This is a genomic window from Alcaligenes sp. SJTW-7 (genome assembly GCF_047716895.1).
Classification (GTDB): Bacteria; Pseudomonadota; Gammaproteobacteria; order Burkholderiales; family Burkholderiaceae_B; genus Alcaligenes; species Alcaligenes ammonioxydans.
Genome location: NZ_CP136682.1, coordinates 1429189 through 1484234 on the forward strand (window position 1 = coordinate 1429189; position 55046 = coordinate 1484234).

57 protein-coding genes and 1 tRNA gene (2 of these 58 only partly in view) are annotated in these 55046 nt (G+C 57.0%); 25 read left to right on the plus strand and 33 right to left on the minus strand.

The window, feature by feature from the left end; all coding sequences use genetic code 11:
- On the plus strand, positions 1 to 428 hold the final stretch of the coding sequence (locus RSQ48_RS06330; RefSeq protein WP_003801669.1) for a 2-methylaconitate cis-trans isomerase PrpF family protein. It extends 733 nt beyond the left edge of the window; only the last 428 of its 1161 coding nucleotides appear in the window; the start codon falls outside the window, past its left edge; it ends in the stop codon at positions 426 to 428.
- Here RSQ48_RS06330 and RSQ48_RS06335 read toward each other — a convergent pair.
- Positions 425 to 1411, minus strand: a complete 987-nt coding sequence (locus RSQ48_RS06335; protein WP_059317863.1) for a helix-turn-helix domain-containing protein — start codon at positions 1409 to 1411, stop codon at positions 425 to 427. The genes RSQ48_RS06330 and RSQ48_RS06335 overlap by 4 nt on opposite strands.
- Before the next feature lie 305 nt (positions 1412 to 1716).
- Between RSQ48_RS06335 and RSQ48_RS06340 the strand changes: the two genes are divergently transcribed.
- The 6 genes from RSQ48_RS06340 to RSQ48_RS06365 all read left to right on the plus strand — a co-directional run bounded on the left by RSQ48_RS06340 (position 1717) and on the right by RSQ48_RS06365 (position 8041).
- On the plus strand, positions 1717 to 2898 hold the full coding sequence (locus RSQ48_RS06340; RefSeq protein WP_415302250.1) for an ABC transporter substrate-binding protein: 1182 nt from the start codon (positions 1717 to 1719) through the stop codon (positions 2896 to 2898).
- Between the two features lie 39 nt (positions 2899 to 2937).
- The gene (locus tag RSQ48_RS06345) at positions 2938 to 4329 is read left to right on the plus strand and encodes an aromatic ring-hydroxylating dioxygenase subunit alpha (protein WP_415302354.1); all 1392 of its coding nucleotides are present in this window, start codon (positions 2938 to 2940) and stop codon (positions 4327 to 4329) included.
- A 32-nt stretch (positions 4330 to 4361) separates the two neighbouring features.
- Positions 4362 to 4898, plus strand: a complete 537-nt coding sequence (locus tag RSQ48_RS06350) for an aromatic-ring-hydroxylating dioxygenase subunit beta (protein WP_003801662.1) — start codon at positions 4362 to 4364, stop codon at positions 4896 to 4898.
- Complete coding sequence (locus RSQ48_RS06355; protein WP_415302251.1) at positions 4898 to 5506, plus strand: cysteine hydrolase family protein; 609 nt, start codon at positions 4898 to 4900, stop codon at positions 5504 to 5506. The genes RSQ48_RS06350 and RSQ48_RS06355 overlap by 1 nt, the downstream gene beginning before the upstream one ends.
- Positions 5507 to 5515: 9 nt before the next feature.
- On the plus strand, positions 5516 to 6343 hold the full coding sequence (locus RSQ48_RS06360) for an SDR family oxidoreductase (RefSeq protein WP_059317860.1): 828 nt from the start codon (positions 5516 to 5518) through the stop codon (positions 6341 to 6343).
- A 105-nt stretch (positions 6344 to 6448) separates the two neighbouring features.
- Positions 6449 to 8041 (plus strand): phytoene desaturase family protein, encoded by a 1593-nt coding sequence (locus tag RSQ48_RS06365; protein ID WP_240209313.1) that lies wholly within the window; start codon positions 6449 to 6451, stop codon positions 8039 to 8041.
- 199 nt (positions 8042 to 8240) lie between these two features.
- Here the strand turns inward: RSQ48_RS06365 and RSQ48_RS06370 are convergent, their stop codons facing one another.
- The gene (locus tag RSQ48_RS06370) at positions 8241 to 8579 is read right to left on the minus strand and encodes a hypothetical protein (protein WP_003801655.1); all 339 of its coding nucleotides are present in this window, start codon (positions 8577 to 8579) and stop codon (positions 8241 to 8243) included.
- A gap of 71 nt (positions 8580 to 8650) precedes the next feature.
- A complete protein-coding gene (locus tag RSQ48_RS06375) occupies positions 8651 to 9097 on the minus strand; it encodes a carboxymuconolactone decarboxylase family protein (protein ID WP_153008891.1) in 447 nt (148 codons plus the stop codon).
- 878 nt (positions 9098 to 9975) lie between these two features.
- On the opposite strand from RSQ48_RS06375, the gene RSQ48_RS06380 reads away from it, so the two are divergent.
- The 5 genes from RSQ48_RS06380 to RSQ48_RS06400 all read left to right on the plus strand — a co-directional run bounded on the left by RSQ48_RS06380 (position 9976) and on the right by RSQ48_RS06400 (position 17817).
- Entirely contained in the window at positions 9976 to 12417 is a 2442-nt protein-coding gene (locus RSQ48_RS06380; RefSeq protein WP_415302252.1) for a DUF3772 domain-containing protein, read from the plus strand.
- 39 nt (positions 12418 to 12456) lie between these two features.
- Positions 12457 to 14859, plus strand: coding sequence for a mechanosensitive ion channel family protein (locus tag RSQ48_RS06385; RefSeq protein WP_131071479.1), 2403 nt, complete (start codon positions 12457 to 12459; stop codon positions 14857 to 14859).
- A 98-nt stretch (positions 14860 to 14957) separates the two neighbouring features.
- Positions 14958 to 16256 (plus strand): MFS transporter, encoded by a 1299-nt coding sequence (locus tag RSQ48_RS06390; protein WP_415302253.1) that lies wholly within the window; start codon positions 14958 to 14960, stop codon positions 16254 to 16256.
- 18 nt (positions 16257 to 16274) lie between these two features.
- Complete coding sequence (locus RSQ48_RS06395) at positions 16275 to 17387, plus strand: aminotransferase class V-fold PLP-dependent enzyme (RefSeq protein WP_003801645.1); 1113 nt, start codon at positions 16275 to 16277, stop codon at positions 17385 to 17387.
- 13 nt (positions 17388 to 17400) lie between these two features.
- Positions 17401 to 17817, plus strand: a complete 417-nt coding sequence (locus tag RSQ48_RS06400) for a hypothetical protein (RefSeq protein WP_003801643.1) — start codon at positions 17401 to 17403, stop codon at positions 17815 to 17817.
- A gap of 9 nt (positions 17818 to 17826) precedes the next feature.
- Here RSQ48_RS06400 and RSQ48_RS06405 read toward each other — a convergent pair whose 3' ends face one another.
- The 4 genes from RSQ48_RS06405 to mgtE all read right to left on the minus strand — a co-directional run bounded on the left by RSQ48_RS06405 (position 17827) and on the right by mgtE (position 24067).
- Positions 17827 to 18357, minus strand: coding sequence for a helix-turn-helix domain-containing protein (locus RSQ48_RS06405; protein WP_003801641.1), 531 nt, complete (start codon positions 18355 to 18357; stop codon positions 17827 to 17829).
- A 235-nt stretch (positions 18358 to 18592) separates the two neighbouring features.
- Positions 18593 to 19606, minus strand: a complete 1014-nt coding sequence (locus tag RSQ48_RS06410; RefSeq protein ID WP_003801637.1) for an HD-GYP domain-containing protein — start codon at positions 19604 to 19606, stop codon at positions 18593 to 18595.
- Positions 19599 to 22565, minus strand: a complete 2967-nt coding sequence (locus RSQ48_RS06415; protein ID WP_415302254.1) for an MHYT domain-containing protein — start codon at positions 22563 to 22565, stop codon at positions 19599 to 19601. The genes RSQ48_RS06410 and RSQ48_RS06415 overlap by 8 nt, the downstream gene beginning before the upstream one ends.
- 161 nt (positions 22566 to 22726) lie before the next feature.
- Positions 22727 to 24067: a magnesium transporter gene (gene mgtE, locus RSQ48_RS06420; RefSeq protein ID WP_059317851.1), complete on the minus strand. Its 1341-nt coding sequence runs from the start codon at positions 24065 to 24067 to the stop codon at positions 22727 to 22729.
- Positions 24068 to 24217: 150 nt separating this feature from the next.
- Here mgtE and RSQ48_RS06425 point away from each other — a divergent pair, with 150 nt between their 5' ends.
- Together RSQ48_RS06425 and RSQ48_RS06430 are read left to right on the plus strand one after the other, a co-directional pair.
- On the plus strand, positions 24218 to 24586 hold the full coding sequence (locus tag RSQ48_RS06425) for a NirD/YgiW/YdeI family stress tolerance protein (RefSeq protein WP_003801631.1): 369 nt from the start codon (positions 24218 to 24220) through the stop codon (positions 24584 to 24586).
- Positions 24587 to 24737: 151 nt separating this feature from the next.
- Entirely contained in the window at positions 24738 to 25499 is a 762-nt protein-coding gene (locus RSQ48_RS06430) for a hypothetical protein (RefSeq protein WP_415302255.1), read from the plus strand.
- A gap of 51 nt (positions 25500 to 25550) precedes the next feature.
- Here the strand turns inward: RSQ48_RS06430 and nhaA are convergent, their stop codons facing one another.
- From nhaA to RSQ48_RS06465, 7 genes are all read right to left on the minus strand, one after another.
- Entirely contained in the window at positions 25551 to 26915 is a 1365-nt protein-coding gene (gene nhaA / locus RSQ48_RS06435) for a Na+/H+ antiporter NhaA (RefSeq protein ID WP_059317850.1), read from the minus strand.
- A gap of 118 nt (positions 26916 to 27033) precedes the next feature.
- Positions 27034 to 27492 (minus strand): D-aminoacyl-tRNA deacylase, encoded by a 459-nt coding sequence (dtd, locus tag RSQ48_RS06440; protein WP_003801625.1) that lies wholly within the window; start codon positions 27490 to 27492, stop codon positions 27034 to 27036.
- A 15-nt stretch (positions 27493 to 27507) separates the two neighbouring features.
- Entirely contained in the window at positions 27508 to 27852 is a 345-nt protein-coding gene (locus tag RSQ48_RS06445; protein ID WP_131071485.1) for a DMT family transporter, read from the minus strand.
- A 6-nt stretch (positions 27853 to 27858) separates the two neighbouring features.
- Positions 27859 to 28377 (minus strand): DedA family protein, encoded by a 519-nt coding sequence (locus RSQ48_RS06450; RefSeq protein ID WP_131071486.1) that lies wholly within the window; start codon positions 28375 to 28377, stop codon positions 27859 to 27861.
- Positions 28378 to 28413: 36 nt separating this feature from the next.
- Positions 28414 to 28884, minus strand: a complete 471-nt coding sequence (locus RSQ48_RS06455; RefSeq protein ID WP_059317847.1) for a GNAT family N-acetyltransferase — start codon at positions 28882 to 28884, stop codon at positions 28414 to 28416.
- Positions 28881 to 29282, minus strand: a complete 402-nt coding sequence (locus RSQ48_RS06460; RefSeq protein WP_003801617.1) for a YchJ family protein — start codon at positions 29280 to 29282, stop codon at positions 28881 to 28883. Before RSQ48_RS06460 ends, RSQ48_RS06455 begins: the two co-directional genes overlap by 4 nt.
- Before the next feature lie 160 nt (positions 29283 to 29442).
- Positions 29443 to 30201 (minus strand): M48 family metallopeptidase, encoded by a 759-nt coding sequence (locus RSQ48_RS06465; protein ID WP_131071488.1) that lies wholly within the window; start codon positions 30199 to 30201, stop codon positions 29443 to 29445.
- 290 nt (positions 30202 to 30491) lie between these two features.
- Between RSQ48_RS06465 and RSQ48_RS06470 the strand changes: the two genes are divergently transcribed.
- Both RSQ48_RS06470 and RSQ48_RS06475 read left to right on the plus strand, forming a co-directional pair.
- Positions 30492 to 30977, plus strand: a complete 486-nt coding sequence (locus RSQ48_RS06470; protein WP_415302256.1) for an SgcJ/EcaC family oxidoreductase — start codon at positions 30492 to 30494, stop codon at positions 30975 to 30977.
- 277 nt (positions 30978 to 31254) lie between these two features.
- Complete coding sequence (locus RSQ48_RS06475; protein ID WP_157784345.1) at positions 31255 to 31485, plus strand: hypothetical protein; 231 nt, start codon at positions 31255 to 31257, stop codon at positions 31483 to 31485.
- 208 nt (positions 31486 to 31693) lie between these two features.
- On the opposite strand, the gene RSQ48_RS06480 is transcribed toward RSQ48_RS06475, so the two are convergent.
- A tRNA-Ile gene (locus tag RSQ48_RS06480) sits at positions 31694 to 31772 on the minus strand.
- A gap of 788 nt (positions 31773 to 32560) precedes the next feature.
- On the opposite strand from RSQ48_RS06480, the gene RSQ48_RS06485 reads away from it, so the two are divergent.
- Positions 32561 to 32827 carry a hypothetical protein gene (locus tag RSQ48_RS06485; RefSeq protein WP_100214838.1) on the plus strand — a complete coding sequence of 89 codons (267 nt, stop codon included), beginning with the start codon at positions 32561 to 32563 and terminating at the stop codon, positions 32825 to 32827.
- Positions 32828 to 32970: 143 nt separating this feature from the next.
- Here the strand turns inward: RSQ48_RS06485 and RSQ48_RS06490 are convergent, their stop codons facing one another.
- A complete protein-coding gene (locus RSQ48_RS06490; protein WP_219235896.1) occupies positions 32971 to 33501 on the minus strand; it encodes an AAA family ATPase in 531 nt (176 codons plus the stop codon).
- Positions 33502 to 33639: 138 nt separating this feature from the next.
- Here RSQ48_RS06490 and RSQ48_RS06495 point away from each other — a divergent pair, with 138 nt between their 5' ends.
- Positions 33640 to 33987 carry a DMT family protein gene (locus RSQ48_RS06495; protein ID WP_100214837.1) on the plus strand — a complete coding sequence of 116 codons (348 nt, stop codon included), beginning with the start codon at positions 33640 to 33642 and terminating at the stop codon, positions 33985 to 33987.
- Positions 33988 to 34315: 328 nt separating this feature from the next.
- Here RSQ48_RS06495 and RSQ48_RS06500 read toward each other — a convergent pair whose 3' ends face one another.
- Positions 34316 to 35131 carry an META and DUF4377 domain-containing protein gene (locus tag RSQ48_RS06500; protein ID WP_059317779.1) on the minus strand — a complete coding sequence of 272 codons (816 nt, stop codon included), beginning with the start codon at positions 35129 to 35131 and terminating at the stop codon, positions 34316 to 34318.
- 106 nt (positions 35132 to 35237) lie between these two features.
- Entirely contained in the window at positions 35238 to 35945 is a 708-nt protein-coding gene (locus RSQ48_RS06505) for a tellurite resistance TerB family protein (RefSeq protein WP_240208831.1), read from the minus strand.
- Positions 35946 to 36155: 210 nt separating this feature from the next.
- On the opposite strand from RSQ48_RS06505, the gene RSQ48_RS06510 reads away from it, so the two are divergent.
- The gene (locus RSQ48_RS06510) at positions 36156 to 37307 is read left to right on the plus strand and encodes an ABC transporter substrate-binding protein (protein ID WP_131071540.1); all 1152 of its coding nucleotides are present in this window, start codon (positions 36156 to 36158) and stop codon (positions 37305 to 37307) included.
- A gap of 78 nt (positions 37308 to 37385) precedes the next feature.
- Here RSQ48_RS06510 and RSQ48_RS06515 read toward each other — a convergent pair whose 3' ends face one another.
- The 4 genes from RSQ48_RS06515 to RSQ48_RS06530 form a co-directional block, all read right to left on the minus strand.
- Positions 37386 to 37652: a DUF3892 domain-containing protein gene (locus RSQ48_RS06515; RefSeq protein WP_221081945.1), complete on the minus strand. Its 267-nt coding sequence runs from the start codon at positions 37650 to 37652 to the stop codon at positions 37386 to 37388.
- An 87-nt stretch (positions 37653 to 37739) separates the two neighbouring features.
- Positions 37740 to 38396, minus strand: a complete 657-nt coding sequence (locus RSQ48_RS06520) for a 3'-5' exonuclease (RefSeq protein ID WP_003801567.1) — start codon at positions 38394 to 38396, stop codon at positions 37740 to 37742.
- Positions 38397 to 38738: 342 nt separating this feature from the next.
- The gene (locus RSQ48_RS06525) at positions 38739 to 40187 is read right to left on the minus strand and encodes a diguanylate cyclase (protein ID WP_415302257.1); all 1449 of its coding nucleotides are present in this window, start codon (positions 40185 to 40187) and stop codon (positions 38739 to 38741) included.
- A 178-nt stretch (positions 40188 to 40365) separates the two neighbouring features.
- The gene (locus RSQ48_RS06530) at positions 40366 to 40632 is read right to left on the minus strand and encodes a hypothetical protein (protein WP_003801561.1); all 267 of its coding nucleotides are present in this window, start codon (positions 40630 to 40632) and stop codon (positions 40366 to 40368) included.
- A 553-nt stretch (positions 40633 to 41185) separates the two neighbouring features.
- Here RSQ48_RS06530 and RSQ48_RS06535 point away from each other — a divergent pair.
- Complete coding sequence (locus RSQ48_RS06535) at positions 41186 to 42055, plus strand: MOSC domain-containing protein (protein WP_415302258.1); 870 nt, start codon at positions 41186 to 41188, stop codon at positions 42053 to 42055.
- 42 nt (positions 42056 to 42097) lie between these two features.
- Here RSQ48_RS06535 and RSQ48_RS06540 read toward each other — a convergent pair whose 3' ends face one another.
- Complete coding sequence (locus RSQ48_RS06540; RefSeq protein WP_039943352.1) at positions 42098 to 42556, minus strand: Lrp/AsnC family transcriptional regulator; 459 nt, start codon at positions 42554 to 42556, stop codon at positions 42098 to 42100.
- A gap of 149 nt (positions 42557 to 42705) precedes the next feature.
- On the opposite strand from RSQ48_RS06540, the gene metC reads away from it, so the two are divergent.
- Positions 42706 to 43929 carry a cystathionine beta-lyase gene (gene metC / locus RSQ48_RS06545; protein WP_003801555.1) on the plus strand — a complete coding sequence of 408 codons (1224 nt, stop codon included), beginning with the start codon at positions 42706 to 42708 and terminating at the stop codon, positions 43927 to 43929.
- On the opposite strand, the gene RSQ48_RS06550 is transcribed toward metC, so the two are convergent.
- The 4 genes from RSQ48_RS06550 to RSQ48_RS06565 form a co-directional block, all read right to left on the minus strand.
- Positions 43909 to 44382: a hypothetical protein gene (locus tag RSQ48_RS06550; RefSeq protein ID WP_003801553.1), complete on the minus strand. Its 474-nt coding sequence runs from the start codon at positions 44380 to 44382 to the stop codon at positions 43909 to 43911. The two genes, metC and RSQ48_RS06550, sit on opposite strands and share 21 nt — an antisense overlap.
- A 155-nt stretch (positions 44383 to 44537) precedes the next feature.
- Positions 44538 to 44951, minus strand: a complete 414-nt coding sequence (locus RSQ48_RS06555) for an NUDIX hydrolase (protein WP_003801551.1) — start codon at positions 44949 to 44951, stop codon at positions 44538 to 44540.
- 44 nt (positions 44952 to 44995) lie between these two features.
- Positions 44996 to 45385 (minus strand): YbaN family protein, encoded by a 390-nt coding sequence (locus tag RSQ48_RS06560; protein ID WP_039943286.1) that lies wholly within the window; start codon positions 45383 to 45385, stop codon positions 44996 to 44998.
- A gap of 3 nt (positions 45386 to 45388) precedes the next feature.
- Positions 45389 to 45979 carry a peroxidase-related enzyme gene (locus RSQ48_RS06565; RefSeq protein ID WP_003801546.1) on the minus strand — a complete coding sequence of 197 codons (591 nt, stop codon included), beginning with the start codon at positions 45977 to 45979 and terminating at the stop codon, positions 45389 to 45391.
- 177 nt (positions 45980 to 46156) lie between these two features.
- Here RSQ48_RS06565 and argG point away from each other — a divergent pair, with 177 nt between their 5' ends.
- Positions 46157 to 47491 (plus strand): argininosuccinate synthase, encoded by a 1335-nt coding sequence (gene argG / locus RSQ48_RS06570; RefSeq protein WP_003801544.1) that lies wholly within the window; start codon positions 46157 to 46159, stop codon positions 47489 to 47491.
- Between the two features lie 263 nt (positions 47492 to 47754).
- On the opposite strand, the gene RSQ48_RS06575 is transcribed toward argG, so the two are convergent.
- From RSQ48_RS06575 to RSQ48_RS06600, 6 genes are all read right to left on the minus strand, one after another.
- Positions 47755 to 48588 (minus strand): phosphodiesterase, encoded by an 834-nt coding sequence (locus tag RSQ48_RS06575; RefSeq protein WP_240208826.1) that lies wholly within the window; start codon positions 48586 to 48588, stop codon positions 47755 to 47757.
- Positions 48589 to 48677: 89 nt separating this feature from the next.
- Positions 48678 to 49742 carry an ABC transporter ATP-binding protein gene (locus RSQ48_RS06580; RefSeq protein WP_059317776.1) on the minus strand — a complete coding sequence of 355 codons (1065 nt, stop codon included), beginning with the start codon at positions 49740 to 49742 and terminating at the stop codon, positions 48678 to 48680.
- Positions 49732 to 50532, minus strand: coding sequence for an ABC transporter permease (locus RSQ48_RS06585; RefSeq protein WP_039943284.1), 801 nt, complete (start codon positions 50530 to 50532; stop codon positions 49732 to 49734). Before RSQ48_RS06585 ends, RSQ48_RS06580 begins: the two co-directional genes overlap by 11 nt.
- Before the next feature lie 19 nt (positions 50533 to 50551).
- On the minus strand, positions 50552 to 51358 hold the full coding sequence (locus RSQ48_RS06590) for an ABC transporter permease (RefSeq protein WP_415302259.1): 807 nt from the start codon (positions 51356 to 51358) through the stop codon (positions 50552 to 50554).
- A gap of 22 nt (positions 51359 to 51380) precedes the next feature.
- Positions 51381 to 52388, minus strand: coding sequence for an ABC transporter substrate-binding protein (locus RSQ48_RS06595; protein ID WP_415302355.1), 1008 nt, complete (start codon positions 52386 to 52388; stop codon positions 51381 to 51383).
- 105 nt (positions 52389 to 52493) lie between these two features.
- Complete coding sequence (locus RSQ48_RS06600; RefSeq protein WP_240208825.1) at positions 52494 to 53558, minus strand: LacI family DNA-binding transcriptional regulator; 1065 nt, start codon at positions 53556 to 53558, stop codon at positions 52494 to 52496.
- Between the two features lie 204 nt (positions 53559 to 53762).
- Here RSQ48_RS06600 and RSQ48_RS06605 point away from each other — a divergent pair, with 204 nt between their 5' ends.
- The 3 genes from RSQ48_RS06605 to kdpA all read left to right on the plus strand — a co-directional run.
- A complete protein-coding gene (locus tag RSQ48_RS06605; RefSeq protein WP_415302260.1) occupies positions 53763 to 54515 on the plus strand; it encodes a type 1 glutamine amidotransferase in 753 nt (250 codons plus the stop codon).
- Positions 54516 to 54591: 76 nt separating this feature from the next.
- Entirely contained in the window at positions 54592 to 54687 is a 96-nt protein-coding gene (gene kdpF / locus RSQ48_RS06610; RefSeq protein WP_100214825.1) for a K(+)-transporting ATPase subunit F, read from the plus strand.
- Between the two features lie 137 nt (positions 54688 to 54824).
- A protein-coding gene (kdpA, locus tag RSQ48_RS06615) for a potassium-transporting ATPase subunit KdpA (protein ID WP_415302261.1) crosses the window boundary here: on the plus strand, positions 54825 to 55046 show its 5' end (the start). It continues 1482 nt past the right edge of the window; the window shows 222 of its 1704 coding nt (coding positions 1-222); the start codon lies at positions 54825 to 54827; its stop codon lies beyond the right edge, outside the window.

Genomic DNA, 55046 nt, shown 5'->3' on the forward strand with positions numbered 1-55046 from the left:
TACGCATGGGCATTGCGCCCGATGTGGAAGCTGCGCGTCAGATTCGCATCGTGCCGTTTGTCTGCATTGTGTCGCCTGCCCAGGACAACCCCACGCTGTCGGGTGAGGTGGTGCCTGCCAAGGATATTGATCTGGTGGCCCGTGTGATTTCCAATGGTCAGCCGCACCGCGCCTTGCCCTTGACGATCTCGCTGTGTACCGCGGTGGCCGCTCGGCTGACGGGCAGCCTGCCCTCACAATGTCTGTCCGACTCCGTCGCTCCTCAAGGCCCCTTGCGTCTGGGCATGCCTTCCGGCGTGCTGACCGTAGGCGCGGAAGTGGAAAAGAAAGACGGCCAGTGGTTTGCCAAGGCCGGTTCGTTCTACCGTACGGCGCGCCGTCTGTTTGATGGCCGTGTCTGGGTTCCCGGCAAGGCCTTGAAAGACTAATCGACGATGCGCAAGTCCTGCGAGGGCGAACGCCCGAAGCGGGACTTGTAGTCGGCACAGAAGCGGCCGAAATGGTTGAAACCGCAGCGCAAGGCAATCTCGCTGACCTGGGTGCCAGGTGTGGCGGTGCGGATAGCCTGCTGGGCCGCTTCCAGACGAATCTGCTTTAAAAATTGCATGGGGCTCAGGCCCCGTTCCGTACGAAATGCCAGCGTCAGGCTGCGGACACTGGCACAGGCTGCGGTAGCGATTTGTTCCAGCGTCAGGGCCTGGTCCAGACTGGCGCGCATGAAATCTTCCGCCCTTTGTACCCGGCGCGAACTGGCCGGGCGCACAGTTTGCTGCAACTGCCGGCTGTAATTGCCGGGTTGGGTATGAAACAGATGCAGCAACAGATTGTCCTCGGCCTGGCGCGACCATTGATCCATTTCCGGAGGCAGATGTCCGCCATAAGCCAGCAGGCTGCCAATTTGATGCTGCCAGGCACAGCCTTGCGGTGAGTCCAAGGGCATGCCAGCGGCAAACTCAATGGGCCGGTCCAGGCTCAGGCCCAAGGTTTGGCGGGCCACCTCTTCCAGCCTGTAGCGCGGGATCTTCACCAAAAACTGTTCACAGCCTTGCTCCCAGTCCAGCTCGACTTGCAAAGAAGGGGAGATGACGCTGGCGACTTTGGGGTTGGCCTGGACGTACTCCCGACCAACCCGGATACAGGATCGTCCCTGTATCGGCACCTGAAACAGCAGGAAATCTTCCAGAATCCCCGGCGACACCTGCACGGCCGCACCATATTTAAGCAAGACAAAGGAAAAGCTGTGGCTGCTCGCATAGCGCAGCGAGGCATCGACCGGGCCGTCATTCCAGGTCAGGCGATGCTCGGTCAAAAAGCCGGCAGTCTCGCTGCGAGTCTGGTCTGGGCAGCGCGATTGAAAACGCGGCGCACTGTGTTGCAAGGGGGCCAAGCCTGACATAAACCACGCTTGCATGATGGGTGTCTCCAAATTTTTGCCGGTTAGGGATAAGGCTTGCCATATCTGGATAGCCGCCTGTTCTGAGCCGGTCTAATGTATTTCAAACCTAAAACAGTAATCCTGTCCCGGCACCTTAGCAGATTGGGATACGACTGGGAATTGCTGTATTCACGTAGTCTCTTGGGCCCGTTCCCCCAGGCCTGCAGGACAAGCGCCGCACAAACCACCGGCGTCAGTGATACACAGTTTCCGGCGTATTGGGGGTGATCCAAGGCAGACCTAAAGTCCAGTTTTTTGAAAGACAGAGGACGGAGACAAACATGAAAAAGCAAGTGGCGTTTTGCATGAGCACGCTGGCCTTGGCCCTGGCCTGTAGCCCGGTGTCCAGTCAGGAAGTATTCAAGGTCGGTTTGCTCACGACCTTGTCCGGTCCCGGAGCGGCCATTGGCGCAGAAATTCGCGATGGGTTCGAGCTGGGCCTGACGCACGCGGGCGGCAAGCTCGGTGGCGTGGATGTGGCCCTGACGGTGCTGGACGATCAGCAAAAACCGATGGAAGGCCGTCAGGCCGTGGACCGTCTGGTCAAGCGCGACAAGGTCGACGTGATCACCGGCATGGCCTTCTCCAATGTGCTGCTGCCCGTGATGCCGACGATTTTGAACAGTGACACGGTCTACATTTCCGCCAACACCGGCCCGGCCGATTACGCAGGCGAGCGTTGCCACCCCAATTTTTTCAGCGTGTCCTGGCAGAACGAGGATATTCCCGCCGCCATGGGCAAGTACGTGACCGATCAGGCGCACAAGAAAGTCTATTTGATCGCCCCCAACTATCCCGGTGGCCGTGAGTCCATTGAAGGCTTCAAGCGCTTGTTCAAGGGCGAGATTGCCGACGAAGTCTATGTGAAGGTCGGTCAGATGGATTATGCGGCCGAGCTGGCGCAAATGCGTGCGTCGGGCGCGGATGCGGTGTTCTTCTTCCTGCCCGGTGGCATGGGTGTGTCCTTTATCAAGCAGCTGATCAACTCGGGCCTGTCCACGCAATTGGCGGTGTACACCCCCGGCTTCTCGGCCGATCAGGACACCATTGCTGCCATCGGTGAGTCCATGAAAGGCATGGCCAATGCCGCCCAATGGTCACCGGATCTGGATAATCCGGTCAATAAACGCTTTGTAGCGGATTTTGAAAAAACCTATGGCCGCTTGCCGTCCATGTATGCCTCTCAGGGGTATGACGCTGCCCTGTTGCTCGATGGCGCACTGAAGGCCGACCCGAAAGCGGCAACCGATCGTGAGGCCTTGCGTAAAGCCTTGCGCAGCGCGCCGTTTGAGTCTGTGCGCGGGGCCTTTGCTTTCAACAACAACCAATATCCGGTGCAGACCTATTACATGCGCGAAGTGGCCCCGAATGACAAGGGCCAGATGAGCAACAAGATTGTGTCCACCGTATTTGAGCAGTTCCAGGATCATTTTGCGCCGCAGTGCAAGATGGAAAAGTCATAAAGAGGATGCGTCAAGCATCCGGCAGCAAGGAGGTTAATGATGATCTATAGCAACGAACAGCTGGCCGCACTGGTGCGGGGAGACAGCGTACATAAATCGGTCTATACCGACCCTGAAATCTTCCGTCTGGAGATGGAACGCATTTATGGCCGTGCCTGGATTTACATTGGTCACGACAGCCAGGTGCCCAATCCGGGCGATTACCACACGACCTTGTTGGGTGGTCAGGACGTCATCATGGTTCGCGGCAGCGACAAGAAGGTGTACGTGCTGTACAACCGCTGTCCCCATAAGGGTGCCAAAGTGGTGGCCGATGGGTGTGGCAATGCCGGCAAGTTCTTCCGTTGCCCCTACCACGCCTGGACGTTCAAGCTGGACGGTCAGCATTTGGCTGCGCCCATGAAAAATGGCTTTGAGGGCACCTGCTTCGACCCCAAACATCCGGACTTTTCCATGCGCCGTGTGGCTCGTGTGGAAACGTACCGTGGTTTTGTGTTTGCCTGTCAAAGTGCCCACGGCCCGGATTTGAAGGAGTTTCTGGGGCCCATCATTAGTTCCATCGATAATCTGTGCGATCGCTCGCCGGTGGGGGAAGTGGAAGTGGCCGGCGGCAGCTTCAAGGTCTGGCAGCCGTCCAACTGGAAAGTGTTCTACGAGAATCTGCACGACACCATGCACGCGAATGTCACGCATGAGTCATCCTACGTGGCGGCCCGCGAGCAGGCCAAAGATTATGGCTCCATGCCGCTGGAGCTGCACATCATGGACGGCAACGGCGAGCCTTACGGTTTCTGGGAAAAGCTGGACTTGTACGCCTTTGATAACGGACATGGCTACATGGAAGGCATTTTCAATCCCGGTGCCATTGAGACTGATCCTGTCACCAAGGCGCACTACGAGACCCTGAAACAAGCCTATGGCGAAGAAAAAGCCCTGAACATTCTGGGCGAGAACCGCCACAACAGCATCATTTACGGCAGTGGCTCGCCCCATACCGTATTCCAGCAGTTTCGCGTGATTCGTCCTGTGGCGGTGGATCGCACACATGTCGAAATTCAGTTGTTCCGCCTGAAAGGGGCGCCGGATGAAATTTACAAACGCGGCCTGATGTATGCCAACCTGATCAACTCCCCCTCGTCCAACGTGATGCCGGACGACATTGAGGTCTATGGTCGTTGCCAGGAAGGTAATAAAACCAACGGTGGCGACTGGATCAGCATGCATCGCTATGACGGCACTGACAAGGAAATTGAAGGCGGTATGGTGGCGACCAATGGCACCAGTGAACTGCCCATGCGTAACCAGTTCCGCGCCTGGAAGCATTTCATGACTACCAGCCTGTACGACGCGCCAGCGCAGTCGGAAGACAGTGGTAAAGCCACGGTGCGTTCGGCTTCCGGTGAGCCTATCGCCCCCGCCTCACAGGCTTAAGCGGGCTGCTGTCCGAGCCAAGGAGAATTCTTATGTTGTTTGATATTGATTTTGACGTCAGCGTGGATCAGGTCACACCTGTGAACCTGAGCCTGGAAGCCATCCGCGAAGTGGAGCAGTTCATCTATCACGAGGCCCGCTTGCTGGACGAGCGCCGCTGGCAAGCATGGCTGGATCTGTGGACCGAGGAAGGCATGTACTGGATTCCTCACAGCTACGATCAGCAAAGCCCGTACGAGCACATTTCCCTGTGCTGGGAAAACAAGCTGCTGCGTGAATTGCGTATTCGTCGCTTGGAAAACCACCGCAACTGGTCCCAGCAGCCGATTACCCAGTCCTGCCGCGTGCTGGGTAATGTGATGATAGACGGGACCGATCCTGAAGGTTATCTGGTGGTGCGTTCCAGCTTTCACTCCATGGAATGGCGCGGCAAAGATCCGGTCCACCGGGTGGGCAGCCTGATTCACAAGCTGCAGGCCCAGGAGGGGGGTGGCTGGAAACTGCGCATGAAGCAGGTGAATCTGGTCGATCGTGATGCGGTCCACGGCGCCATTCAGGTGTACATCTGATGTCGACAGCCCATCACACCGCCTTGCTGGCCCTGCATTACCAAAACGACGTCCTGCATGCTGATGGCCTGATTCGTGTGGGGGTGGAGGCTGACAGCCCCCAGCGTCAGGCGCTGATCGAGGCCGCAGGCCGTCTGCTGGCACAGGCGCGTGCACAGGGCGTGCCCATTGTGCATGTGCGGGTGGGCTACCGGCCAGACTATGCCGATCTGCTGTGCAACGCCCCGATTTTGCACAATGTGAAACGCATCGGCGCCATGCAGACTGGCAGTTGGGGAGCTCAGTTCTTTGACGGGCTGGCTCCCTTGCCCAACGAGTTTGAAGTCCATCACACGCGCATCAACGCTTTCTTTGGTTCCGCGCTGGAGCCGGTGGTACGTCGTTTGGGCGTGGAGCGTTTGGTGATTGCCGGTGTGGCCACCCATTCCGTGGTGGAAAGCACGGTGCGCCATGCGGTGGATATGGGCTATGAAGTGGCGGTGGTGGCCAGCGCCTGCGGCGCACCGCCCGCCACGCATGAAGCCTCCCTGGCCAGCATGAGCCTGATAGCGCATATTGATCGTGACGAAGATTGGGCAGCCGTCTTTGGCGCGCCACAAGCAGAGTAGGAGAAGCCCATGCAACAGGATATGCAGGTGAATTTACACGGTAAGGTCGCCATTGTGACCGGAGCTACCCAAGGGCTGGGAGCGGATATCGCTCTGGCTCTGTGTGCCGCCGGTGCGTGGGTGCTGGTGGTGGGTCGCAGTCAGGAAGAGGGACAGCGCACTGAAGTGCGCCTGCAGGCTGTGGGCAAGGCCCAGTTTCTGGCTGCCAATATTTGTGATGATGCGCAGCTCGATGCCTGCGTGCAGGCCGCATTGGCACAAACCGGACGCATCGACATTGTGGTGAACAATGCCTGCTCCTACGGCGACGAAGGGCTGGCTTCCAGCCGCGAGTTGTGGCATCAGACTTTGGATGTGAACCTGATCTCCAGCGCGATTCTGGCCCAGAAAGCCACGCCGCATATGGGCCCAGGCGGGGTCATCATCAATATGGGCAGTACCGGTGGGAAGTTTGGCGTGGCCGGACGCGCGTTGTACCCAGCGTCCAAAGCGGCCATTTTGCAGTTCACTAAAAGCTTGGCGGTGGAATTGGCCCCATCGGGGATTCGTGTCCTGACGGTTTCGCCCGCCTGGACCTGGTCGCCGTCCGTTGAGCGCATGAGCGGTGGTTCGCGTGAACTGGCCAATCAGGTGGGCGCACAAGTTCATCCGTTGGGCCGAGTCGGTTCCGGCGAAGAAGTTGCCCAGGTGGTGTTGTTTGCTGTGTCGGGCGCCGCTTCCTGGATGACAGGGATCGACCTGCCTGTCGACGGTGGCTTTTCCGTGCTTGGGCCAGAGCAGGGCAAGTCGCCCCGTCACTGGTTTGAACGCTGGCAGGCGCAGTCGTCTGGCTCATAAATAGAAAAGTGCGGTAAAAGATGCCCAGGGCTTGTTGACAGCTGTTTCTTGCGGCATGTTTACAAGCCCTGAACCCGTTCAGGGCAATTTACAAAAAGGTGTGGGATGACAGATTCAACAAATAACAAGTCATATGCCGTCATTGTGGTGGGCAGTGGCATTAATTCCTTGGTGTGTGCGGCCTTGCTGGCGCAAAAAGGCAAGCAGGTTCTGGTGCTGGAGCGTAACGACCGTGCGGGTGGGTGTATCCGCACCGAGGAACTGTTCCCCGGTTTTACCCATGAGCTGCTGTCATCCTGGTACCCCTTGTTTACCTCCGGGGCGGCGTATGCACGCCTGAAGGATGATCTGGCTGCCCAAGGGGTCGAGTTTCTGGAAAACGGCTATACCACCGGCGTGGTGGGCAGCGATGGCAAGGGCATGGCCCTGCGTCACGATGTGGGCGATTCGATTCAACGTATCAATGCTTTGCAAGCAGGCGATGGCGACGCCTTCGGTGCCATGTGCAGCCAGTTGTTCGAGCGCGATGCCGGTCTGACCTTTGGCTTGCTGGGCACCGAGCCTTACAGCCGTGGCTTGTTGGGTTTGCTGTTCTCGCAATGGCGCAAGCGTCGCATGGACGGCATGGTTCAGTACGGACGTGAGTCCCTGGAATCCTTCCGCCGCTGGGCCGATCGTGAACTGAAAGATGACCGGGTGCGCGGCATGATGGCTCCCTGGGTCTTGCACTCGGGCCTGGGCCCTGACGACGCCTGCTCGGCCCTGATCGGCAAGCTGACCTTTGCCGCCGTGGTGGCCGGTGGTATGCCGGTGGTGAAAGGCGGTGGCCAGAATCTGGTGCGTGCGCTATGCGCCATTATTGAAAAAGCCGGTGGCCGCATTCAACTGAACACCGAAGTAGAAGAAATTGTGCTGGAAGGACAAAAAGCCCGTGGCGTGCGTGCCGGTGGCCAAGTCTACGAAGCCAGCCATGTGGTGTGTAACGTCACTCCGCCACAGCTCTATGGCCGTCTGTTGCCGGGCGCTCCTGCCCAAGTGCGTAAGCAAGCCAATGCCTACCGCTTTGGCCGTGGCGACATGCAAATTCATCTGGCGCTGGACAGCATGCCGAACTGGAGCGATCCGGAGCTGCTGAAAGTACCGTTGCTGCACCTGTCCGACAGCCTGGAAGACGTCAGCATGAGCGTGGCCCAGGCCAATAACGGCCTGATTCCGGCCAGGTTCACCGTGGCGATTGGTCAGCCTTGCGCGGTGGACCCCAGCCGAGCACCCCAAGGCAAATGGATTTTGTGGATGCAGATGCAGGACATGCCATCGAAGCTGCGTGGCGATGCGGCTGGCAAGATCGACGTGCCGGAAGACGGAAAATGGTCCGAAGAAGTCAGCAAGGCCGTGGCCGAGCGCATTATCGACCAACTGGAAGGCGTCATGCCCGGTCTGCGTCAACAAATTGTGGGCCAGAAAGTGCTTTCGCCCGCCGACCTGGAATCCATCAATTGCAATCTGGTGGGCGGCGACCCGTACTCGGGCATCTGTTCGCCCGACCAGTTCTTCTGGATGCGCCCCTTTGCGGCCAGTAACGGTGCGCGCTCCCACGCAACCCCGTACAAAAACGTCTACCACATCGGTGCGTCTACTCACCCAGGTCCAGGCTTGGCAGGGGCGTCCGGATTCATGGTGGCGGAGCAGATTCGTTAGGGAAGCACGTTTCGGAAAACATAACAGGCCAGACAGATCGTCGTGCGGTCTGTCTGGCCTGTTTGCATGGGGTAGGCTTGGCGGTCCAGGCATCGTATCCTCCCCGAAAGGCGATCGCCGGATCACCGAAGAAGCGGGCGCCTTGCAGCCCTGAGGCTTATGGCTTGAATGTCACGCGCTTGATGTTGACCAGATGCCGTCAATGCACGGGTTCGGAAATATTGCCTCCCCAAAAACCCGACCCTTGCATGAATGAGAGCGCAATATCCGAGCTGATGCCCAATATGCCTTGGGTAGCGGGCATATTGACCAGAATGCGTCCGGCGGGCAGGGTGCTGGAAAACTGATGAATCTCGTCCTGATCTTTGCTGTGGATGACGGCCGAGTGTCCGGCTCCTTCCTGCCACAGCAATTTTGCATCCAGACTGATTCCCTGGCCGGCCTCAGATTTGGACCGCGTCACAATCGGAGCCATTTTTTCCCGGCTCAGGAAGGCGTGCCGCTCGGGATCGGCGGCAAGCCAGGTCAGCAGGATCATCTTCAAACCTGCTTTGGAAATACGGTCGCCAGGTGCTAGCACAGCGTCGCGTATGGAAAATGCTCCGTTAGTTAGAGGCTGATTTCGTAGTTCATGCTGATAGCCAAGCGGTTCCAGACGTTGATCAAACCGACCAGATACGTCAGATCGACGATTTCCTTGTCATTGAAGTGAGCCTTGAGTTCATGCAGTGGCGTCTGCTTATCGTCCAGATTCTGAATAAAAGTCACTTGCTCAGCCCAGCGCAGCGCCGCCTGCTCCTGCTCGGTGAACAGGGGGGCTTCTTTCCAGGCATTTAAAAGCAGGAGTTTTCGTTCGGCAATGCCCAGACTCAGCGCATGTTTGCTATGGACATCAATGCAAAATGCGCAACCGTTCAGTTGCGAGATTCTGACCTTGATCAGCTCAATCAACTCTTTGTTCAGCGTAGTCTCGCTGTAGATCTGGGCGTCGTACTTGACGAGGGTCTTGTAGATGTTGGGGGACAAATTAGATGGGTTAAGTCGAGTCTTGGACACGGGATCTCCTGTCAGTGGGAAAAGGGTCGGGGCGAGCATGTGAATACGCCGGTTTTAGCCTTGGGTTTTACTATCGTCAGGGCAGGTTCGGTAGTTTTCGAGTTGCCGTAACAGAAAGGTGCTGGCTGAGCAGCTTGGCGTGAGAATGGCGCTTAAGAGAAGCCAGGCAGTCAGGGTCGCTACATCTGGATGGAACCGGTTCATTCCGCCCCAGGTGATATCGACATTATTCAGTGTCCCCCAACTCCCGAAGCGGTCTGCCACCGCAGATAAAAGAGTGAGGCTAAGTGACGGTCTTAAAAAACACGATGAATGTCATTTTGGTTGCGTTGCTGTGTTCGAGAGGGGGCGCAATGATTTCTTTCTTTGTGTTTAAGAAAATTATTTCGCATTTCCTGATTATTTAAGGGCTAATTTTTTAATCTTCGTTTTGCTGTTTGCTATCTAATTGCCTTTTTCCTTGTGTTCTTTGTTTTTTCTTGCCGTCTTATAGTTAAGAAATGCTAGAGGAATAACTTGGTTTTTAATCAAAATAATGATTGTTGATAGTGCTTTTTTTATGGGGGTTTTGTTTTTTTAATTTTCCTTGATTATTTTTTTGGGTTTCATATTTTTTGCGCTTGGTTTTAAGGGTGGTTTTTTGAGCTTGGTTGCGCGTACTGAGCGGTCTGTTGTCCGGGGCGACTCGAAGTTGACCGTGGCAGAATGGGTAGGGCATGCAGTGCAAGGCGATCTGAGCCGGTTGAGAGAGAGGGATTTTTCGTTTGTCCCTTCTGTGTTTTGTGCCAAGAGGATGATTCTTTCGGTATTCTGTGCATGTTTGTGCTGCCCGTATCCCTGTCGGGGCGTGGCCTGATTGTTTAGCCGGAGTTTTATTAATGCGCGCTTTTCGCTGTTCGCGCCTGTGTGCCTTTTTGGCCTTGTGGCTGCTGGCCGTGGTGCTGGCTGTTACCCCTATCCCTGCAGCAGCCGAGACTGCGGCCTGGACGCCTGCACAGGCCAGTGAATCCCTGAATGAATTGCGGGACACGCTGCAAACGGTGCAGCAGCGTTTGCAGAAAAAGGACGGCTTGGGAGATTCTGATCTGGTCGCCTTGCGCAATCAGTTGCTGGCGGCACAGGAACAGGCCCAGGAAATGAGCGTGCGGCTGGAGCCTGAACTGCTCAGTGTGACGGCCCGTTTGAATCAGTTGGGGCCGGTGGACGACCCGGCGGGCGAGTCCGATGACATCGCACGCCAGCGGGCGCAGCTGCAGCAGTCGGTCACCGAGCTGGATGGCATGATCAAGCTGGCCCGCCTGATCGGCGTAGAAACCACCCAAGGGCTGGATTTGGTGTCCAAGCAGCGTCGGGCGATCTTTCAGGCCGAGCTGGGCCTGCAGTCACAGTCGGTTTTGACGCCGCGTTTCTGGAGCAGTGTGTCGCGCGACCTGCCCGGCGATCTGGCCCGGGTCGATCGCATGCGCAAGGATCTGGCACAACGGCTCTTGGACTTGCCCACGTATGTGCTGTGGTCAGCAGCAGGCCTGGCGCTGGTTTGGCTGGGTCTGGCGGTCTGGGCGGTGCGCGGGCTGGAGCGCTTTACCATCAGCCATACCAAACCCTCACGTTTGCGGCGTTCTTTCTACGCTGCGGCCCTGATTGTGCTCTATAGCCTGGTGCCCGGGGTTCTGGCCTCCTTGGCGGCGGGCCTGTTTTATTGGAACGGAAATCTGGCTCCCGACTTGTCCAGCTTCGTGTCCAAATCGGTGTTTGCCCTGTATCTGGGCGGCTTCGTGACCGGCATGGGGCGGGTGCTGCTGTCCGCACAGCGGCCTAGCTGGCGCTTGCCTCCGATCCCCAGCAATGTGGCGCTGAAACTGGCCTGGCTGCCGCTTGCGCTGGGCGTAATGGTGGCCCTGACCTGGATGTCACAGCAATTGTTGGGGCTGGTCAATGCGACGCTGAGTACCACCTTGCTGGTCAACAGCTTCAATACGCTGACCCTGAGCATTTTTATTGCCATCGCCGCCTGGAATTTGAGTCAAGGGCGCGAAAAGCCCCCTGTGCCTCAAGAGGGTGACGACCCGCAGAAAACCGTCCCGGTACAACAAGGGTCGACCTGGCTGCGTGCCATTCCCATCACTCTGGGAGTGGTGATCGGGCTGGGAATGATCGCCTTCTTGCTCGGGTACATCGCGTTGAGCAGTCTGATTGTGCAGGAAGTCCTGTGGCTGAGTCTGGTCATTTGTACCTGCTATGTGCTGGTGGCGCTGATTGCCGATATTGGCCAGAGCCTGTTGCTGCAGTTCAAGGAAAAGCGGGCCTCCAACGAGTGGACCAGCGCCCAGGTGCGGGGCAGCAGCCAGATCGTGATTGTTCTGTCGGGGGCGCTGCGCCTGTGCCTGATCATTATGGCCGTTACCCTTGTATTGCTACCGTTTGGCGAAGACCCCACGCAGTGGCTGCAACGCCGTTTGGGCTTTTTGGTCACGGGTTTTTCGTTGGGGCAGGTTCAGCTCAAGCCCAGTTCCGTGCTGCTGGCCGGGATGATTCTGGTATTGGGTGTGTTGTTTGTCAAAGCCCTGCAGCGCTGGGTAGCTAACCAGCTTTTGCCTGCCACCCGTATTGACCCTGGAATGCGGGTCTCGACCGCGAATCTGTTCAGCTATGTGGGCTATTTTGTGGTGGTGGCCACGGCCATTTCTTCCTTGGGCATTGGCCTGGAGCGGATGGCTTGGGTGATCTCTGCCTTGTCGGTGGGGATTGGTTTTGGCCTGCAGGCAGTCGTGCAGAACTTCGTGTCGGGGTTGATCCTGCTGGCTGAACGTCCCATCAAGATTGGCGATTGGGTCAGTTTGAACGGCGTGGAGGGCAATGTGCGCAAGATCAATGCGCGGGCCACGGAAATTGAGATGTTCGACCGCTCGACCCTGATTGTGCCGAACTCGGAGTTCATCACCAAGACCGTGCGCAATGTGACCTTGAGCAACCCCTTGGGTGTGGTGAAGGTCAAGATCAATATGCCCATTGACACAGACGCTAAACGGGTGCGTTCTATCATGCTGGAGGTGATGCAGAATTACAGCGATGTGTTGGCCGATCCTGCGCCAGAAGTGACGCTGGACGGATTTGATGCCAACGGTTTGCAGTTCACCGCCACTTGTTATGTATCCTCGCCGCGTGTCAGTGGCCGGGTGCGCAGCGTCCTGATGTTCGATATTTTGGATGGGTTGCGAAAAGAAGGTCTGGCGCTGCATCACACTCAAACCATGACGGTATTGCCGACCTTGCCGGTGGCCAGCCAGACCGAGGGCGGCAATCCCTTGTTCAATAATTGAACGTTAAAAAAACAGATCGGTCCCCGGGAGGCAAAAGCCATGAAGCCGCTACGACGATGTGCGCAGGTCTTGCTCGTTTTGCTGAGCTTGATGGTGGGCTGGGTGCCGATGGTCCAGGCGCAAGCCCTGTCCGAGTCCGAGCAAGAGCGTCAGATGATGCGCGAGTTGCAGCAGGCCCAGGACGAGCTGCGCCTGATGCAGTATGGCCTGGAAGGCAATCAGGCCTCGATACGACCTGAGCGCAGTTATGAGCAGGATCAGAAACTGCAGCGAACGCAGGACTTGTCCAGCCGCGTGGTGCAATCGCTGGAGCGGCGCAGTCGCTTGTTGCAGGCCCGTCTTCAGGAGTTGGGCGAGGATGCCGGCGATGAGGCCGATCAACTCACACTGCACAATGAGCGTATGCGCCTGCGACGTGCGGATGCCGCCTTGCGCGCGGACTTGCGTGTCGCCCGCCTGGTGCAGTTGGAGTCTCAACAGACCCGTCAGTTGCTGCATGAGGCGACAGCTCGTTATGCCAAAGAAAAACGCTGGCAACGCAGTCCTTCCTTGGTTTTGCTGGAAAGTTTGCCCGAGCTAAGGGCGGCTTGGCCTGAGGATCGTCAGAAGCTGTCCGATCTGGCCGGGCAGTGGCGGCAAACCTGGAAAAACAGCAGTTGGCAGCAAAGCAGCGCCTCCTTGTGGCTGGTGGCTGCTGTTTTGATGCTGGGGATGGTCCTGTTTCGCATGACGCCCATTTGGATCAGTCGTTACCTGCCAGCCGGACGTTTACGTCGATCCAGTCTGACGATCGTCAATTTTTTTCTGTGGTTTATTCTCAGCTGGGTTCTGGTCGATCAACTGGTTGAGTTGGTGATGGAGCGGCCTGGCCTGTCCACCATACAGTACGAACTGCTGGCCTATCTCAACTTGGCGGCATGGCTTGCCGCGGTAGTGCTGGCATCGATCAAGGGCATTGTCATACAGCCTCGCTCTTCCTGGCGCTTGATACCCGTGTCGGCCCAAACCCAAGGTCGCTTGCGTTATTTTGCCTACGCTTTTTTTCTGGTCGCCTATCTGGATGTGGCGGAGAGCTTCTTTCGCGGTTCCATCGGCGTGTCGGATGCGTTTCAGGCCCTGCTCGATGGGGTGAGCAGTGTGCTCTATCTGCTGTTGTATGCCTATGGCTTGTGGGTCATGCGCGATGAGCTGTTTGATCGTACCGAGATACAGGGACAAAGCGCGGTTCGCACGGGGCGCAGTTGGGCACGTCTGGCCTTTAAAGGCGCTGTCGTGGTTTATGTTCTGGTCTTGGGCTTGTTTATTGGCGGCTGGCAAGTCCTGTCTGATGATTTGATGACTCATTTCATGACGATGCCGCTGGTGTTGGGTCTGCTTGCCTATGTGTTCATGGTCTGTTTGCAGGACATGTCGGATTCCTTGCTGGCCTATCTGCGCAATCGCAGTCGTGACCCGGAAGCGGCGCCGATTCGCGTGCAAAGCCAGCTCGTTGTGGTCTTCTTTGCGCTCGCGCGTATGACCGTGCTGGGTCTGGCCATCTGGATGGGTAGTGGGGACTGGTTGAACGAACCCAAACAGATGCTGGAGTCCGGCCTGGGCGTTTCACGCGATGTCCTGCGACTGGGCGCTGTGCAGTGGCGCCTGGATTTGTGGCTGATTGCCTTGGGCGTCATGTTGGTGGGTGCGGTCTTGATCCACTGCTTGCGGGTCTGGCTGCGTCAGCGCTACATGCCTAACACCACGCTGGAGCCCGGCCTGCAAAATGCGATTGTCGGTGTGGTGGGATATATCGCCTATTTTGTTCTGCTGGTGATCTGCCTGTCTATGCTGGGGGTGCCGATTGAGTCCGTAACCTGGGTTTTCACCGCCCTGACGGTGGGCCTGGGTTTTGGTTTGCGCGGCATTGTGCAAAATATCGCGTCGGGTCTGATGCTGATGGTCGAGCGCCCCGTGAAAGTGGGAGATTGGGTGGAAGTACAGGGCAGTGAAGGCAATGTGCGCCAGATTCGCCTGCGGGCCACCTATGTGGAACGTTTTGATCGCACGATGGTGATGGTTCCCAACTCTCAGATGATGGGTCAGCAGGTTCGCAATCTGACCTACACCCCTAGCTCCCTGGGGGCGATTGAGTCCCGGCTGCTGTTCCCGCTGGATGTGGATGCGGATGCCATCATGCAGATTCTGCGTGAAGCCGTCATGTCCGAACCGGAAATTCTGGACGAGCCGGCCCCCGTCCTGTCGTGTGACGGGATTTTTGGCGATGGTTTGGCTTTTAGCATGCGCTGTTTCATCAACAGCATGCGGGTACAGCGCCGGGTCCGGAGCAACCTGATGCTGGAGATCTTGCGTCGCCTGCGCCAGCAGGGCATTACCTTGCACCCTGCACAACGCTGGGTGCAACAGGCCATGGATAAAGACAGGGCGCAAGAGCCAGATTTCTAGGGTTTTCCCAGTGATTGAAAGCTGAAATATTCATCCGTATAATTTGTTTAGCTACACTAAACAAAAAAGCGCGTGACGCGCATCAGGATGGATGAGACATGAGTAAGCAACAGCCCCTTCAGGGTACGGCCCCCGTTTCGCCCTGGCGTGCTGCCAGTGCAGCCGGCTTGGGCACCATGATCGAATACTACGATTTTCAGCTCTATGGCGTGCTGGCCGTGACGCTTAGCGTGCTGTTTTTCCAGACGGGTAATGAAAGCGCTGCTTTGCTGTCCACGCTGGCCGTATTTGGCGGCGCCTTTCTGGCCCGCCCCTTGGGGGGCATCTTTTTTGGCTGGTTTGGTGACAAGCATGGCCGTACCGCTGCTCTGATGTTCACAATTGTGGGCATTGGGGTCGCCAGCGCCTTGATGGGCATGCTGCCGACCTATGCCACCTTGGGGCTGGCTGCTCCCGCCTTGTTGCTGTTGTGCCGTTTACTGCAGGGTTTTTTTGCCGGGGGCGAGATTACCGGGGCCGCCACCTATGTGGCGGAATGCTCGCCAGTGGGCAAACGCGGTTTTTTCGGCGCATTCAATCCGGCCGCGGCGACTCTGGGTCTGTCCCTGGCTACGGGGGTGGCGGGCCTGGTCACCAGTATCGTCGGCAAGGACGCCATGCTGGAGTGGGGCTGGCGGATCCCCTTTTTGTTGTCCATTCCCCTGATCGTGTTGTGTGTCTGGGCTCGCTCGCGTATTGAGGATTCACCGCGATTTAAAGAGATGCTCAAGCGCCATCACCCTGAGCATTCGCCCTTGTCCCTGATTGTGCGTGATTACCGTCGCCCCTTATTGCAGGTGATCGCCATTGGCTTTGCCCAGAATGCGGCCGGCTATGTTGGCGTGGTGTATCTGAGCACCCATTTGATCCATACCCTGAAATACGACGGCACCGCGGTGTTCTGGCTGATTTCCCTGGTCACCTTGTGCTCGGCCTTCATCATGCCTTTTGCCGGCGGCCTGTCTGACCGTTTCGGTCGCAAGCCCTTGCTGACGATTGGCCTGCTCGGTTATCTGGTGCTGGTTCCCTTGACGATGTGGGTGGCCTCCTGGGGCAACTTCCCGCTGGCCGTCATTGCGGTGGCCGTGTCCATTCTGCCGTTCATTGTGGTCCAGGCCGTGGGTTACCCCCTGTATGCCGAATTGTTTCCTACACGAGTGCGCTACAGCGGTGTGTCGCTGGGCTTTAACATCGCCACCATTCTGGGTGGAGCGACGGCCCCTTTTGTCGCCTCCTGGCTGACAGGTCTGACTGGTTCGAGCATGGCACCTGCGTTCTATGTGATGGTGGTGGCATTGATCGGGATGGTTGCCTTGAGCACGGTGCAAGAAACCTCGGGTCGCCAATTGGCTGATTGATTTTCAAGGATGTAAACGATGTCTGGGTATTTTTTGTATCACTCCATTGGTATGTTCGAGGGCAAGGAAGCCGCCATGCGTGCCGAGCTGGATCAGTTCAGTCAGGTCTGGTCGGCACCGGATGATGCGCAGTGGGGCTACGCCTTGGGCCAGAAACAGGCTTTCATGGATGCCTGGGCCAGCCTGATTGGCGCTGACTCCAACGATATTGCGCTTAGTGAAAACGTGACCGGCGGCCTGTACAGCATTCTGGGCTCCTTGCCAGCGCACGTGCTGAAAGGACGTACTGTGCTGGTGGCGGCCGATTGCTTTCCCAGCCTGCATTTCCTGCTGCAAAAGCTGGCCCTGCGTCTGGGTTTCACCTTGCGCACCGTGCCTTTGAGCGCCGGTCTGTCCTATGTGACCGATGATGATTTCATCCATGCCTGGGATGACAACGTGGGCCTGGCCCTGGTGACCTGGGTCAGCTCTACCTCCTCGCACCGCGTCAATGTGGACCGTATGGCGCAGTGTGCGACAGAGCATGGCAGCCTGATGGCGCTGGATTTGACGCAAGCGGCAGGTCTGGTGCCGTTTACCGTGCATGAAGGCGTCGCCTTTACCTTGTCTGCTTCCTTGAAGTGGGCTTGTGGTGTGTCGGGAGCCAGCCTTTTGCACGTGCGTGCGGATTTGATCGAGCAGTGCGAGCCCGAGTTTCGTGGCTGGTTCAGCCAGGAAAATCCCTTTAACTGGAATCTGGACCAGTTCAGCTATGCTGACGGTGCGCGTCGTTTCGACCATGGCACACCGGCTGTTTTGGGCAGTATTGCCTCGTTACCCGGCCTGCGTTTCGTGCTGGAAACCGGCGTGGAAAAATTGCTGGAACAAAACCGGGCATTGACGGCTATCTTGCTGGATCGCGCCGCCAAGGCCAAGTGGCCGGTGCTGACGCCTTTGGCCGAAAGTGAACGTGGCGGCAGCATCATGTTGCGTGCCAGCAGTGCCCAGCGTGCGCAGGCCATGGTTGATCGGTTGCGCGAGCAGGAACTGTATTGCGATCAGCGTGATGGCGTTTTGCGCCTGTCCCCCGGCAATGTCTGCACCGAGCAGGATGTGCTGCGCTTGTGCGACACCTTGCAAGCCGGCTGGTAAAGGAGGAAGGGCTATGGATAGTCAAACTTGGGCGCATCAGGCCAGCCGTCGTATCGAGCGATCAGCCAAGGTCGTAATGGACTATATGGCCGATCTGGATGCATTGGGGCGCTGGTCTTTAGGATGCTTGAATACGCAAGGTGTGGGGCCTGGGCTGGTGGTGGGCACTTCCTTGTTTGATGGTGGGCAGACGCACGTCAGCGTCGAGGTTCTTGCTGAGCAAGGCCTGATCCGCTATTGGGTGGGCAGCGCGATACAACGTACGCCGCGCATCAGCGCCATGGTGCAGGCGCTGGATGAGCAGACCTGCATCTTGATCCTGCTGGCCACACGCGCTACGGATATGGATGAAAATCGGTGGTTGCGTTTGCAGCGTTGCCACGAAACCGAACTGGATCTGATCCAGGCCCAGTTGCACCGCGGGGGCTGATCCTCGCGCTCAATAGCTGGGCGGGGTGATCGCTACAATAAAACGCACATCCTGCTCGTAAGGATTGCGATAGGCGTGAGGCAGACTGGAATTGAAGTAACAGCTATCGCCTGTTTGCAAGCAGTGTTGATCATCCCCGACATCAACCAGTAACTGGCCTTCGGTGACCAGCACACATTCTTCGGCAGGGTGGCTCCAGCGCTGCCCAACCGAGCTGCCGCCCGGCGGTAAAAAGCCCGCCAGCATTTCAATACTGCCAAAGCCCGGCGACACCCGCTGGTATTGCACGCCAGAGGCGGACTGAATGCTCATGCGTTCGTTCTTACGCACCACGGCCACTTGTTCCACATCGTCTTCCAGGAGGGAAAACAGGGGCGTATCCAGTGCGCGGGCGATTTGGCGCAAGGTGTCCAGGCTGGGTTGGGTCAGACCTCGCTCTACCTGGCTGATCAGGCCAGGGGAGACTTGCGCCAGCTCGGCCAGCTTGCGCAATGACAGTTTTTTGTGAAGTCGGACCTGGCGAATACGCAATGCGGCCATGGAAAAGCGAGCGATAGGTGAGAAAGACGGTATTGTAAGACAAGCTCGCCAAGCTGAGGCGCCGACAGTTCGGGGCTGTCGGCGTGCAGGCTATCGCTGATATCCGGTACAGACCTAGTCGGCGCGCTTTTGCTCGTCGTTACCTGTCCGGGCACGCACGTTGGATTTCACGTCAGAGAAGGTCGGTGGCCTGGTGCCCAGGGTGTCAGGGTCGTGTTAGTGAGGGCTGGGTGTTCTAGGGTGTGGTGTGCTGCGGTTCATCCGCCCATTTTTCTTTGATGTGCAGCATTTCGGGCAGGCACTTATCCAGCAGCGCAATCAGTTGAGGATCAAAGTGCTGACCGGACTGCTCACGCAGATAGCTGACGCATGTCTCCACACTCCAGGCTTTTTTATAGGGCCGCTCGCTGGCCAGTGCATCAAATACATCTGCAACAGCCACGATGCGGGCAGGCAGGGGAATGTTCTCGCCTTTCAAGCCGTAGGGGTAGCCGCTGCCATCCCATTTTTCGTGATGATACAGGGCAATAGTGCGAGCCAGCTTGAGCAGACCATGTGAATGCTGGCCGATAATGCGCGCGCCAATCAGGGTATGCGTGCGCATGATGTCCCATTCTTCGGGGGTCAGTTTGCCCGGTTTTTGCAAAATGGAATCAGGGATGCCGATTTTGCCTATATCGTGCATGGGCGCAGCATGCAGCATCTCGTCGGCCGCTTCGTTGGAATACCCCAGCCAGTGGGCCAGAATGCGGGTGTAATGGCTCATGCGGATCACATGCCGGCCAACTTCGTTGTCTTTGTACTCGGCGGCCGTACCCAGACAACGAATGATTTGCAGACGGCTGTCGCGTAGCTCCTGCATCTGTACCAGGGACAGGTGATTGCGTATGCGTGCTTTGAGAATGGCCGGGTTAAAGGGCTTGGAGATATAGTCCACTGCGCCCAGGTCCAGGCCCATTTGCTCATCGTGGGGTTGCGAGAGTGCCGTGACAAAGATAATGGGTATATGGCGGGTTCTGGGGTCGGCTTTCAAGGTCCGACACACGTCGTAGCCCGAGAGCTGCGGCATCATGATATCGAGCAAAATCAGGTCGGGCACATCGCGTTGAGCCAGTTCCAGCGCCTTGGCGCCTTCTTTGGCAAAGAGCAGGCGGAAGTCCTGCTGCAGGGTGTGGCGCAGAATCTGCAGATTGGCCGGCTCGTCATCAATGAGCAACAGTGTCTGGCGTGGCGAGCTAAATTCATTCATGGCGTGGCGGATCCTTGGCCAGGCTGGCACTCAATTCCGTGATTAGCGCAGTCAAGATGCTGCTTGCCTGCACAAAGTCAAACAAATCAATGGTTTTATTCAGATTATTCAGCGTCTCGCTTTGTCCGGTACTTTCCAGGTACTGACAGATCGCCTGCAAGGCAGGCTCATCGAGCTCATTGAGTTGCACGCTGCTATGCAGAATGTGCAGGTAATTCAACACCACGTCGGGGCTGTGTACCACGCCTGCTTGTGAATCTGTATAGGGGGCCGGTGGACCATGGTGGCTGAGCTCCTGGGCAATGCGGTTGAACATGTCTTGCAACTGCTCGATGCGTCCGCGCATCTGGCGCGTCTGGCCACGACGGATTTTTTCTTCCAGCTCGGCGCTCAGTAAGGAAACCTGTGGCAGGCCCAGATTGCCTGCCGTGCCGCGAATACCATGCAGACTGCCCAAGACAACTTCCCAGTTTGGTGAAGCCTGTTTGATCTCATCGAGTGGGTAGCGGGTATGCAGATCCGACAAGAAACTCAGCAGCGCACGGCGCAAACGCACTGGCGAGCCCCACAGGCTCAGACCCAGGTCCCAGTCGATCAGGCCGCTTTTCTGGGGCTCGACGCTGTCGTCTGGTGAGCTGGTTGTGGCCAGGCCCATGACCCGCGCAATTTCCTGCATCAAGGCAGGCAGGTCCAGCGGTTTGGTGGCAAAGCCGTTGATGCCGGCTTCCTGTGCAGCGTGGCGATCGGACTCCATGACGCTGGCTGTCAGCGCAATCAGCGGTAAAGGCAGGCGTGCTTCACGACGCTCCTGTTCGCGCCATCGACGGGCGGTCTCCAGTCCGTCCAGTTCAGGCATGTGAACGTCTAGTAAAACGACGTCAAAGTCTTCTTTGTCCAGCAGCTCCAGCACCTTGTGGCCGCTGTCGGTGGCGGTGACCGAATGGCCGTGCTGTTCAAGCGTCAGGGTCAGCAGTTCCTGATTAAGGTTGATGTCATCGGCTACCAGAATTCGCAGGGGGGGCAGGTGGGGCACGGCTTGGTTTTCCGGGCTCAGGCAGGGTTCGTTGCCCGGCTCCAGGGGGATGCGGACTTCAAAGACGCTGCCCACACCCAGGGTGCTTTGAACCTCCAGCGTGCCGCCCATCAGGTCCACCAACTGGCGGGCGATGGACACGCCCAGGCCCGTGCCGCCAAAGCGACGGCTGATGGAAACGTCGGCCTGAGTGAAAGGGGTAAATACATGACGCAACTGCTCAGGACTCATGCCGATGCCGGTGTCGGTGACACGGATGGAGACTGCATTGCGTCCGGGTTCGGGGTTGACCTCGACCCGCACTGCACCACTTTGAGTAAATTTGATGGCATTGCCGATCAGATTGTTGAGTACCTGCTGGATGCGCATCGGGTCGCCCTTGTAAAAAGGGTGCAGCTCGGGCGCACAGCTCAGAAGGAACTCCAGGTTCTTGGCATCGGCCGCCAAGCGTAAAGAAGCGACGACCTGCTGGCACAGGTCGATCAGAGAAAAGTCCACCTGTTCCAGTTCGACCGAGCCCCGCTCCAGTTTGGTGGTGTCCAGAATATCGTTGAGCAAGGCCAGCAAGGAGCGCGCTGACTGATTGATAATGTTCAGGTGTTTGCTCTGTTGGGCAGTGAGCGCGTCGTTGAGCATCAAGTCGCTAAACCCAATAATCGCATTGAGCGGAGTCCTTATTTCGTGGCTCATATTGGCCAGGAAAGAGCTCTTGGCCTGGGCTGCCTGCTCGGCTTTCTCCGCGCTTTGACGCAAGGATTCCGTCAAGGCGTTGTAGCGGCTCATATCGGTCACAAAGCCGACAAAAATGGGGTCCCCCGGCTGACGCACCCGACCCACCGCCAGCCGCATGGGCATCAGGCTGCCATCCTTGCGCAAGCCGGTGACATCGCGGCCTACGCCGATCACTTTAGGGTCATTGCTGCGCAGATAATTGGACAAATAGCTGTCATGGCGAGAGCGGTCAGGTTCGGGCATGAGCATATTGACGTTGCGCCCCAATACTTCACCCGCTTTCCAGCCAAACAGACGCTCTGCCGAATGGTTGAAATCCAGAATGGTGCCGTTGCTGCTGATCGTGATGATGCCGTCAATGGCCGTATCTACAATCGCGCGGTTATGCGATTCACTCTCTTCCATTTTCAGGAACAGTTGACGGTAGCGCAGCAAGCCATTGGCGGCGGCCACCAGCACCGTTACGGTAATGGTGAACGTGGACAGCACCATGGAGGCAAAGGTGCTGTTGAAGATGATCAGGTCATCGGGCGGGGTAGTCTGACCGATAAAACGGGCCGCCGCCATGCCGGTGTAGTGCATGCCAGAGATGGCCAGCCCCAAGACGATGCCACTGATGACCACGCGCTGCAGCAAGGTCAGGCGCGTACGGTGCAGGCGAAAGCGTATCCACAAAGCCAGGGTGGCCAGAATGACTGCGACGCCTATCGACAGGAAGAACGTGACGGGTTCATAGCGCAGCAGGGGAGCCATGCGCATGGCGGCCATGCCGCTGTAATGCATGGTGCCGATGCCCAGCCCCACCAGAACCCCGCCGATAATCAGGTGCGAGCGCTGGACGCGGGCTTGCGAGAGAATCTGCAGGGCCACCCAGGACGCGCCTACGCTGGGCAGCACCGACAACATGGTGATGGCCGGATCATAATGCACGCTGGTACAGAGCTCGAAGGCCAGCATGCCGATAAAGTGCATGGTCCAGATGCCACCGCCCAGGGCAATGGCGCCTGTGCAAATGGCGATCTGGCGATGCAGACGCAAATCGGCCATGCGGGCAATATGCGCGGTATGCAGAGCCATGCCCGACGAAAAGATGGCAACCAGCAGGGACAGGATGACCAGGCCACTGTTATAGCTGCCAACCAACAAGGGAGCCATGGGGTCCGCACTGATGAAGAACTGGTCGAGTATCCGCATAGGTGCTGATGTCCGAAGCGGCCCACGGGGCCAAGTTAGACGAAATGTGTCAGGCTCCCTCTGCATAGCAAGAGGGAATGTAACGATGAAACCCGGATAGGTTACCGAGTTTGTCTCTTACTGTGCAGCTTTTTACATGGATTGACGAAAAATATTCATGTTTAAAGCAAGGTTCCGGTCAGCAGCAGCGCCGCTACTGAAAAGTATATGACCAGCCCGAGCACATCCACCAAGGTGGCAACCAGGGGAGCCGAGGCGCTGGCCGGGTCAAAACCGACGCGTTGCAAGATAAAGGGCAGCATGGAGCCAATGCAGGAGCCAAAGGTCACAATGCCCACCAGAGCCAGCCAGATCGTAAAGGCAATCAGCAAGGAGTGTTCGCCGTAATCGTACAAGCCCAGATGTTGCCAGACTTCAATACGCACAAAGCCGATGGCCCCGAGCAGGGTGCCCAGCACCAGACCGACCGGCAGCTCGCGCAATAGCACACGCCACCAGTCTCGTACCCGCACCTCACCGAGCGCCAGGCCCCGAATCAGCAAGGACGTGGCCTGCGAGCCGGAGTTTCCTCCTGAACTCATGATCAGGGGAATGAACATGGCCAGCACCACAGCCTTTTCCAACTGTATTTCGTAATACTGCATGGCGCTGGCGGTGAGCATTTCGCCCAGGAATAAAATGGCCAGCCAGCCCCCCCGCTTGCGGATCATGGTGCTGAAGCCGGCCTGCAAATAGGGTTTGCCTATATGCTCGGCGCCGCCAAACCGGTTCATGTCCTCATCGGCTTCGTCCATCAAGGCGTCAATGACATCATCTACCGTCACAATGCCGATGATGACCTGGGCCTCGTCGACCACCGGAATAGCCAGAAAGTCGTGTCGCCGAATAAGCTGGGCCACAGCCTCCTTGTCAGTGAGTGCCTGCACCGTGATGGGGCTGTCACCGCTCCACAGATCGGTCAGGGCCGCTTGGGGCGCAGCACACACCAGCTTGCGCAAAGGCACCACAAATTGCAGCTGCTGCTTGTCATTGACGACGTAAATGGCATAGACCGTCTCGCGCGTGCTTTCCACCTCCCGGATGTACTGTAGGGTCTGGGCGACGTTCCAGCTCATGGGAACCTGCAGAAACTCCGTGGTCATGATGCCGCCGGCCGTATCGGCGGGGTAGTGCATCAGCCGCATGACGGAGGTACGGGTGGGCTGGCTCAAACGGCTCAGAATCTGCTCCTGATCCTGCGGGTCCAGGTCTTGCAGCAGGTCGGCCATGCGGTCTTCAGCCAGTGTTTCCAGAACAGGCAGGCGTTCTGGCCGACGCAGCTCCATCGCAATGGCGCTGGCCCAGCGCAGTTCGGGTCGTTCCAGCAAAGCCTGCAGTCGCTCATTGTCCAGCTCCTGGGCAGCGAGCAGGGCGGGGCCGCGCTCGAGCTGGTTCAAGGCCAGGACAATATCGGCAATCGGAGTGGGGGGGCCAAGTAGGTCAATAGATGGATGCTTGGGCATGCAATACTCCAGTGGACGTGCAAGTACGGAATGTCGTGGCTTGGCGTGGTGACTGTTGGGCGCGGGGTTCTTGTAACGATCTGCCAGGATTGATTGTCCTGGGCCAGAATGGTGCTAGGATACGAATAGTGTTAACCAGTGGAGCATCTTATGGACATGAAGGCCAAACTGACAGCCCTGACAATCACGGTATTGATGGGCGGAGCCGTTATTCCAATGGCTCAAGCGCAATATGTGGGTCCCTCCAGCCAGAAAACATTCACTAAAGTTGAACAGCTTGTGAACAACGCCAAGGACGATGATCCGGTCGCCTTGCGGGGCAAATTGCTGCGCAAACTGTCCGATGAAACGTATCTTTTTGCCGATGAAACCGGCGAAATTCAGGTCGAGATCGATGACAAGATTTTCCCCCAAGAGCCGGTGGATGCTAACACAACCGTCGAGATCGTTGGCGAGATGGACAAGGCCATCGTTGGCACCAATGAAGTGGATGTCAAGACAATCACTATCGTTCGGTAAACGCGTATCTTGAATGTAAAAAAGCCCGCCGACCCGGTTCGCGGGCTTTTTTATGGTGCCGGCGATGCTATAGTGCCCGCTCTCGCCCCCTGTACTCAAAGGATAAGTTCAGGACACGGCGATTTTGTCCGCTACAAGACCAGGAACCACCATGAGCACCGCAATTAATTTTGATAAAGGCAACTACCGCTTCATTCCGACTGGCGTGAATCGCTTTTCGGGCGGGGTCGCCGCTCAGCCCGGCTATGAGATCTGTCGGGTCGTGTTCTCCGCGCCCGTCCCTCTGAAAGAGGGTTTTGATTTGATTCAGGCCGTGCTGGAAGCCGAAGAACGTCCTTTGACGGCTTTGTGCGCGTGTGAATTGCGTTCGCCTGAGCCTGTCAGCGACAGTGACTTCAATAAATTCAATGAGTTGTACCTGGAAACCCTGAAAGAGTGGGGTTTGCTCAAAGGCAAACATAATCCGGTTGCACGCAGCAATGTGTCGCCTTTGGTGGGGGCTCCGGCCGAGCCCAGCTTTTATGCCTTCAGCTACACGGTGGAAACCGATATTGAAGAGGCCACCTTTGTGATCGCCGGCAGTTGCGAGGTTCCCGAAACCCCGGACGATTACATAGAGAGCATTGTGGCGTATCAGGACGTCTCGCTCGAAGGCCTGTTAAAAAAGGCCCAGTGGGTGCTCGATGAAATGGAGCGTCGCCTGGAAGTGCTGGGTCATGAGTGGGCCGATACGACGGCCACTCATACTTACACCGTGCATAATCTGCATCCTTTCATGGCCAGTGAGCTGGCCCAGCGTGGCGCGATCAATCATGGTCTGGGCTGGCACTTGGCACGACCTCCGGTCAAGGATCTGGAATACGAAATGGATTGTCGTCGTATTTTGAATGAGCGAATTCTCACGATTGATTAAGCTGCCTGATCAAGCGGCAGACAGGCCCACGCTTGCGTGGGCCTGTGTGTTTTACGCCTGACTGTATACCGGCTCAGCGGCTGAGCGTTGATAACGGCGACGTACCATCAGTCCCCACAGCAGACCCAGCACAGCTGAGGCTAAGGAGCCGCACAGCACGCCCAGCTTGGCCGCATCCAGCAAAACGGGCTCTGCAAACGCGAGGTTGGCAACAAAGATCGACATGGTAAAGCCAATACCGGCCAGCAAACCAATCAGGGTGACGCCGGCCCAGCTCATGCCGGCTGGCAGAGTGCATAGCCCCAAGCGTACAGGCAGCCAGGTTCCCAGCAAGACGCCCAGCGGCTTGCCCACAATCAAGGCAATCGCCACACCAAACAGAGCACTATGTGCACCGGCTGCATTCAGGTCTAAACCGTTCAGGCTGACACCGGCATTGGCCAGGGCGAAAACCGGCATGATGATAAAGGCCACCCACGGATGCAGCAGCGCGGGAATACGCTGCACAGGGGGCAGGATCTCACGTTGAGCAAGTTGCATTTTTTGCAGCGTATGCATGATTTCCTGTGTGTCATGCTGGCTCTCCAGCTTGGTCGCCAGCTCCAGATTCAGATGGCGAGCCTTGCGCGGCAGTGGCAGCGTGCGCACCGGGCTCATCATGCCTAGAACAACGCCGGCCAACGTGGGGTGAGCACCCGTTTTCAAGAGCCCAAACCAGAGAATGGCGCCAGGAAGCACATAGGCCCAGGCCGAACCTATTCCCATTTTCTGTAAGCCCAGCACTGCCGCAATCCCCACGGCGGCGATCAGGAAAGCGCTGTAGTCCAGCCCACCCGAGTAGAAGAAGGCGATGATCAGAATGGCGACCAGATCATCAATGATGGCCAGAGCCAGCAAAAAGACGCGCAGGCTGGGGGGCAGGGAGCGACCCAGCAGAGCCAATACGCCTACTGCAAAGGCAATATCGGTGGCGGTCGGAATAGCCCAGCCCATCAGAACCTGCGGCTCGGGGTTCATTGCCGCATAAATGAGTGCGGGCAGGGTGATGGCAGATAGGGCGGCGCAGATTGGCAGCATGGCCGAGCGCCAGTCGGACAAGGCCCCGTCATGGATCTCACGACGGATCTCCATCCCGACCACTAGAAAGAACAGGGTCATCAAGATATCGTTGACCCAAAAATGCAGATCTTGCGAAAAACGCCAGCTACCCAGCTCCAGGGTGATTTGGGTATGCCACAAGGCCGAGTAACTGTCAGCAAACGGGGAGTTGGCCCAGATCAGGGCGACAGCGGCGGCCATCAGCAAGATGACGCCGCCTAGGGCTTCAATGTGCAAAAGACGCTGAAGCTGGGCCTGTAGTTGGCGGGTCAGGACATGGGCGCGCGGTAAAGGCGCGCCGGAAGAGGGGTGAGACATGGTCGGCAATTCTCCACAAGGCGGCCCGACCCTGCGTAAGCATTTAACCTGCCCTGCTGCACCATGCCAGCAAAACACCCTGCGCAATTATAGGGAGGGAGTTTCTTTAAGGCAAATGTCAGCTTGGGCGGGTCTCGGGGACGATATGCAAGGGAATGGTGACCGGGCCATCATTGATCAGGCTCAACTGCATGTCGGCGCCAAACACACCGCACTGTGTATCGGGCACGCGCACGCGGGCCATCGCCACCAGTTCATCGAACAGCGGCTGGCTGATGGCCGGTGGCGCGGCGCGGCTAAAACCGGGGCGGTTGCCTTTGCGTGTATCGGCGGCCAAGGTGAACTGGCTCACCAGCAGCAGTTGCCCCCCGGCTTGCAGCAGATTCAGGTTCATCTTGCCCTGCTCATCTGAAAAGATGCGTAGAGCCAGTAGTTTGTCCAGCAAACGCGCGGCCTGCTCACTGGTGTCCCCGTGCTCTGCACAGACCAGAACCGCCATGCCGGCACCGATTTTTGCGACAGTCTGGCCGTCAATATCGACCTGGGCCCGCCGTACTCGTTGAATCAAGGCAATCATTGTGTTTCAGTAAAATCAGTGGCCGACGGTTTTAGAGAACAGGTTCACAATCAAGACGCCCACCACAATAAAGGCGATGCCAATCATAGCGGCCAAATCCAGTTTCTGCTTAAAGAACACCCAGCCAATCAAGGAAATCAGCACAATACCGACGCCGCTCCAGATGGCGTAGGCCACGCCCACGGGCATTACCCGCAGGCTTAGGGACAGAAAATAAAAGGCAGCGGCGTAAAACAGAATGGTAAAGGCGCTGGGCATCAGACGGGTGAATTGCTCAGAGCGCTGCAACAAGCTGGTCGCGATGATCTCGAAAATAATCGCGAAGCACAAATGCAAGTAGGCGAGGCTGGCGGGAGTCATTGGAAATCAGGGTTGAAAACTGAGCCAGCCGGGCAAAAGCAGCACACTGGCCCACAGCGCGGCCGAGGCCCAGGAAGAAATATGAAAGCTGAGGGGCGACATGGAGCAGGTGCCGGCAATCAGGGGCACGGTCGAGCGCAAGGGGCCGATAAAGCGGCAAGCCACAATACTAAACCATCCCCAGCGGGCAAAAAACGCTTGCGCCTTGGCATACAGATGTAAACGCTTGCGCGCCCATTCAAAATGGAACAGGTTGCCGCCGTAACGCTGGCCCAGGTAAAAGGAGATGGCGTTGCCCACACCAGCCCCCAAGGTGACGGATAACCAAACCGGCAGCAAGCTCATTTCACCGGCACCGACCAAGGCGCCGACGGACAGAAGAATGGCGGTGCCTGGTATGACCAAAGCCAAAAAGGGCAGGGATTCGATCAGACACAGGGCAAATACGGCGGGGGCAACCCATTGGGGGTTGGCGCTGATCAGTGCCGTGGCTTGCTCTGCAAAATTACTTAAAGTGCTCAGCATATCAATCAGGGAGAGGTGACAGCGACAGGCCGTTCTTTATTTCAAGGCAAGGCTCAGGATCAGACGGTCCTTGTGCTGCAAACCGTCCTCAAAAAGAGCCTCGTCGTAATAGCGTAGGAAGTAATCAGGTTCTACCGCCACGACCCGAAAGCCGGCGCGCTGATAGAAAAACAGCGGATACCCGATGGTCCCAGTGGCAACAGTGAGCGTATGGGCACCCTGAGCACGCACATAATCAATGACAGTCGATAACAGTTGCGCACCCAGACCCCGGCCCTGATGCGACGGCGCTACCGCGATATTCATCAACTCCCAGCTCTGAGCATTCTGGGGCTGCACAATGGCGGCCGCAGCCGTGTGCTCCTGATCGTCGATACGCCAGGCATGGGGTGTGTGTCGATATGTCTCGATCAGACGCGGGCTGGGGTCGGCGTGCAAGAGCAACGACAGGGGCAGGCTGGACCCGTGTACCTGCTGTGGGTGGCCCGGCTTGCGGGACGGGTTCATGAGAACTCACCGTCCACGTAAAACCATTGCCCCTGCTCCAGCACAAAGCGGCTGACCTCGTGCAGACGGTTAGCCCGTCCGTGCAGCCGATTGCGGGCGACAAACTCCACAAGAGCGTGCGTGTCGGAAATGCGCTCATGACGGCGCACTTCCAGCCCCAGCCATTGCAAACCCTCCGCATTGGGCTCAAGCGAGTGCGGGCGGGTGGAACTATGCCAAGTGGCCAGCAGGTAGTCCAGGTCGTCGCGTACGAAAGCGCTGTAACGCGAGCGCATCAAAGCAGCGGCATCCGGGGCTTGCAAATAGAGAGGGCCTTGGTGCCAGGGACCACAGCAGGTTTCGTAGGGTTTGGGGTTGCCGCAAGGGCAGGTGTTTTTCGAAAAGGAAGTCTTTTTCAAGGGCGTTACTGCCAAGATCGAACAATGGCACAAGCATACCTGAAAGCAGCGGTGGCTTTAGAGCAATGGCAGCGACCAAACGTAACGGAGCCCGGTATCAAAAAACCCGCCCGCAAAAGCGGACGGGTCAGGGCGAGATGTCAGATCACCTTAAAGCGGCTTATTGGGCTGCGTCAATACGCTGCTGCATACGTTGGGCACGCTCCTTGGAGCCAGGGTGAGAGCTCATGACGGTGCTTTGTCCGCCGTCCAGGGCAGCCAGTTTTTCAAATGCCGTCACCAGCCCTTGGGTCTTGAGCTGGCGCTCGCTGAGCAGTTCAAACGAGTAGTCGTCTGCATCGGACTCTTGCGATTGGGAAAACTGTGCGTTCAGAAAAGCTTCAGACAGCTCGCCCAGCTGGCTGGCGTTCAATTGAGTCACCAAGGTGTTGCCTGTGGCGGCGGCCGCATCACGAGCCGCGGACAGGCTGTAGGCTGTTTGCATGGCTTTCTTGCTGTGGCCCAGTTCCACGTGGCCCATTTCGTGGCCGATGACGCCGCGCAGTTCATCGTCATTCATTTGGTCCATCAGACCCGCGTAGACGCGGATGCAGCCATTGGCCATGGCCCATGCGTTGACTTCCTGGGTCTGGTAGACCTTGAAGCTCGGGGTTTGGCCATTTAACGGTTTCGTCAGCGGCTTGACGACACGTTGCAGGCGCTGGTTGTACTTGCTGTTGGCACTGGCCACTTTATGTTCAGCGTCCATTTGTTGGCAAGATTGATCAGACAAGGCGATCACTTCCTGATCGGACAGACTGAATGCCTGCACGGCCTTGCTGCCAGCGCCTACCATGCCGCCCATGTCCATGGTTTGGCAGCCCGCTGTCAGACCAGCGAGGGCCAGCATTGCGGCCAATGTTCCGATACGAGACATCATCAACTTCCCCTTCTGTTTATGCAAAGAGACGGAATTTTAATGATGAGGTGGCTAAGGAGTGGCTTATAAAACAATATTTAACATTGTTCCGGGTGTGCTTACACAAAGGAAAGGAGACGCTGAAACGTACCCGGCAGGCTGATGTGATGCCGGCCACGGGGATCGGCCTGACCATGACAGGCCTTGACCTCCTTGAGTTTCGGCGAGCCAGATCCGAGTGAATTTAAACGCTGCCTATCAGGGGGCAGTGCTACTATCAAACTCACAAAAACGACAGGGGGGACAAGTAAATGAGTAAAAAAATCATAGTCTTACTAGGGGTTGTGGCACTGACGGCCTGTACGACTCAACCCCGTCAGGAGCGGCATGCGGCTGTCCAGACCAGTGAACGTTGCGCGCCGATTGACGAGGCCAGTGTTGCCGCCTTGTTTGAGCGCTGGAACACGTCGCTGCAAACCGGCCAGCCCGAGGAAGTGCTTGAGAATTACGCAGAGCGTTCGATTTTGCTGCCAACTTTGTCTGGGGTGAACCGTATCAGCCGCGCAGAGAAAGAAGACTATTTTGAGCATTTCTTGGCCACTCGACCGCAGGGTAAGGTCACCGAAAGGCAAATTACCTTGGGCTGCAACATGGCCGTGGATTCGGGCTCCTATACCTTCCATATGGGAAATAGCGGCGAGGACGTCAAAGCGCGCTACACCTATACCTACCAATGGGATGGCAAGCAGTGGTTAATTGTCAGTCACCATTCCTCGTTGGTGCCAAGGGATAAATAAGGCTTTTATGAGGTTTTCAGTGCCTCCGGCCAGGGCCGGAATGGGCGCTGAACCAGATGGGAGCGGGGTTTGAAGGAGCACTGGGTGCCAAGCCCGGCAGGTAGTGGGGCGAGAATATCGGGGCCTGAGCCTGTGGGGCCTGCATACCGACGACGTTACCCTGTTTTTCATGAACGCAGTCTGAATGAAAATCTCAGAACAGGTTCAGATAGTGGTGCTCATAATAAGGCCAGGCTTGTATGAACAGGCCTGACTTTCCTACTCAAGGAGCTTTATCATGAAACGCTCGACATTGATTTGTACTGCACTGATAAGCGTGACGGGTGCCTTGGCCGGTACAAGCGCGATGGCCCAAAAGCCAGCGCCCATGCCCCATGCCCCCGCCCATACTGCCACGACGACGGCCCCCAAGGCCAAAGCTCCGGAGGCTCCCAAGGCGACCGCGGCTCGTGCCGCTCATAAACCCACCAGCCACACGCCTGCCAAACACACGAAACCTACTCGATGAGCACGTCATCTGGCGCCGTTCTGACAGAACCCGTGCCGCGTTCACGTTTCCTATGGGTCAGGCCTTGCCTGGCCCCTTTTTTTGTCCAGAGCGAGCGAGTACCAACAAAAAAGCCCGCGCGATGGCGGGCTACCGGCGAGGGCGTCAAATTTTCCCCCACTATTATTTTGCGCGAGATTCCAAATTCTCATGAAACCCGCAAGTTCTTTGGTGCCCCCCCCGTGAGTCGAACACGGCACCAACGGATTATGAGTCCGCTGCTCTAACCAAGCATGAGCTAGAGGGGCAACAAGTCCGCAATTATTACATAAAGTCCTTGTTTGTGCCTAGCGTGGCCAGTTGTCGAGCCGGACTTTCAACTGTTTGTAAAATGAACAGTATTTTCTCGCGATTGGTAGCACCTTGTTGTCGATCCTTGTAGCACAATGAGCGCGTCTTTCACCCGGGGAAATAAAATTATGAGAACCCTTCTTGTGGCCGTGACCTTGACGGCTATTTTATCTGCCTGTGCCGTTTATACGCCCAGAGGCTCTGTCATTGTCGATCCCGATGGCTATGGCGGCTATGGACAACGTCACTGCCCGCCTGGCCAAGCGAAAAAAGGCAATTGCTAGTAAACGGTGCCGCGTTTGCTGCGCTATTTGCGCTGATATCGTTTGCTGCCCGTGCTGGTTTCGCAATAGTGTCCGCCTCGCGGTCCTGTGCAATAAGTCTGGCTGGAGCAGGGGCAACTGCTGGTGGAGCGCAGGGTTTGAGGGGCGGGCCTGGTGTTGCTTGCTGCAGTACCTGTGTACGCTGGGCAAGACCGTTTGCTGGCGCTGGCTGAGCCATCGCGACAAACAAAGACTTCCCCTTCGCAATGAGAAATGCCGCCTTTTTTTCCCGAACAAGGGGTGTTTCTTGCCTGCGTATCAAGAGGGAGTAGGGTCAGGATCAGGCACAAGAATAGCCACTTCATACTTGTCTCTCGCTGGAAGTCCGTTTTTTGCCCTGGCAATGGCGGTTGGCAGGACACGGATACAGTAATGATTGTTATGCTCTGCGATAAAGCAGATTTTTATTCATGGATGAGCTCATGCGAATCTTAATGCTTGTTCCCGCATTTTTGTTGGCCGCTTGCCAAAGTGCCGTACCCACTGAGAAGGTGGGCAGTTACGCCTGGCTGGAAAAGGTGGATCGTCAACTGGCCGTGTCCGATGGCCAGGGACATGGGCCGGATTACGCCTCGCAGGAATGGTGCAATGTAGTCCATTTCCGTTTGTATGGCCAGATAGCTGAAACCCCCGTGCCGTGTGATCAGGCATGGATGGAGCAGGTCGATCAGCAGTTGAAAAAACGCTAGGCCCTTTATGGGCTTACAAGTAGGGTGGCGAAATGCAAACCCATGCTCTGTCTGTGTTTTGTCTGGCCCTCTCTCCCCCGCCTTAACCCGATTGCTAGCTTGGGTCATCCATCGTGTGCTCGAATCGAAGTGATGTCATCTCCTTAACGCTCCAAGCCGTTAGCCTGATAAAACAAGCTCAGTTCGCGCGGGTTGCGCAGCCTGACTTTAGCTAAACTGCTTTTCTCGAAAACAGTCAGGTATTTATGGCGATTGGGCGGGGTGACAATGGCGATGTGTCGGATCATGTCCCATTTCAGACGGTCTTTGCTACCTGGCAGCGCACCCTGTCGTTTACGTTCCAACAGGGTGCGCCGAAAATAGCGCAGCAAACTAGCTGCCGTGGATATTTCCAGCACGATAAAACCGGTGGCCCGTTCCAGACGAGGGGCTAGGTAGCGTGTGTAATTGCCGTCCATCACCCATTGTTCCCGCGCAATTGCGGCAGCATGTAAGGCGGCAAATTCAGCGTCGGGTCGCGGTACCCAGTCCGTGTGCGGCAGGTGGTAGAGCGGATCCAGGTGGATGGCGGGAAGTGCAAGCTTGCGTTCGATGGCTTTAGCCAGGGTGGATTTGCCGCTATTGGAGGGGCCCAATATGCAGATGCGCGGGCCCAGTTGTTCAAGAGAAAGCATGGTGCAAAAAAAGAGTAGGTTGAACAAAAGTCTTTCGGCTTGCGAATAGGGCTGCCTGATTATCCCCATATCCGCTGTCTGAATGTGACGCTACACTGCTGGGGTCGCGGCACCGGCCGTTTTTACTTTTTTGTGTCCATCATGGCTAAGATCCTTCCTATCTTGATGTTGGTCGTCTCCAATGTGTTCATGACGATTGCCTGGTATGGGCATTTGAAGTATCCCAACAGCCCCCTGCTTAAAGTGGTGCTGATCAGTTGGGGCATTGCCCTGGTGGAGTACTGCCTGGCAGTACCGGCTAATCGTTTAGGACACACCGTCTATAGCGCAGCCCAGTTAAAGACCATGCAGGAGGTGATTACCTTGCTGGTCTTTGTCGTGTTTTCGGTGCTGTATCTCAAAGAGAGCTTCACACTCAACCATCTGCTGGGCTTTACGTTGATTGGTGCGGGGGCATTTTTTATTTTTTACGGACCCTTGAAGTAGCCCATAGGGGGCGTGTCTGTGGCATAAAAAAAAGCCTCGCATGATGCAAGGCCCCAAACCGGATAAATAGGGAGGTGAAAAATGTTATCCGGTCATTCCATACTACGGACGGGCGGGGGCGCTGACTAGGTTCAAAGCATAGCAGTGAGTAACTATTTGTGGCTCATGCGCATAACGTTGTCAGACCCAGGGGAATGTGTCTGGGTCTAAGCATGCCGCTCCATCACAAGTTCCGAAGCTGCCTCAACAATAAACCCCAAGGCCGAAGCAAACTCCAGCCTTGGGGCAGGTGAACCGATTTCTGGCTCGTTCAGTCGGGGCGAGCCCCTTACTGGCTGACTTGCTCAGACTCCACGACCATGTCCAGCACGTCGGCCTTGGATGAGGCGTCGGCGGGCACATTCTTTAGTTCATACCGATTGATGCGCAGTACGTTACGCACGCCAGGGGTATGGGTGTAGCCTTCGATATCACCGTAGTAATACATCCATTCACCGGTCTGGGTTTTGACGCCTGCATCGTTATATTGAATTTCTCGTACTTTCAGGCACTGATAGTTTGGCATCATGGGGTGTGAACATGCCTCGCGCTGAGCCGCCACTTCCAGAAACACGCGGGTGGGTTCGCTGCCGTAACGGGTGGAAGCTGTCGGTTCACCCTTCAGGCGCCATTTGGTACCGTCCTTGAAGTTCAGGGTCAGAACGGGGGCGGGGTTGTCCGGGGCGGAATCCGCCTTGGCCATGCTCCAATCTGTTGCCGTCGGAAGCAGTTTGCCCACGGCCTGCTCATTGCGCATCAGCTCGGGGTCTGAACACATTTTCATCGTGCTCACGGGCGAGGTAAACGTGATCTTGGAGCCCTTGATGGTGTAGCCGCTACCCAGAACATTGCACAGATTGTCTACTGACATCATGTTGTCGGTGAAATTCAGGGTAACTGGCTCTCCGTTGGCACCCGTTATTCCAGGGGCTTGCTGGCCACTTTTGTCGGCGGTCGCAAACAGGCGCCAGTGGTAAGCCTGTAAAGAGTTTTCTTTGTCCATCTGGCGCTCGGAAGGGGCGGTATTGCTGCTGTTTGGAGCCGCACAGGCGGCCAGACCCATTAAGGCCAGTGAACCAATCGTCAACTTGAGGGTTTTTGTCATGGGTGGTTTCCTTGATGAGTCATCGGGCTACCGGATGGGGTAGCCCTGGGTTGAAAATAGGCAGTCAGGGTGGGAGTGGCCGGATCGGTCAGTCCCCGCTGCTGGTTCAAGATTGAGGCAAAGCCTGTACCTGGTTATCCAGACTTTCGCGCAAGGAATCTGGCAAGGATAGTAAACGTGCCAGCTCGTCCAGATAGGCGCGTTCCATATAGCTTTGTTCGTCAATCACCAGAGCGCTGGTCAGATAAATTTCGGCCGACATCTCGGGGGTCTGAGCCAATTGGGCAATGGCCTGAGGATCGACAGGTTTGTGCAGTTCTTGCGAGAACCAGTGACGGGCCTGCTCGGGGGCGGGCATCTTGTTGATCTCTGCATCGATCAGTTCACGCTCGGCATCACCAATATGACCATCTGCCTTGGCGGCGGACACCAGGGCGGCCAGGATGACCATGGCGTGCGTGTCGGCTTGCCCAGTGGCTGCCACTGGTAGCGGCGCGGCCGGAACAGCTTGCACTGGCGCGGGTGTCGCTTGCTTACCCGCATTCTGTTCCTGCCAGTTTTGATAGACTTTGACGGCCAGCGCGCCCAGCGCGGCTGCTCCTCCATAGGCAGCCATGGAGCCGCCCATTTTGCGGAATTTTTTGTTGCCCAGCAGTACGCCCAGAACGCCGCCAACTACGGCGCCGCCGCCAAAACCGCTGGCCTGCTCACTCAGTTTTCTCCCCAGTCCGGAAGAATTCAACTGACCTTGGCCCTGTTTCAGCGCGCCTTGGCCGCTTTGCAGAATTTGTTGCAACATTTGCTGTAGTGACATGGATTCGCTCTATCAGAGGTAAACAGTAGCTTCGTTATAAACTACTTTATTAGGTAAGCCCGCGTACAATTGTAAGCAGACCTGCCGAAGGAGATGCCCTAAGAGGACACGTGCGGCACGGAGAATTTGCTATCGTATGTCCAGATCAATCCATATAGGCGCGGGCGCGCCGATATCAAGGGGGGAAGGGCTTAACTGGCTCTGCATATTATGAAACTGACACGAACTGTCTTTGCTTTATCCGTTGCGCTGGCTGCCCTGGCCGCTCCGGCCCATTCCCAAGTCAAAATCGGCGTTATCGCTTCGGCGACCGGGCCGACGGCGGTCGTCGGTTTGCCACAGCGCAATACGGTTCCTTTGCTGCCGACCAAGATGGGGGATCTGACGGTGGAGTACATCTCCATGGATGATGCCAGTGATCCGAATCAAACGGTGACCTTGTTCAAGAAAATGATCTCCGAGGACAAGATCGATGCCTTGATCGGGCCGACAGGCTCGCCCAATGCCATGGGGCTGATTCAGTTTGCGGCCGATTCGGGCACGCCGGTATTGGCCCCGGTGGGTGCGGCCTCGGTGGTGCTGCCCATGACCGAGCAGAAAAAGTGGATTTTCAAGACCACGCAAAATGATGACATCATTGCGCAGGCCCTGGTCAAGCATATGGTCGACAATGGTGTGAAGACCGCAGGTTTTCTGGGTTTCAACGATGCGTATGGCGAGAGCTGGCTGACGGTGTTCAAAGAGCTGGCCGAGGCGAACAATATCGACATTGTGGCGACCGAACGTTATGTGCGCTCGGACACGTCGGTCACAGGCCAGGCCTTGAAGATTTATGCGGCCAAACCGGATGCGGTGCTGGTTGCAGGTACGGGTGCTGCGGCGGTGTTGCCCCAGGTGACCCTGGTCAAACAGGGTTACAAAGGGCAGATTTATCAAACGCACGGGGCTGCTTTACCGGCTTTTCTGAGTCTGGGCGGCGAACAGGTGGAGGGGACGATTCTGGCAGCCAGCCTGATGCTGGTCTTGCCAGAGATTGCGGACAGCAATCCAGCCAAACCCATTGCGCAGGACTATATCCAGCGTTATACCGAACGCTACGGTCAGGCTCCCGCTACCTTTGGCGCCAATGTGTATGACGCGGGTCTGTTGCTGGAGAAGGCGGTTCCGGTTGCTGCTGCCAAGGCCAAGCCCGGGACCCCCGAGTTTCGTTCCGCTTTGCGTGATGCTCTGGAGCAAACGCGTGATCTGATCGCTACGCAAGGTGTCTATACGATGACGCCAGAAGATCACAGTGGCTTTGACGAGCGTGGGCGTGAGCTGATTACGGTGCGTGAGGGCCAGTGGCGTTTGCTCAAGCCGTAAGAAACAAGCCTTACGATGAAAAAACGCGGCTCGGGCCGCGTTTTTTCTGGTTAAAGACTGCAGAACAAGCCAGCCTGTTCAAGTCGCTTGGTTGGGCAGGCTGAGCAAAATGTGAGGCTCTTCAACTTCCAGCTCTGTTTTCAGGTACTTGGAACCAAAACGGCTAAGCGCCACGATCAGTTTGGCGGGAATGCCATCCAGCAAAATGTAGTAGTCCTGCTGGCCTTGCTCGATATGTCGGACAACCTCGGGTTGTGAGTGTTGCCAGCCTGCGCCTCCAAGATGGGTAATTCGTTCGTAAGGGTCCCGACGCATATCTTTCGTGACGTATGCAACCTCGATCATTTGCCACCTCATGAAGTTCTTGTTGGGACCTTCATCATTGGGCATATGCCGGTTGGCAGCCATTAGGGATTTTACGAAGCTTAAGACTTAGACTTTCAAGGCCTTGATTAAATAGGGGTCCAGATCCGGCTGGCGCAGCAGCCAGTTTTTATAGTCTTGTGGCACATCGGCAATGGCCATGCCCTTGTGCTTGCCAAAGTGCAGTGTGGTCGGGATACGAGCGTGTTCAGAGAGCTGCCATAACTGCTCCCAAGTATGAATATTCTGGGTCAGGCCCAACAGATGCTGCAGAAGCGACAGACAATTGCGCACATCTGCCAATGCACTGTGCGCATGACGCAGACGCTCACGCGCGTTGGCGCGGTCAATATGATAGATCAGGGCAGATTGGCTGTAGCTGTCCAGTCCTGGTATCAAGTGACGGGCCAGGGCCAGCGTGCAAATGCGCTTGACCGCCGGGTAAGCGGCCACACCCCAGTCATAATCGACGTTATGACCAATAATGTATTGGGTGTCGGCAGGCAGCTTGAACTCGGTATGAGAAGGGCAGTCTTGTAGCTCTTCGTCGTAAATGTGGTGCGTGGCCAGAGCGCCCAGAGTATTGGGCTCATCGGGTCGGTAGCGTTGTTCGAACTCTTCGTTGACCAGCAAGAAGACAGGGTCGCTCAAACGCAGCCAGGCCGCCTCAATGACTTGAGGTTTGGCGGAGCCGGTGGTTTCAGTATCAAACAGCAGGGCAGACATACGCAATCGCTAACAGACAAAGCTGTCATGGTAGTGCATGTGTTCTGCTTTGCCTATACAGGTTTGAGCCGGAAGCCTTCGGGAATGCCCCAGCGGTTGGTGCGCAACAGCCAGTGAGTCTGACAGCTCAGGCAACGGTACTGGGTTTCGTGCGCCCCGTCGGCAGAAGGGGGGTGCTGACCGAGTAAGCGCAAATCAGCGTGCGCTTGGCTGGTGCTTACTCCGTGCGGCAAGGTCAAACACGCCTGGCACAAAGGTGAGGCATAAACTGACGCCATATTACCGCTCCCTGATGGTTTGTTTCGTTTTGACACATCAGTATCGGTTTGCTTACGGGTAACGTCAAGTCCCTGTTTGGGGTTCGGGGAACGGGTAGGAAAAGCTCTGGTCCCGGCCCGCCCGTTTAGCCTCATACAGGGCTTTGTCGGCTTGGCGAAGCAGGGCATGCAGATCCAGGGTGGAAGGCTCCAGAGTGGCAACCCCCAGGCTGGCGGTCATGGTCAGTTGCTGCTGATTGTCCAGAGAAAACGGCAGCAAGGCGATGCTTTTGCGGACTCGCTCGGCCACGGCATGCGCTTGAGCGGCCCCGCAGTCTGGCAGCAAAATGCCGAACTCCTCACCTCCCAGCCGCCCGCATAAGTCGGTATCGCGCAACGCCAAGGAAATGCGTTGCGTAATGGCGCTCAGGGCCAGATCGCCGACATGATGGCCATGCGTGTCGTTAATGGGCTTGAAGTGGTCGATATCCAGAACAATGACGCTGACGGGGATATGTTTCAGGCGGCATTGGGTCAATGCATCCTGGCTTTGCTGGTAAAAGGCCTGTTTGTTGAGCAGACCTGTCAGGGCATCGCGGTGCGCCAGTCGCTGGAGTTTCTCCACCGCCAGATTGCGTGCCGACATCAGGCTGGCGCAGGTAATGCAGGCCAGGGCAATAGAAGCGATTCCAATCCGCAAGGACAACAAATCCAGCGATGTGTGTAACTGGCTGGGCAGAAAGTACACCGGCGGGTTCAGTGCGAAAAGTGTCCAGAGTACGTAGAACAAGGTCAGTAGCGTGGTGGAAAAGAGCGAATAGCTCAACGCGCACCACAATAAAGGCAGAACGGGAAAGGCCATTGAGCCTGGGCCGTCAATCAGCAGGCTCAATAAGCTGGTCAGCAGTAACGACAAAGCGGGTGCCAACTGAGCCAGGCTTGTCAGGTGAGGTTCATTCCAATATTCCAGAAAACGGCGTAGGGGACGGGAAGGGGCCGTTAGAATGACCGGAAGGATCGCCGCGTAGGAAATCATGCCCGTCAGCATCCAGGACAAAATGGCCAGTGACAAAGGCTGGGGAGTATGCAGATACAAGGCAAGGCCGCCTAGCAAGGCCGACACCACGCAAGCCAGACTGCAGTAGGCAGCCAGGGTCAACATGGCCTGGGGGCGACGCAAAGATAGATCCAGCAAAGGGTTGTGCGTGATGAGCCAATAAGCCAGGCCCAAGCCGCTGGCGTCGGCCACGGTCAGTAATAGGGCGATAGGCAAGGGGTTGCCGGCAATCAGTTCGGCACACAGGTAGGCCACTACCACAATGGTCCAGTTAAGAACCTGCCGCCCCCAATCCGGGCGTCGAAGAAACAGCCCCAGAAGCACCGCTTCGGCTGGCCAGAAAATGGTCAGAGCGTCGTAATGGCGCAAGCGGGTACCCAGCAGGGTCAAGACCAAGACCAGGCTGAATAGAAGAAAACGAGAGAGGAAGGAGTGGCGCCGGGATGGGCGCAAGCAGAACGCCTGCTTTGGGTTCATATCCGTTGCCATAGGAGCGCCTGCTCGTCGTGGACGCTTTACAGCGTCGGATAAGTTTCAAGCCGCTACTATTTTAGGATGAAAGCGGAAATGTTTATTTCAAATTGTAATTATATGTTCTTAAATGAAATTAATGCGGGGTATTCCGCTTACCCCGCATTATCTGGCACACATCGCTTTAGTTCAAGGCGGGCATAGGATGACGAGGCGCCACGTGATGCACATCCTGCAAACGGAAGCGGAACCGCACATTCGCATCCTGACTGTGAGCATCGGCCGTGTAGGTCGTGCAGCCATGTACGGGTGAACTGAAGATCACCGTGCCGGCCATGCGCGGGCCGTTCTTGGGTTGTAGATAAACCGTATCGCCAATGCGAATATCGGTTTTGTTCAGGGCAATATGCTCAGGACGCGAGATCAAGCCAGTTGGATAGATATTTTTCATGTTTTTTTCCTTATCGTGTGGCGTCATTACATCGTTTTTTTATTGAGATTTGATGACACCATGATGGACCGGACTCCACACGGAGACCAAGCCATTACTATTTCAATGTAGATCTTTGCTGACTGGACGACAAATGCGCCAGACAAACAAGCTCTGTGGTGGCATGGACAGCGCCTTATTCGTTTGCCAAGCAAATGGACGCAGCGAGACCGCTACGATGCAAAAAATAAGTCTGGATGTGGCTGTCGTCGCCGTAGTGAATGAATACCCGCATGTTTGGGGGACATGCCAAAAGGTCAGCAGGACCTAAGTAGATGGGTACATTCCAAAAAAATTTGACCGCATATTTTTAATCTAATGGATGTGTTGCTGCGATCTGTCGTCTATTAAGACATGATTCGATGGCTTTGTCAAGATATAAAGCGGCAAAGTTATCGGAGGGCGATGTTTCTGACCCACGTCGTGGGGAGTGCTTGTCTTGGTATTTGGGGCTGCCTGTTCTGGCTGATCTAGAATGGATTCCTTGTCTTTTTGCCTTTTGTTGTCGCGACTCATGATTACCATTACCGGTTTGTTTACTCATCCCATCAAGTCCTGCGCAGCCCAGGCGCACCCGCAGGGGGTGCTGGCGAGTGTGGCAGGCCTGGCTTACGACCGAGAGTGGGTGGTGGTCGATCAGCAAGGCGTATTCATGACCCAGCGCCGCTGGCCCCGAATGGCGTTGATTCGCCCTGTTGTGCAGGATGGGCGAATCACCCTCCAGGCGCCCGGTATGGAAACCTTGTCCTGGTCTCTGGACGCGCCGGTCGGCGAGAACGTCGCCGTGTCGGTGCGTATCTGGAGCTCGGACACCTTGGGCCGGGATGAGGGCGACTTGGTCGCACACTGGTTCAGTGATTTTTTGCAAACCCCGTGTCGGGTGCTGCGCAGGCATAGCCGGGCCCGTCGTCATGTCTTGACCGAACGTGTGCGTCCCTGGGAAGAAAAGTCACAGGGCTGGCGTTCAATCGGCGATCAGCAACAGGGTTTTGGCTTTGCGGATGCACTGCCTTTCTTGTTTATCAATGAAGCGTCCGTGGAAGAATTGAATCGTCTGGTGCAGCAGTCCGGTGAGCAGGCCGTGCCCGTCGATCGTTTCCGTGCCAATGTGGTTTTCAAGGGTCTGCCTGCCTACGAGGAAGATTATGTCCTTGGCCTGAGCAGCGAAGGATTAAGTTTTGCCTTCGTTCGCCAATGTACTCGTTGCCCTATGCCTAACGTGAATCAGCTCACCGCCGAGATCGGCACGCAGCCAGGCCTGGCCTTGGCGCAAAGTCGCCAGTTTGCACAAGGTACCTTGTTCGGCATGCAGGCCATGCTGGTCGAGTCACCCGCTCAGAGGCTAACGATTGGTCAGACCCTGGATGTGGAATACAGTTTTTAGGGCGCTGGCGGGCTTGAGTGCCTGAGAGGCGGGCAAGAGGCTTCAGGCATAGTCCAGGGGCAGGCGTGTCGTGAACTTGATTTGCTCCATGGCAAAGCTGGAGCTGACATCGGTCAGCTCAATTTCCGAGATCAGGCGCTGGTAAACACGATCAAAACTCTTGATGTCCGGTACCACGACGCGTAGTAAATAATCGGTATCGCCGCTCATGCGATAGAACTCCACGATCTGAGGAATGGCCTCGACCACGGCGGAAAACTGGCTGTACCACTGCTTGTTGTGCTGATTCGTTTTGATGGCCACAAATACCGTGACACCCACATTCAGCTTTTCCGGGCTGAGCAGCGCCACTCGCTTTTCGATATAGCCATCTTGCTCCAACCGTTGTATGCGACGCCAGCATGGGGTGCTGGACAAACCGACACGATCGGCAATGTCCTGGATGGGCGAAGTGGCGTCGTTTTGCAGTATTTCCAGGATGTGCTTGTCGAACTTATCCAGCATAAGAAAAAATTCCCAATAAAAAGGATGGATGAGGATTTTTATTCTATTTATTCTCCCTATCCTAGGGTGAAAAGGCAATAATTGCCTGCCTGCTCTTGCGTAGACTGTTTCCATTCATCTCTTGTGAACAGGACCAGGAAAACAGCATGCAGGATTGCGATTATCAAAATACCCGTTTGACGCATATGGGTCGGGACAGCCGTGTGTCAGGCGGCTTTGTCAATGTACCCATTTGCCGGGGGTCGACCATTTTGGCCGACAATCTGGAGCAATGGACACAGCGCAAAGAGCCTGATAACCCGTACGCCTCTTATGGTCGTTTCACCAACCCCACCTTGCAGACCCTGACACAGGCCGTGGCCGAGCTGGAAGGGGGATTTCAGGCCAGCGTGTTTCCTTCCGGTCTGGCTGCTTGTACCCACACCTTGCTGGGCATGCTGGAAGTGGGTGACCATTTGCTCTTGCCTGATTCGATTTATGGTCCGATGCGCACGTTTGCGCAGCAGGTGCTGGCTGGCCGGATGCGTATTCAGGTTCAGTTTTACGAGCCCTGCATCGGAGAGGGGATCGCTCGTCTGATTCGTCCCAACACCAAGGTCGTGTATGTGGAGTCCCCGGGGTCTGCCACTTTTGAGATCCAGGATATCCCCGCTATCGCGCGTTGCGCGCATGCAGCCGGGGCCTATGTATTGCTGGACAACACGTGGGCCACACCTTTGTTTTTCCAAGCTTTTGAGCACGGTGTGGATGTGTCCATACAGGCCGCCACCAAGTATTTGACCGGGCATTCGGATGCCTTGCTGGGGGTTGCGACTGCTAATGAGCGGGCCTGGCCTTTGCTGCGCCGTGCGGCACATGATTTTGGCCAGACAGCGGGGCCAGATGATGCCTTTTTGGCGTTGCGAGGCTTGCGCACCTTAGGCGTGCGCCTGCGTCAGCATCAGGCCAGCGCCTTGCAGATTGCGCGTTTTCTTGAACATCATCCGCAGGTGCGTCAGGTATTGCATCCTGCACTGGAATCGCACCCCGGGCATGCTATCTGGAAGCGGGACTTCACCGGCGCAACTGGCCTGTTCGGCGTGGTGCTCGAGCCCTTGAGCCACGAGCAGCTCTCACGCTTTTTTAAAGCCTTGCAGCTGTTCGGTATTGGCCTGTCCTGGGGCGGCTTTGAAAGTCTGGCTTTGCCCATCGATATGCCCAAACGCAACGGGCGTGCCTTGTTTGGCGAAGGACAACTGCTGCGTTTGCATGTCGGGCTGGAGGAGCCCGGGCACTTACAGCAGGATCTGGCGCAGGCTCTGGACGCGGCCTATGCGGTGGAAACGTCCGAAAACTCCGTAGGCTTGCGCTTAGTTGCCCAGCAGGCTTAATTGCTGGTTTTCTTGCCGGGCGATCAGGCGGCGTGTCTGCTCCTCGCTGATATCCAGGCTGGGGTCATCCAAGGATGGCTGCGCCGGGCTGGAGATGCGTTCTGCAATCCGGTTCCAGCGCAAACCCAGTTTGCTGGGCTTGGCAGGACGGCGACGACTGCGAGGAGCGGTTTCGTGTTGGTCCGGTGAGTATTGGGTGAGATCAAACTGGCCGGTCACAATCCCCACTTGCTTGAGCAAGACCATGGCTTGCAGGGGGCTTTTGAAGCTGCGTGGATCTTTACTGCGGGCGGTGACCAGCACCGCCTGTCCGGCACGCGTGGCTACCTGTACAAAAAAATGATTGCCTTGTCCTTTGATGGACACACCCAAAATTCCCCCTGCCTGCGTGGCGGCACGCAGTTGCTGAAGGGTAAAGGTGACGATTGCGCCTTGACAGGGCAAAGAGGACATAAATTAGCGCTCAATAAAAAAAGCCCGCCGTGGCGGGCTGGCCGGGCAAATAGCTGCGTCCCCCAAGAGGAGACTCAAGGGCGACATTATGCCAAAAAATAGTCGGCTCGTGGTTTGTGCCGCGCAAGAGAGCTCGCCTCAGACCCAGTCACCTCTCAGGCGCTTGCCGGAGCGCACAGGCGCGGCAAAATGTGATTGGCCAGCAAGGGGGCGAGGGTCAGAGAACGGATTTCTTGAGGGCTGACCCAGCGGGCTTCCTCCAGTTCGGCTGCCGCCTGGATGTCGCGCTCTACTGATAGGGTAAACACATGGGCATGAACCATATGGCCGGGCTCGTTGGCGGCGGGACTTTCAAAGTACGCCTCATAGCGGGCCTGCGCGGTTTCCTGTGCTGTCAGCCCAAGCTCTTCCTCCAGTTCACGCTGCAAGGCTTGTAAAGGCGTCTCACCAGCCTCCAGCTTGCCACCCGCCTGCATGTAATAGGCGCTGCCACGTTTGCGGACCAGCAGGATTTGTCCGGCAGGATTGGTGATATAGGCCGCGGCCAGCAAGATGACAGGAGGAGACATGGAATCTTCAAGCAAAAAAGGAAGCCAGGATCGGTTCAAGCAGGCTATTTTTGCACAGGGCCTGAAGACGTGTCATCCAGGGTTTTGCTGCGGAGCAGATAACGGGTGGCAAAAATGCCGGGAATCAGCAAACCCAGACGGTACCAGCCCAAGTGGCTGGTTAACCACGCTGACACTGCCAGCGACAGCCACAAGATAATCAATGCTCGACGCTTGGCCTGGCGTGTCAGCCCCTGGCCGTTCTCCCAGTTGCGCAGGTAAGGGCCAAGATGGCGCTGATTCAGCAGCCATTGGTGAAAACGTGGGGAGCTACGCGAAAAGCACCAGGCGGCCAGCAGGACAAATGGTGTGGTAGGCAGCAAAGGCAAAATAGCGCCGGCAATGGCCAGCGCCACACAAATCCACCCGGCGCACAACAGGGCGTAGCGCATCATTGTTTAGCGTGGCACACGGCCCAGCATATAAAACTCGTCATTGCAGCGCATGGACATGAAATTGGCCATGCGATTGCTCAAACCGAAAAAAGCACTGATGCCGGCAATGTCCCAGGCGTCTTCGTCGCTAAACCCGTGCTCGTGCAGCGCCTGGAAGTCGGCCTCGTCAATATCCTGGGCGTTTTGCGAGACTTTCAGAGCGAAAGCCAGCATTGCTTTTTGGCGAGCGCTAATGTCGGCCTTGCGCCAGTTGACGGCAACCTGGTCTGCCACCAGCGGGTTTTTGGCGCGGATACGTAAAATCGCGCCGTGGGCGATCACACAGTAATGGCATTGATTGGCCGCCGAGGTGGCCACCACAATCATTTCCCGATCAGCCTGGCTCAGGCCGCTGGGTTTTTCCATCAAGGCGTCATGATAGGCAAAAAAGGCACGGAACTCGTCAGGCCGATGAGCCAGGGCCAGAAACACATTGGGTATGAAGCCGGATTTTTCCTGCACTGCTTCAATACGGCTGCGAATATCGTCGGGCATTTCGGCCAGGGCAGGGACGGGGTAGCGGCTGATGGCAGCGTGAGCGGGTGTCTCGGGCATGGCAGGTCTCCAGGTAAAAAAGCGTGTTCTAGTTCATCGGGTAATTAAATCCAGCTACGCAAAGGTGTCCAGGGTCGGTCAAGGCGATATAATGACATATTGATCCGGCCGCGGGCAGGGCTCTTGTCGAGAGCCTGACAGGCGGAACTGTACTTGCACACCACTACTGACGCGATAATGACAACCATCCTTGAATCTCTTCCAGTCGGCCAGAAGGTCGGCATTGCCTTTTCCGGTGGCCTGGACACCAGCGCTGCCCTTTTGTGGATGCGCAATAAGGGCGCCATCCCTTACGCCTACACCGCCAATCTGGGTCAGCCCGACGAGCCCGATTACGATGCCATCCCTCGCAAGGCCAAGGAATACGGCGCCACCTTGGCTCGCTTGGTGGATTGCCGTCAGCAACTGGTGGCCGAAGGGATTGCCGCTTTGCAGTGCAACGCTTTTCATATCACCACGGGCGGTGTCACCTACTTCAACACCACGCCTATTGGCCGCGCTGTAACCGGTACCATGCTGGTGGCCGCCATGAAAGAGGACGATGTTCATATCTGGGGCGATGGCAGCACCTACAAGGGCAACGACATTGAGCGTTTCTACCGCTACGGTTTGTTGACCAACCCCGAACTGAAGATTTATAAGCCTTGGCTGGACCAGACCTTTATTGATGAGCTGGGTGGCCGTGCCGAGATGTCCGAGTACATGCAGGAAAACGGTTTCGACTACAAGATGTCGGCCGAGAAAGCCTACTCCACCGATTCCAACATGCTGGGTGCCACGCATGAGGCCAAGGATCTGGAGTACCTGAATGCCGGCATCAATATCGTCAAACCCATTATGGGTGTCGCGTTCTGGCGTGACGATGTGGCCGTGCCTGCTGAACAAGTGCGTGTGCGCTTTGAGGAAGGTCAGCCTGTTGCTCTGAACGGTGTGGAATTCTCCGACCCTGTGGAACTGATGCTGGAAGCTAACCGCATCGGCGGCCGTCATGGTCTGGGCATGAGCGACCAGATCGAAAACCGCATCATCGAAGCCAAGAGCCGTGGCATTTACGAAGCCCCCGGCATGGCTTTGCTGCACATTGCTTACGAGCGTCTGGTAACGGGTATTCACAACGAAGACACCATTGAACAGTACCGCATCAACGGTCTGCGTTTGGGTCGTCTGCTGTACCAAGGCCGTTGGTTCGACCCACAAGCCATCATGCTGCGTGAAACCGCCCAGCGCTGGGTGGCTCGTGCGGTGACTGGCGAAGTGACGCTGGAACTGCGCCGCGGTAATGACTACTCTATCTTGGATACCGTCTCGCCTAACCTGACCTACAAGGCCGAGCGTCTGAGCATGGAAAAAGTGGATAGCATGTTCTCGCCACGCGACCGTATCGGTCAGTTGACCATGCGCAATCTGGACATCGTGGACACACGCGACAAGCTGTTCACCTACACACAAGCTGGCCTGTTGGCTCCTGCGGCCGGTTCGGCTGTGCCTCAGCTGAAAGACAGCAAGAAGTAAGACCTGCCTTGCAGATCGGGGTGTCTCTGAACGGAGCGCCCTGGTTTGAGGCAGCGCCAACAAAATACCCCAATCCCTGTTGGATCAGGCATTGGGGTATTTTTGTGCATGCGGCGAGTCCCGGTGTGTCTGGTAACGATCCTGTTTAAGCGTTTCAGCGTTTGCTGATCGCGCCGGGCCAATGGGTTGCATCTATCTATCCTCAACCGGGGTTGAGGGGGGCAGCAAGGCCGCGCTACCCAGAGAAAGTGCTGCGCAGCGAATCAGTCGATGAGTTTGCCACTGGGTTCATGGAAGGCGAAGGGGCCGTCGAACTGGCCCACCGTAGCGGTGTGAGTGACAATCTGCCCGTGGCTATCGAGGGCGTGGACGGCATAGCCCGGCGGCTCCAGCGTCCAGGCAGAGGCGGCATCATCAGCCAGGTCCAGACACACCTGGTGCGCGACTGAAGGGGCCGTGCTGGCTATTGTTCCACCAAAACGGATCTGGATACTACGATGCAAATGCCCGCTGATGACCCGTTCGACCTGCGTGTGCTGACGAACGATCGCTTCCAGTTGCGCAGCGCCCTGCAGCAGGCCAATCCTGTCCATATGACCGATCAGGGTGTTGAACGGCGGGTGGTGCAGGGCAATGACAGTGGGACGTGTAGCGTGCTTTGCCAGTTCAGCAGCCAGCCAATCCAGTTGCGCCTGATCCAGGCTGCCTGCGCTGGCTCCCGCGACGGCACTGTCCAGCGCCAGCAGTCTGAGCCCTCCAATATCGACGCCGTAGCAAACCGGCCCGGTTTTGCCCAAATACGTATGGTCGGGGAAGCTTTCCCGTAGTTGCTGCCGGTCATCATGATTGCCTGGCAGCAGGTAGACGGGAATCGAGTCCAGCGGCGCGAGCAATCTGCGCAGTTGCGCATATTCCCGGGCTCGCCCAAAGTCAGTCAGATCGCCTGTCAGCACGATGGCATCCGGTCTTTGAGGCAGCGCCAGAGCATGGTCGATGGCAGCCTGCAAATAGGGGGCGGTATTGAGTCGTCCGTAGGCCAGTCGGCCTTCCTCCCGTATATGCGGGTCGGTCATTTGAATCAGTAGGGTGTTGAGCATCGGTATCAGGTCGCGCTGTGCGCTCCGTGTTGTTATCAGGTGGGGGCCCAAGGGAACCAGGCCTGGGCTGACCGGAAGGTGTGACTGCCTCAGGACATCGGCACCGAGCCAGGTATCAGCGAGTCCGGGTTGAGCTGAATACCCACTGTGCTGCCGAGCACGGCGGCATGGTCACGATCTACCTCGGCAATCAGGGGAGCTTGTCCGGCGACCTCCAGGGTCAACTGGACCCGCCCGCCCATAAAACTGCGTTGCTGAACACGGGCCCGTGCCCAGCCAGCCGGTGCCTCCATGCACACACGGATGTCCTCTGGGCGTAATAGTAATTCCTGTGACCCGCGTAAAGCCTCGGGGCAGGGCAGGCGCAGGTCTGCCAGCCGCACATCGTTATGAAACAGGCTTTGTGCGTTACGTTGCAGGACGTTGACGCGCCCCAGGAAAGTGGCGACAAACGGATGGGCGGGATGCCGGTACAGGCTTTCTCCGTCGCCAATCTGAATAATGCGGCCTTCGTGCATGACGGCCAGCCGGTCAGCAATGGCAAAGGCTTCCTGTTGATCGTGGGTGACGTGAACGGCGGTAATGCGCAGGCGTCGCAGCAGCTCGGCCAGTTCATCGCGCAACGAGACTTTCAGCTTGGCATCCAGGGCAGCCAAGGGCTCGTCCAGGAGCAGGACACGGGGTTGATTGGCGATGGCGCGGGCGATCGCAACCCGTTGTCGCTGTCCACCGGACAGGGCAGAAGGCAGGCGTTTTTCCAGACCATTCAGGCGCATCAGATCGACCAGTTCGCCTACCCGTTGCTGGCGCTCCGCTAGGGCCATGCCTTTGATTTTCGGGCCATAGCCGATGTTTGCCTCAACCGTCATGGCCGGAAACAGGGCGTAATGTTGAAACACCATGCCGACTTCGCGTTTTTCAATCGGCAGATGGGTAACGTCCTGTCCGTCGAACAGGATGCGGCTACCGGCATCGGGCATTTCCAGACCGGCGATCAGCCGCAGCAAGGTGGTCTTGCCGCAGCCCGAGGGGCCCAGCAGCGCCATGACTTCACCCGGGGCGATATCCAGGGTGCTGGGGTGCAAACCCCGTGTGCCATCCGCATAGGTTTTGGCGCATTGTTCAATGCGCACGGGTACGTGTTTAGTTTCCATATTGTTTCTCCAGCAAGCGCGCCAGGGCTTGCAGTGCCCAGAGCACGGGCAAGATGACAAGCATAAAAATCAGCGTATAGGCCGAACCCACTTCGATGCGCATGGAGGCGTAGCTGTCGGCCAAGCCCACTGGCAAGGTACGTGTCAGGGGGGTGTGGAGCATCCAGGTCAGGTTGAACTCCCCCAGCGACAGGGTGAAAACCATCAGGCTGCCGGCGACAACGGCGGGCAAGATGGCGGGAAGTAAAATCCCGAAAAAGATTTGAGTGAAACTGGCCCCCAGGGATCGGGCTGCTTCCTCCAGATCAACCAGGCTGCGTTTTTGCAGGGCGGCGGTGGTGGTGCGCACCATAAACGGCAGGGTAAATACAATGTGACCGACCAGAATGAACCAGAAACTCTGGCGAAAGCCTTGCAGTGAACCGTAAGCCAGCAGCAGGGCAAGGGCGGAGGCCATGCCGGGCACGGCCACGGGCAAGGTCAGCAGCTCCTCGAAACTGCGAGCCAGGCGGGAGCGGCTACGGGCCAGTGCATAGGCGCAAGGCAGTCCCAGTACGATGGCCGCCAGGACACAGAGCAGGGCCAGTTGCAGCGATAGCCAGACCGTACCGCCGTAGTTTGCCCAGACTTGTTCGAGCCATTTCAGCGTCAGGCCGCTTTTCAGACCGATGCGGTAGTTGTTGACCAGTCCTGCCATGACCGAAACCAGGATGGGGCCCAGCAGGAACAGGATGGTCAGGCCGGTAAGCGCCAGGAGCAGGGGAGCGGGCCGCTGAGAATGGGATAGCATTTTTGTGCTCATGACGTCCTCACACCACCACCGCGGGGTCGCGCACCACGCGCCGGGCCAGCCACAAGGTAAACCATGTCAGCAGCCCCAACGATATGGACAAGCTGGCAGCCAAGGTGAAATTCGCATAGTTGGTAAATTCGTTGTAGATCGTGATGGGCAAGACTTCGTAGCGGCTGGACAAGGTGAAGGCCGTCCCGAAGGCACCCATGGAAGTGGCAAATACGATGGCGCCGCAGGACAGCGACGTTGGCGCCAGCTCCGGTATCCAGACGTCCCGGGCAATATCCCAGCGTGTGGCACCACAGGAGCGGGCGGCTTCCTCCAGATTGCGGTCTATGGATTGGGCCGCGGCGGTGTAGGTGGCAATGACGCGAGGCAGGGAAAAGTACAGATAAGCCAGAAACAGACCCAGCAGGCTATAGGCAAACGTGATCCGCCCCAACCCCAGATCCTGGGTGATCTGGGCCAGCAGCCCCTGGCGACCACCCAGCAAGATGATGAAAAAACCCACGATGACGCCGGGAAAAGAGAGGGGAAGCGTCATCAAGGCGAGCAGCAGGCGTTTGGCAGGCACGCGGTGGCGGGCCATCACGATGCCAACGATGGCGCCGAGCACCAAGGTGGCCAGGGTTACCAGAGCGGACAGGAGCAGCGTTTGCAGCAGGGCCTGCAAGTACCGTCCCGATGTCAACACGACCCAGTAGGTGTCTATGCCTTCCTGAGCGGGCAATGCCAGAAGTTGTATCGCCGGCAACAGCCAGAACGCGGCAAAAAAAGCGACGGCAGGTGCCGAGCACAGGGGCAGCAGGTAGGTGGCTTGCATACGCTAACTCCGTCTGGACCGCTTAGCGGACCTCAGCCAGGTAACGCTCAGCAAAAGGCTTCTGACCTTGTGCCATGCGTGCGTAGTTAACGGCCTTGGCGCGCGCGTAGTCGCTGTCAGGCAGGAAGCGTGACTGTGCCTGCTCGCTGATGGCACTGCTGCGAATCGGGCGCAGGAAGGCATTGGCCCAGATAGCCTGGCCTTGCTCGGAGAGCACGAAATCCAGTACTTTGCGTCCCTGTTCGGCATGTGGGGCGTTCTTGACCAGCGACATGACGTACGGCACCACAATCGTGCCTTCCTGGGGAATGACGAATGCTACATCTTCCCCGTCTTTATATTGGGCGCGGTAGGCGCTGAAATCATAGTCCAGCAAGATGGGGATCTCGCCGGAAATCAGGCGAGCATAAGCGGTTTGTTTGGGGACGATGGGATTGTTCTGTTGCAGGGCCTTGAACCAGTTGATGGCGGGGTCAAAGTTGTCCATATTGCCGCCCAGGGCCTCGTTGATCGCAACGGCGCCGACATAGCCCACGAAGGCAGAGGAAGGGTCCAGATAGCCCACCAGACCTTTGTATTCTGGCTTGAGCAGATCGTTCCAGGACGTGGGCACCGGTACATCGCCCAAGGCCGATTTATTGACCATGATGCCCATGGTGCCCGAATGAATCGCGAACCAATGCCCTTGCGGATCTTTCAATCCTTCCGGAATCTGTTCCCAGCCTTCGGGTTTATAGGCTTGGGTCACGCCGTCTTTCTGGGCCTGGATGGCAAAGGTGATGCCCAGATACGTGACGTCAGCGACCGGATTGGCGGATTCGGCCAGTAGTTGAGCCAGTGACTGGCCGGAGTTCTTGTTATCGGGCGGCACGGTAATGCCGGTATGTTGCTTGATGGCTTCGATCTGGCTGGCCCAATCGGCCCATTCAGGGGGACAGTTGTAGCAAATGGCGGTCTGCGCGGCGACTGCGCTTCCCATCGTCATCAGGGCCAGGGGCAGTGCCACGCGGCAAGCCAATGTGCTCAGCATATGTTTCATGGTTGATCACTCCAGTTAGTAAGTGGTGTCAGGAAAAAGCCGGGAATGGCTTGAACGCAGGGGTGGTGGGAAAGAGTCTCACAGAGGAAAGGGGCCTCATCCTGTATGGGCCCTTGGTGAGCAAGGGGCAGGGGCGCAGGACTCGCCCCGGTCGAAGGTGTAGGGCAGCAGAACCGAGGCCTGCGCGGAAACTGTTTTTTGCTGGGCCACTGCCTCCAGCAGCAGGCCGATGCATTGGCGACCAATTTCTTCATTGGGCTGTGCGATGGTGGCCGGACGCGGAAACAGTTCAGCCCCTAGCGCAATGCCATCAAAGCCGATCACGCTGATATCGTTGGGAACCTGCAGGCCAATCTGTTGCGCTGTGCGCAGACAGCGAATGGCAATCAGATCATTGGAGCCAATCAAGGCCGTGGGACGTTCGGGCTGGCGCAAAAGTCGGGCGACGCTGGCAAGATGCACACCGTCAGAATGTGGCGTTTGCTCCTCTTCGCCCTGATCCATGAACGGCACTTCCAGCAGTGGCATGGGCGCCAGACCCGCCTTGTCCATTCCTTTTAGATAGCCATGGCTGCGTTGCTGGGCGCGATCAGACACGTGCAGATGACCGCTTACCATGGCAATGCGGCGATGGCCCAGTGTGGCCAGATGGCGGATCAATTCAATCATGGCCTGCTCGCCGTTGACGGTGACGCAAGGATGCTCGGGGTGCTGGTTGTAAGCCAGTACGTAGGGACAGCGAGTCTTGCCCAGTCGCACTAAAGCAGGGGAATGAGCCGGGTTGGAGACCACCAGCACAATGCCTTCCACATTGCTGGCCAGGAGCAAGGCGACTGCCTGGGATTCACGTTCAAGGTGGTAGTCGGTAAAGAAGGGCAAGATGGCATAGCCGCCGCGGGCTGCCGTATCGGCGATGCCTTTCAAACACTCGGCAAAAACGGGGTTGAGCAAGGTAGGCAAGACGACGCCGATGACCCGACTGCGTTGGCTGCGCAGACTGCGTGCCGAGGCATTGGGCTCATACCCCAGCGCGTCGATCGCGGCTTGCACGCGAAGGCGGGTCTTTTCGCCCACCTTTTCTGGCTCATTGAGCACGCGCGATACCGTGGCAACCGATACCTGGGCTGCTCTGGCGACATCCAGTATTCCTACATTGGCCATGACACCCAGCCGTCAAAATGAAAACGATTACATTTGAGCAAAGGCATATGTCAGGCAAATGACGAACTGTGTTTTTGTTTGCAGCAGACATCCCCTTGATGCCACTTATACGAGCCTGATCGCAAACAGATCCTGGTCTTGATACGGCCAGTTCTACAGTGAGTTCTCTTGAACAACAGGCCTGCGCGGTCAGGCATTCACGTCATGAAACCCATTCTTGTTTTGCAGCACGAGGCCACGCAAGGGCCGGGAGTGCTGCTGGATCATCTGGAGAGCCATGGTCTTCCCCATCACTTGTGCATGTCGCCGCTGGAGGGCGGGGCGCCGGTATCCGCTCGTGATTACAGCGGGGTGGTCGTGCTGGGCAGTGATCGCAGTGTTCATGATTGTTTGCCCTGGATAGAGCAGGAGCACGAACTATTGCAGGACGCGGTTCGGCGCCATGTTCCGGTTCTGGGCCATTGCTTTGGGGCGCAACTGCTGGCTCGTTGCCTTGGGGCTCAAGTGCAACGCAACCCATATCCGAGCATAGGTTGGGGCCAGGTTTGGAGCAGCCCTTACGCGCAGCGTGTCATGGGCCTGCCCAAGCGTGCCATGCTGTTTAACTGGCATTACGACACCTTCCAGATTCCCTCGGGGGCCAGCCGGACTTTATACGGTCCTCATTGCTTGAATAAAGGTTTCTGCCTGGGTCCGCATTGGGCCTTTCAAGGCCATCTGGAAGTGACCGCCGATAGCATCCGACAGTGGTGCGACCACGGCCGCCACGAGCTGGAGCAGGTGTACGGTCCTGCGGCTCAGGATGCACAACATATCTTGTGGGGCCTGGATCAGCATTTAAGCCCCTTGCACCTTATTGCCAGACAGGCCTATCAACGCTGGACAGACCAGTTGATGGAGCGTGCCGGCCTCGCCCTGGTCCAAATCCATATGCCGTCTTTATACGTGGGCCAGTAAACACTGCTCTGAATTTATGCCGTCACTCTTAGACTGTCTCTGTCTGCTGCAAGTCAGCATTGATCGGGAGTTCAGGATGACAGCGTCCTTTTTTACGGTTCTGGCAGCAGGGGTATCGCTGGGGCTGTTTATCTATTTGTTCTATGCCTTGCTCAAGGCCGAAAACTTCTAAGTTCAGGCTGGCAAGTGTTCATTGTTTGGAACAGGTGTGCATATGAGTGATTTTTTATTCTTAGCGGTGCTGTTCGCATTCTTTGCGATGGCGACCGGATTTGTGCTCGGTCTTGAAAAACTGTAAGAGGGGCTGTCATGCTGGACGATTTGATGCAGTTCCTGGTGGTTCTGGCCGTCTCTACGGTCTTGTTAGTGGTGGTGGGCAAGTGGATTGCCCATTTTTTCTGTAGCCCGAAGCACAGTTTGATTGAGCGTGGCACGTATCGGCTGTTGGGGGTGAACCCGGACGAGAAGATGTCCTGGAAGCGATATGCGCTGGCGCTGTTGTTAAGCAATGCCGCCATGTTGCTTTTGGGA

What these genes read in the sequence shown, in the direction of transcription:
- RSQ48_RS06430 (WP_415302255.1), top strand. Translation starts at nt 24,738, where the DNA reads ATGAGCACCGCAATTAATTTTGATAAAGGCAACTACCGCTTCATTCCG.
- mgtE (WP_059317851.1), bottom strand. Translation starts at nt 24,067, where the DNA reads ATGCCCAAGCATCCATCTATTGACCTACTTGGCCCCCCCACTCCGATT.
- RSQ48_RS06455 (WP_059317847.1), bottom strand. Translation starts at nt 28,884, where the DNA reads ATGAACCCGTCCCGCAAGCCGGGCCACCCACAGCAGGTACACGGGTCC.
- RSQ48_RS06340 (WP_415302250.1), top strand. Translation starts at nt 1,717, where the DNA reads ATGAAAAAGCAAGTGGCGTTTTGCATGAGCACGCTGGCCTTGGCCCTG.
- RSQ48_RS06405 (WP_003801641.1), bottom strand. Translation starts at nt 18,357, where the DNA reads ATGGCCGCATTGCGTATTCGCCAGGTCCGACTTCACAAAAAACTGTCA.
- RSQ48_RS06520 (WP_003801567.1), bottom strand. Translation starts at nt 38,396, where the DNA reads ATGTCTGCCCTGCTGTTTGATACTGAAACCACCGGCTCCGCCAAACCT.
- RSQ48_RS06415 (WP_415302254.1), bottom strand. Translation starts at nt 22,565, where the DNA reads ATGCGGATACTCGACCAGTTCTTCATCAGTGCGGACCCCATGGCTCCC.
- RSQ48_RS06390 (WP_415302253.1), top strand. Translation starts at nt 14,958, where the DNA reads ATGAGTAAGCAACAGCCCCTTCAGGGTACGGCCCCCGTTTCGCCCTGG.
- RSQ48_RS06550 (WP_003801553.1), bottom strand. Translation starts at nt 44,382, where the DNA reads ATGTCCTCTTTGCCCTGTCAAGGCGCAATCGTCACCTTTACCCTTCAG.
- RSQ48_RS06565 (WP_003801546.1), bottom strand. Translation starts at nt 45,979, where the DNA reads ATGCCCGAGACACCCGCTCACGCTGCCATCAGCCGCTACCCCGTCCCT.
- RSQ48_RS06595 (WP_415302355.1), bottom strand. Translation starts at nt 52,388, where the DNA reads ATGCTGAGCACATTGGCTTGCCGCGTGGCACTGCCCCTGGCCCTGATG.
- RSQ48_RS06475 (WP_157784345.1), top strand. Translation starts at nt 31,255, where the DNA reads ATGAAACGCTCGACATTGATTTGTACTGCACTGATAAGCGTGACGGGT.
- RSQ48_RS06580 (WP_059317776.1), bottom strand. Translation starts at nt 49,742, where the DNA reads ATGGAAACTAAACACGTACCCGTGCGCATTGAACAATGCGCCAAAACC.
- RSQ48_RS06525 (WP_415302257.1), bottom strand. Translation starts at nt 40,187, where the DNA reads ATGAACCCAAAGCAGGCGTTCTGCTTGCGCCCATCCCGGCGCCACTCC.
- metC (WP_003801555.1), top strand. Translation starts at nt 42,706, where the DNA reads ATGCAGGATTGCGATTATCAAAATACCCGTTTGACGCATATGGGTCGG.
- RSQ48_RS06380 (WP_415302252.1), top strand. Translation starts at nt 9,976, where the DNA reads ATGCGCGCTTTTCGCTGTTCGCGCCTGTGTGCCTTTTTGGCCTTGTGG.
- RSQ48_RS06345 (WP_415302354.1), top strand. Translation starts at nt 2,938, where the DNA reads ATGATCTATAGCAACGAACAGCTGGCCGCACTGGTGCGGGGAGACAGC.
- RSQ48_RS06425 (WP_003801631.1), top strand. Translation starts at nt 24,218, where the DNA reads ATGGACATGAAGGCCAAACTGACAGCCCTGACAATCACGGTATTGATG.
- RSQ48_RS06505 (WP_240208831.1), bottom strand. Translation starts at nt 35,945, where the DNA reads ATGTCACTACAGCAAATGTTGCAACAAATTCTGCAAAGCGGCCAAGGC.
- RSQ48_RS06535 (WP_415302258.1), top strand. Translation starts at nt 41,186, where the DNA reads ATGATTACCATTACCGGTTTGTTTACTCATCCCATCAAGTCCTGCGCA.
- RSQ48_RS06360 (WP_059317860.1), top strand. Translation starts at nt 5,516, where the DNA reads ATGCAACAGGATATGCAGGTGAATTTACACGGTAAGGTCGCCATTGTG.
- RSQ48_RS06365 (WP_240209313.1), top strand. Translation starts at nt 6,449, where the DNA reads ATGACAGATTCAACAAATAACAAGTCATATGCCGTCATTGTGGTGGGC.
- kdpF (WP_100214825.1), top strand. Translation starts at nt 54,592, where the DNA reads ATGACAGCGTCCTTTTTTACGGTTCTGGCAGCAGGGGTATCGCTGGGG.
- RSQ48_RS06385 (WP_131071479.1), top strand. Translation starts at nt 12,457, where the DNA reads ATGAAGCCGCTACGACGATGTGCGCAGGTCTTGCTCGTTTTGCTGAGC.
- RSQ48_RS06335 (WP_059317863.1), bottom strand. Translation starts at nt 1,411, where the DNA reads ATGCAAGCGTGGTTTATGTCAGGCTTGGCCCCCTTGCAACACAGTGCG.
- RSQ48_RS06555 (WP_003801551.1), bottom strand. Translation starts at nt 44,951, where the DNA reads ATGTCTCCTCCTGTCATCTTGCTGGCCGCGGCCTATATCACCAATCCT.
- RSQ48_RS06490 (WP_219235896.1), bottom strand. Translation starts at nt 33,501, where the DNA reads ATGCTTTCTCTTGAACAACTGGGCCCGCGCATCTGCATATTGGGCCCC.
- RSQ48_RS06445 (WP_131071485.1), bottom strand. Translation starts at nt 27,852, where the DNA reads ATGACTCCCGCCAGCCTCGCCTACTTGCATTTGTGCTTCGCGATTATT.
- argG (WP_003801544.1), top strand. Translation starts at nt 46,157, where the DNA reads ATGACAACCATCCTTGAATCTCTTCCAGTCGGCCAGAAGGTCGGCATT.
- RSQ48_RS06370 (WP_003801655.1), bottom strand. Translation starts at nt 8,579, where the DNA reads ATGATCCTGCTGACCTGGCTTGCCGCCGATCCCGAGCGGCACGCCTTC.
- dtd (WP_003801625.1), bottom strand. Translation starts at nt 27,492, where the DNA reads ATGATTGCCTTGATTCAACGAGTACGGCGGGCCCAGGTCGATATTGAC.
- RSQ48_RS06575 (WP_240208826.1), bottom strand. Translation starts at nt 48,588, where the DNA reads ATGCTCAACACCCTACTGATTCAAATGACCGACCCGCATATACGGGAG.
- RSQ48_RS06500 (WP_059317779.1), bottom strand. Translation starts at nt 35,131, where the DNA reads ATGACAAAAACCCTCAAGTTGACGATTGGTTCACTGGCCTTAATGGGT.
- RSQ48_RS06465 (WP_131071488.1), bottom strand. Translation starts at nt 30,201, where the DNA reads ATGATGTCTCGTATCGGAACATTGGCCGCAATGCTGGCCCTCGCTGGT.
- RSQ48_RS06470 (WP_415302256.1), top strand. Translation starts at nt 30,492, where the DNA reads ATGAGTAAAAAAATCATAGTCTTACTAGGGGTTGTGGCACTGACGGCC.
- RSQ48_RS06515 (WP_221081945.1), bottom strand. Translation starts at nt 37,652, where the DNA reads ATGATCGAGGTTGCATACGTCACGAAAGATATGCGTCGGGACCCTTAC.
- RSQ48_RS06395 (WP_003801645.1), top strand. Translation starts at nt 16,275, where the DNA reads ATGTCTGGGTATTTTTTGTATCACTCCATTGGTATGTTCGAGGGCAAG.
- RSQ48_RS06485 (WP_100214838.1), top strand. Translation starts at nt 32,561, where the DNA reads ATGCGAATCTTAATGCTTGTTCCCGCATTTTTGTTGGCCGCTTGCCAA.
- RSQ48_RS06605 (WP_415302260.1), top strand. Translation starts at nt 53,763, where the DNA reads ATGAAACCCATTCTTGTTTTGCAGCACGAGGCCACGCAAGGGCCGGGA.
- RSQ48_RS06450 (WP_131071486.1), bottom strand. Translation starts at nt 28,377, where the DNA reads ATGCTGAGCACTTTAAGTAATTTTGCAGAGCAAGCCACGGCACTGATC.
- RSQ48_RS06510 (WP_131071540.1), top strand. Translation starts at nt 36,156, where the DNA reads ATGAAACTGACACGAACTGTCTTTGCTTTATCCGTTGCGCTGGCTGCC.
- RSQ48_RS06355 (WP_415302251.1), top strand. Translation starts at nt 4,898, where the DNA reads ATGTCGACAGCCCATCACACCGCCTTGCTGGCCCTGCATTACCAAAAC.
- RSQ48_RS06530 (WP_003801561.1), bottom strand. Translation starts at nt 40,632, where the DNA reads ATGAAAAATATCTATCCAACTGGCTTGATCTCGCGTCCTGAGCATATT.
- RSQ48_RS06410 (WP_003801637.1), bottom strand. Translation starts at nt 19,606, where the DNA reads ATGAATGAATTTAGCTCGCCACGCCAGACACTGTTGCTCATTGATGAC.
- RSQ48_RS06585 (WP_039943284.1), bottom strand. Translation starts at nt 50,532, where the DNA reads ATGCTATCCCATTCTCAGCGGCCCGCTCCCCTGCTCCTGGCGCTTACC.
- RSQ48_RS06400 (WP_003801643.1), top strand. Translation starts at nt 17,401, where the DNA reads ATGGATAGTCAAACTTGGGCGCATCAGGCCAGCCGTCGTATCGAGCGA.
- RSQ48_RS06350 (WP_003801662.1), top strand. Translation starts at nt 4,362, where the DNA reads ATGTTGTTTGATATTGATTTTGACGTCAGCGTGGATCAGGTCACACCT.
- RSQ48_RS06560 (WP_039943286.1), bottom strand. Translation starts at nt 45,385, where the DNA reads ATGATGCGCTACGCCCTGTTGTGCGCCGGGTGGATTTGTGTGGCGCTG.
- nhaA (WP_059317850.1), bottom strand. Translation starts at nt 26,915, where the DNA reads ATGTCTCACCCCTCTTCCGGCGCGCCTTTACCGCGCGCCCATGTCCTG.
- RSQ48_RS06600 (WP_240208825.1), bottom strand. Translation starts at nt 53,558, where the DNA reads ATGGCCAATGTAGGAATACTGGATGTCGCCAGAGCAGCCCAGGTATCG.
- RSQ48_RS06590 (WP_415302259.1), bottom strand. Translation starts at nt 51,358, where the DNA reads ATGCAAGCCACCTACCTGCTGCCCCTGTGCTCGGCACCTGCCGTCGCT.